We start from the raw sequence: 57671 nt of genomic DNA, 5'->3' as shown, positions 1-57671 counted from the left end.
CAAATTGAGAAACTACAGTAGCAATAGCTGCACCAGCTATACCTATATTTAAATGAGCTACTAATATGTAGTCAACTACAATATTTAGAAGTGCACCGATACTGTTAGCATAAAGTCCTATTTTAGAGTTTCCTAAGGCTGTCATTACTTGAGAGCATACTATAGTTAATCCTTGAAATATTGCTCCTATAAAAATTATAGATATATAATCATTAGTTAGCCCAAAAGTAACGTCACTTGCACCAAGTTTATATAATAATCCACCTCTAAATAAGAATAAAAGTAGAGGGATTATTGTTAAAGATCCTATTGTAATAGATATTGAATTAATTATTGTGGATTTAATCTTTTCAGGTTGTTTTTCACCGGAATATCTTGAAACGTAGGTTGAAGCTCCTACACCAATTAAGAAAGCGATTGCTATAAGAAAACGTTGAATTGGAAATGCAACTGTTAAGGCACCGATAGCATTAGGACCAATATATCTACCAACAAAAACTGTGTCTACCATGTTATAGAGTTCTGCTACTAGTAAAGAAAAAATTGCAGGTATGGCAAATTTTAATAATACTCTGTATGTTCTTCCATCCGAAAATATTTTAGGGTTAATTCCCATTAGTCTCACCTCATTTATTTGAAAATTCTGCATATTCTTCTTGAGTTTATTTTATAAAAAGTTCTCTTTATTTTTATAGAAAAATATGTTTTGTCTTCATGTTTAATTTATTATTAAAATATTTTATCTTATATTAATATTATAGTTGAAAACAATTAAATAAACATTCACTTAAGTGTCCATCAAAAAGTACTATTCTGCCCAAATAGTTATTGGTTTAAAATAGGAAAAAGCACAAAAGCACCTTAATTAGGATGCTTTTGTACTTAAAATCAATATATTTTATACATAACATAATATATTTTAACTGAAAGTATATATATATTCATATAAATTGAGGTAAAATTAATTAATCTTAATAGGCTTCTGAACTTCATTGATTATAACTAATGTAGCTCCATAGGTTTTTAGGGTAACTAAAATATTTATAACTGTACTCTTCTTAAAGTATTTAAATCTAATATTAGGATAAGAAGCTTTATGAAGAATACCATTTTCATCTTTGTTAAGTCTAGTTGGTCTCCCCATATCAATCCAATAGTTATAGGATGAACCAATCTTTTCATTTATTTCATAGGTAGTTACATTAATATCTGAGTGAATATTAGTTATATTAAGAGAAAGTTTTTTCGAAGTCGCATTTTTTATACCTCTAAGCTTTGAAAAACTTGCCATAGAAATTAAATCATTGATTTTATCATGATAAGTATAAAGTAAAATCTCATATTGATTGTTAGTTTTAGTAACTACATATCCATCACCTTTAGCTACTAATGTATTACCTAATTTATTTAAAAGTGAATAGGCATAAAAGGCAGGTTTTTTTATTCCCTTATCATTTATAAGACCAGGATAACCAAAGAATAGTTCATTGGTTATATTTACTTGCTTATCAAGGACGTCAAAGGCCCTTATAAAGCTTAAATCTCCCTTATGATTTACTACATTATCAATAATAAATGGAATCATATAGGCTGTATCATATATATTATTTACTTCATTATTTATCATAAAAGGTTCTTCTTCAAAATCTAATTTATTGTAAATTAATATTTCTTCAATTGAAATCCTCAAATTTTCAGGAAAGGTAGAGGAAAATTCAAATCTAAAATTTTTGTAATTAAGAGTTTCTATTGCACTGAAATATTCCATGAAGGATAGAAGAATATTTTTAAAATCTTCATGTATATCTATAGAATTTTTAAGGGATAATATATTTTTAGAGGCAACTTCATAGCTTTCATCGTTAATGTCATTTATATGTTCTTCATAGGTGCTATTCATATCTAAAACAATTATAGGCACTATATCTAAAAATTCTATAAACTCTAGTACATCCTTTGCTCTATTCCAGTTATGAAATTTAGAGCCAGGGAAAATAGCCATATCAGTACTAAATAAATTTAGGATCCGTCCATATTCAAAATCCATTTCCCTTTGAAGTTCTTCTAGTGTATCTTTATTATCTTCAATTAAAAGGTCAAAGGCATCACCGATGGTTATAATTCTATTAAAATTCTTATCAAATTCACCTATACAATTTTCCATATTAATATTTAACTGATGAATTTTATCCTCATAATTAAACCTGTCGTAGTCCTCCAGATAATATATTACTTCATCTAGACTTTCTTCTAAAGGATGAGTTATATATTTAGTCAACTTTTCTAGGACTTCAGGAGTAGATTTATATTTTTTTCTGAATTGTAAAGGCGTAAGCTTATAGTGAAGTTTAAAGTGCTTATTAAAGTATCTAGTATGAGAAAAGCCAATTTCCTCAGAAATTTCAGATAGTGTCATATCTGTATCCAAAATTAATTTTATAGATTCTTCAACTCTAATAAGATTTAGAAAATCAGTAAAGGAATATCCTGTAGCATATTTTATTTCTCTTGATAAATAATGGGTGCTTAGATATTCGTTACTAGATATATCTTTAAGGGTTATATTATTTTGATAATTATTATAAATATATTTAGATATACTATGATATCTTTGAAGTTGATCTTTATTTTCTTTAAGTTCTTGTTTTTCATGAATTAAATAGTTAAAGTTATTTATTAGATGATAAAGGAGTTTTACAAGGATATCTTCGATTTCTTCATCATAATTATCTTGTTTTTGTACTGTTTCACAAAGCACTTGACAAAGAAATACTCTTAAATCTTCATACTCTTCACCTAATTGTGAAGCCTTACTAGAAGAGTTTGTATAAAAAAACATATTCTCAATATCGTTATAGTACTTTTGAAAAAAGTATGGATCTATTTGAAATATGAGTACTTTATTGTCAGGATCATCACTTTCAATGCTATGAACTTCATCTATATTTATAATTTCAATTTGATTTTCACTTATTACATATTTTTCAGTATTTATATATAGATTGATTGTGCCTTTTATAACATAAAGAATTTCGATGCAATAATGCCAATGGATTGGATAATTTTTAATGGTATTAAAAGAAATAGATACAGGCATATTTGCAGAATAATTAATATATTGTCTATGCATTATAAACTCTCCTTGCCAGTTTCTTTAGTATTAATAGTATTATAGCATTAATTAGAAAAAACATGCTAGGGGAATAAAAGTGAGAAAGGGGAAAACCTCAAGAAACTATTTTTCTTGAGGTTTTTGGATTTATTATGAACTTGCATAGCTAATTTTTACCTAAGCAATATTTTAAGGCTCTATAACATTTCTATAAAAGCTGCCATTCTAGTGTTAAGTTGTCCAATGTCAGCAGTAGAATAATCTGTTTCTATACTGATGTAAGGTATTTTTTTAGTGTTATTAACAAATCTTTTAATTTGCAATGTTTCTACGCTATAAGTATGACAAGCTTGAAGTACTACATCCACCACTGCATCAACTTTATATTCATCTATCATTCTATTAAGTAGCTCTGTACGGTTAGGATTAGGTGTCATACAAGAACATCCAATATTTAAATATTTACGAGCAATAGCATCATAGATATCAGGATTATTTTCATCTACTAATTCATCGATAGCTTTAGCACCAGTACAGTTTTCAAAAGCCACGACATGAGCTCCATTATCTTCTATTGCTTTTATAACTTTTTCTGTAGCTCCACCAATAGGACATCCAGTTATAAGAATACGAGGTTTCTTTTCATATTTTTTTTCTACTTCATATTCACCCTTAATTTTCTCAATTAGGGCATATATTTCTTTTGGTACCTCTGCTTTATCAAATTTAAATGTAGTACCATAAAGAACTTTAAACATATCTTGTCCTAATATCGCTGGGGGATCAAGTTTTCCAAGACCGTAGAAGGCTTTAAGAGCTTTTCTTTCTTCATTTTTTAATTTAATAGCTTTTTTAATATTTTCATCACTTATATTAGTTTCAAATTGTTTTTCTAAAACTTCTTTAAATTTTATTACTTCTTTCTTCCAAAGCTTTAAACCTTCTTCACTTTGAGAGTTTGGTAGTTCCATAACATGAACAGGCTTAAACTCACTTAAATATTCATACATTTTTTTCTTTCCATCACAAGTAGTTTCACCTACAACTAAATCAGAAAAGTAAAAGAATGGACATTTATCTGTTTTTGCAAATCCATAACTTGATTTGATAAGTGGACATAGATTACGCGGTAATTCTTTTTCAGCTTCTGCAATTGTCTCATCAGACATAGAACAAAGAGATACAACACTTGCACCCATGGCAAGAGGTAATTCCTGTGGCATATAAGTACAAAATACTCCTACTAAAGGTATATTTTCATCTTTAAGTTTTTTTGCTGCAATAAAGGAGTTTCTCCTAGCCTCTGCAAAGTCTTCAAATATTTCAGGTAGTTCTTTTCTTATTTTCATTTTAATTCTCCTATCATTTTACGTGGTTATTTAAAAATAATCTATCTAATAAGATTATACATAGAAATTATGTAATATTATGAATTATAGTGTTATTTTATACATTTATATCTATCTATAGAATGTTATAATACTACATTGATAAAAATAGTGATAAAATTATATTGTATATAGTAGTTTAAGTAGTAAAAATTATTATTAATTTATTAGGATTTTATAGGAGGTAGGGAAAATGAAATACAGTTTTGATGAAAAAGTGGACAGGATAGGTAGTAACTGTTTAAAGTGGGACTTAATAAATAGAACATATAATGATAGTGAAATTATACCTCTATGGGTAGCAGATATGGATTTTAAAGTGCCAGAAGAAATAGGAGATGCTATAAGAAAAAGGTTAGAACATCCTATTTTTGGATATTCCCTTACACCACCATCATACTATAAAGCTGCTATAAATTGGTTTGATAAAAGATTTCAATGGAAAGTTGAAAAGGGATGGATGAAGTTTGCTCCGGGAGTTGTACCAGGTCTAAAAACTATAGTTGCTGCTTACACAAAACCAGGAGATGAAATTATAATTCAAACGCCGGTATATCATCCTTTTTATAGTATTATAAAAAATAATGGGTGTCAGGTTGTAGAAAATCCCTTAACTTGTAAAGATGGTAGATATGAAATGGACTTTGATAACTTAGAAAAGATAATTACTAAAAAAACTAAGATGATAATTCTTTGTAGTCCTCATAATCCAGTAGGAAGAGTATGGACTGTAGAAGAATTAAAAATGGTTGGAGAAATATGTATAAAGAATAATGTACTAGTGGTAGTAGATGAAATTCATGCAGATATAGTTTATAAACCTAATATACATACAGTATTTGCATCTATCAATGAAGAATTTGCTGATAATTCTATAATATGCACAGCACCAAATAAAACCTTTAATATTGCAGGGTTTAAAACTGCAAATATAATTATGAAAAATGAAAAATTAAGAAATCAATATATATTGCAAATGGAAAAAGACTGTATAGAAGGAGCAACTACTTTAGGTGCAGTAGCACAAGAAGCAGCGTATACTAGTGGAGAAGAATGGTATCAAGGTCTTATGGAATATTTAGCAGGAAATATAGGCTTTACTTTAGAATTCTTTGATAAAAGAATTCCTAAAATTAAGATTAGAAAACCAGAAGGAACCTATTTATTGTGGCTTGATTGCTCAGGATTAAATATGAAGCCAGAAGAATTAAGTAAATTCTTCCTTAAAAAGTGTAAAGTATGGTTAAATGATGGTAGCATGTTTGGACATGATGGAGCTATGTTCCAAAGAATGAATATAGGAACTAGTAGAGTTGTTCTTCAAGAAGCTTTAGAAAGAATAGAAAGAGAAGTAAATAAATTATAGGTTTATAATAAGAGGTTGCCTAAAAAATCAGGCAACCTCTTAAATAGTTACTTTAAATTGTAATTTTCAATAAGTTTTAGAGTTAGTTCTAAAGCATCTTCTCCATTTACCCATATATCAGGTTTGATACCTTCACCTTCCTTAAAGAACTTTTCATCATATAGCCTTAACCAGTTTCCATAGGAAAATTCAATATGGGAATTTGGAAGGTAACCCAGTTCTACATTAGAACTTTCAAGAGTACCATGAGTATTAGTACCAACTACTACAATATTTTCAAAATCCTTTAGATGCTCTACAAAGAATTCAGCAGCTGAGGAGGTTTTTTTATCTGTAAGAACAAAGATAGTATTTAAATTTTTATTAAGCTCTTTTTTAGATTTAGGTATATGTTCATAATAATAAGCATGAATTTTTTCAAGTTGTAAAGTTTTTAGGTCCTTATGAAAGGTGTTAAAATCGTAGTAGGAGGGGGCATCCTTAGATCTTCCATAAAGAAGTAGAAAAAGACCCTTCCCTTGAGATGAAACTCCAAAATATTCATTTATCCAGTTTAAAGCGGTCAATATATCACCACCATTATTACCACGTAAATCTAATATACTTACAGGAGAATCCTTTACTTTAGAAGCAGTATTAATGAAATCTATTCGTTCTAAACCTATATTGTAGGGAACTTCTCTGGAAGATATTATAGGAACATCATCTATAGTTGTGTAGTCTAAAGGTGAAATAGACTCATCTGAAAAAGTATTTGATAATTTCAGTTCAATATCTTTAGTATATTCTGATTCACCTCTATAAAAAACAACATTTAAGTTCCTTGAAGCTTGTCCAGAATATTTTGCTAAAACACCTAAATTGTATAATAGCTTACCTTCAGTATTTATTGAAAGATATAAATAATTTTCGATGTTTTCATCTTTATTTATAGATTTAATGTAGTAAAGAACACCTCCATATTCTACATAATAGCCTATTCTGTTTTTGAAAATTCCTAGAGTTGAATTTGTATAATATCTAGAGGTATTTTCTAAGTCAAAGCCATTGGTACCTATATAAAAATGTCTATCAGGAATAAAAGCAAGATTATCTTTTAAGGTTTTTGTTAGTTCAGCTACATTAATTACATCATTATCACCAATAAAACTTAAAACTGATTCCTTAGCCTGTAAAAATAATTTATCACTACCATAATAATTATATGGTGCGTAGCTAGATTTTAAAGCCTTAAAATATAGTTCTACATCATAAATAGCTTCTTTTCTGGTTATAGCAGTAGGAGATATTACGTGAGGTGTTGAAAATAGTAGAGCGTGCTCTTTAGCAGTTAGTATATCTTCATTTGGAATTTCGGATATAAACTCTCTAATATTTAATTTAGATATGGGAATATTTAAATTTTTATGATTTATCTTTTCTAAAGCTTTTTCAAAGGAAATATCTTTTTTATAATAAGGTAAATAAATTAAAATTAAACCTAAAATTATAATAAAAAGAATTTTAAAAGTTTTTTTCAAATTAAAATCCACCTCCCTATAATTCTATTAAATAAGGTTATTATACCATAAAATGTAAAAAAATAAAGACTTTATGAATAAAAATAAAACAAATTAATAATTGACTGCCTTTTAGTTACACTATGTTTTGGTTATAATGTTATTAATAAGAATTGGAAAAGTATTTCAACTAGTTTTAGTATAGATAAATGTTAACTTTACATTAATGTTAATATATAGTATAAAAAAATTGGGAGTGATAAAGTGGCAAAGATTATTATAATAGAGGATACAGAAACTATTAGGCAGGAGCTTGCAACATTTTTAAATAGATATGGATATGAGGTAATAGCCCCTACTAATTTTGAAAATATAATATCTATTATTGAAAAAGAAGAGCCCAATCTCATACTCTTAGATATAAACTTACCTGTATTTGATGGATTCTACATTTGTAGAGAAGTGAGGAAAACTTCTCAAGTACCTATAATTGTGGTTACAAGTAGAGATAGTGATATGGATGAGCTAATGAGTATGAATCTAGGAGCAGATGACTTTATAACTAAGCCTTATAATACACAAATACTTTTAGCAAGGATAAATTCAGTGCTAAAGAGGGTAAATCAAGGGAATGAAGGGAATCAAGAAATATTAGTATATAATGATTTAAAGTTAAATCTATCTAATGGGACCATAAACTGTGGAGATAATGCTTTAGAAATCACTAAAAATGAATTAAAAGTTCTTTATTACCTTATAAAGAATAAAGGAAACATTGTATCTAGGGAGGATCTAATGGATTATCTATGGAAGTCTAATTTGTTTGTAGATGATAACACTTTGTCAGTTAATGTGACAAGACTTAGAAAAAAATTAGAGGAAATTGGAATTAAAGATGTTATAGAAACAAGAAGGGGACTTGGATATATAATGCCATAAATATATAAATATTTATGTAGAGAACTATTTATACATAAAACTATTTAAATATGGAAAAATAAAACTATTTAAATAGTTGTTCTGTTTATGCGGGTTTGAAGGAGTTTTCTACTATAAATAGTAGAGAGGAATAGATAAAATGAAAGTTAGGGATTATCTTAAATCAAGAATTGGCTTTTTAATAATTAATGGAGTCCTATTTATGATTTTTGTATCTATTTTAATATTTTTAAATGTAGGGAGTGGACTAATATTTTTATCTTTCATATTATGGTTTACTCCATTAAGTACATATTTAACCCTTGAAGTTATTAAACATAAGAAATTTCTAGACAATATTACAGGAACTATAGATAGCTTGGATAAAAAGTATTTGCTTCCAGAGGTTATGGAAAAGCCAGATTTTTTAGAAGGTGAAATAGTTTATCAAGTTCTTAAGGAATGTAATAAAAATATGCATGAAAATGTAAAAAAGTATGAATGTACCCAAAAAGAATATAGAGAATACATAGAAATGTGGGTTCATGAAGTAAAGACGCCTATTGCTTCTGCTAGACTTATTATAGATAATAACGAAAGTACGGTAACAAATAAAATTGGACATGAATTGAAGAAGGTAGAAGATTTTATAGAACAAGTCCTTTATTACTCAAAGAGCAACGATGTAAGTAAGGACTATATTATAAGAGAATTTAATTTAGAAGAAGCTGTTATGGAGATTTTAAGAAAGAATTCTAGAGATTTCATAAATAAAAAAATATCCTTAGAGATAGGAGATATGGGAGGTAAAATTTTCAGTGATATAAAATGGGTGGAATTTATTTTAAATCAAGTTTTAGGAAACGCCATAAAGTACTCTAAGGAATCAAATGGGATAATAAAAATATATTCAACTTCTACAGAAAATAAAATAACTTTAACTATAGAAGATAATGGTGTTGGAATTTCAGAAAGAGACATTTTTAGGGTTTTTGAAAAAGGTTTTACTGGGGATAATGGAAGAAAGTTTGGTAAATCCACAGGAATGGGATTATATCTGTGTAAAAAACTTTGTAATAGACTTGGATTGGGGATAAGTATTGAGTCAAAGTTAGAATATGGAACTAAGGTGTATATAAATTTTCCCCTAGGAAGATTTACTAGTTTCTAATAATAGCTAAAATAAAAACTGATTGGATAAAAATTAATCTCAATCAGTTTTTTTGTGGTAAATATTTGATTATATTATACTTATACCTAGGACTTCAATAGTCTAAAAAACAGGGCTACTCCTAATTTTATAGATGAACTTCTAGACTTTCATTATTATCTTACGAAAATGAAAGATTAATGACATGAAATTAAATACAACATATTTTTAGAAAAATATATAATAAGCTCATAAAGTTAAGGAAAAACTTAAAATGTATTTTAGGAGGATGAATTATGGAAAATGTCTTAAAGGTTGTAAATATAGAAAAATATTATGGTGGAAAGGGAAATGTGACTAAGGCTATTGATAATATAAGTTTTGAGGTAGAGAAGGGGGAGTTCCTTGGAATAATGGGACCTTCTGGAAGTGGTAAAACTACACTTTTAAATTGTATATCTACCATTGACACAGTGACTACAGGAAATATAATTATAAATAATAAAGATATAACTAGTCTTAAGAATAATGATATTGAAAAGTTTAGAAGAGATGAGCTTGGATTTATATTTCAAGATTTTAATCTTTTAGATACATTAACTGCTTATGAAAATATTGCATTGGCACTTACTATACAAGATGTAAAACCTAAAAGTATAGATGGAAGAATTAAAGCAGTAGCAAACAAATTAGGTATAAGTGAAATTATAAATAAATATCCTTATGAAATGTCTGGTGGTCAAAAACAAAGAGTTGCTTCAGCTAGAGCTATCGTTACTAATCCATCACTAATTTTAGCTGATGAACCAACAGGAGCATTAGATTCTAAGTCTTCTAGATTATTACTAGACTCCTTTGAGAAATTAAATGAAGAACTAGAAGCTACTATACTCATGGTCACACATGATGCGTTTACAGCTAGTTATGCTCATAGGATTTTATTTATAAAAGATGGAAAAGTATTTAATGAACTAATTAGAGGAAATGATAGTAGAAAAGAATTCTTTAATAGAATTATTGAGGTAGTGACATTACTTGGAGGTGACAGTGGAGATGTATTCTAAAATTGCATTAAATAATGTAAAGAAAAGTTTTAAAGACTATACCATATATTTTTTAACTTTAACCTTTGCCGTTTGTATATTTTATAGCTTTAACTCTATAGAATCACAAAAGGCAATGTTTGAAATAAGTAAGAAGGAAGCTAGTTTTATAGATATGTTAACTACAGTTATTTCTTGGGTATCTGTATTTGTGTCAGTAATTTTGGGTGGACTCATTGTTTATGCAAATAACTTTATGATAAAACGAAGAAAAAAAGAACTTGGTGTATATATGACATTGGGTATGAGTAAAAGAAAAATCTCAAGTATTTTAGTGTCTGAATCTTTTTTCATAGGCCTTATGTCTTTAGTAGCAGGGTTAATCTTTGGTATAGTTTTATCACAAGGATTATCTCTTTTTACAGCGAAGTTATTTCAGGTAGGCATGAGTGAATACAAATTTGTATTTTCACAAAATGCTGCTGTAAAGACTATAGCTTATTTTGGAATAATGTTTTTACTTATAATGATATTTAATACCTTTGTAATTTCAAAATACAAACTTATAGATATGATAAATGCTAATAAGAAAAGTGAAAATATAAAGATTAAAAATCCTATAGTATCAATTATTATTTTTATTTTAGGAGTAGGAATACTTATAACTGCTTATAAGTTTATAATAGAAGTGGGATTAGACATAACTGATTCTAGATTTACTATTTCGATAATACTGGGGATTCTAGGAACTATATTATTTTATTATGGATTAGCTGGATTTATATTGTATGTAATCAAGAATAGTAAAAATATATACCTTAAAAAACTAAATATATTTGTTACTAGACAGATAAGTAGTAAAATTAACACAAATTTTGTATCTATAACAGTTATATGTTTAATGCTCTTTATAACTATTTCTATATTATCTACGGGATTGAGTTTTAAAAATTCTTTAGAAAGTAGTCTTAAGGATACAGTACCTTTTGATGTCTCAGCTAGAATTATAAATTTTGAAGGCTCGGAAAACAAAACTATAGAACAGGCCATTAAAGAATTGGGGTTCAATTTCACAGATAAAGAAAAGTATGTAGTATTACAAGAGTATAGACTAGAAGAAAGTTATGGTGATTTATTAAAGGGATATGGAGATGGCAAAGAAGATAAATTTCTAGATAAAGGTTATAATGACATGTCAGCTCTAAAGATAAGTGATTATAATAAACTAAGAGAGTTAAATGGACAAAGTCCTATAGACTTAAAAGAAGATGAAGTATTAATAACCTCTAACTTTAGTAAATTAGTGCCTTTAGTTAAAAGCTATATGAAGGAAAACACAGTAATTAAAATAAATAATATAAACTATAATATAAAAAATCAAGAGCTTATTACAGAAGCTTATGAAAGCACAGGCTTTGCTAATAATTTCTTTACAGTAATACTTCCAGATAAAGCTTTAGAAAACCTTAAGCCCTATGACTCTATATTAAATTGTAACTTTGTAGGTGAAGATAGAGAAAAACGAGAATCAGAAATAGGAGAAATATTCAAAAATAGCAGAGATGAAAATGCTTCGGGTAAAGACTTTATAATATTAGGTGATACTAAGACTGGCATATACAGTATGACAAAAGGAGCTACTACAACAATTTTATATATAGGTATATATATAGGGATTGTATTTTTAATATCTAGTGCAGCAGTCCTTGCTCTTCAACAATTATCAGAAGCTAGTGAGAGCATTGATAGATATAAAGCTCTAAGAAGGATTGGAGCTTCAAGAAAGATGATAAATAAAACTATATTTATTCAAACTTTAATATACTTTGCAATGCCATTAGTATTAGCTATAATTCACTCCATAGTTGGAATTAGTGTAGCTAATGAATTTATATCTCTTTACGGCAATGCAGAGATAGGGGCTTCAGCCACTATAACAGCACTACTGATAATAGCTATATATGGAGGCTATTTCTACGCCACCTATATAGGCTATAAGAATGTAACTAACACTCCAAATCTATGATTTGGCTAAGTGTTAGTTACTCCAGGGAATGAAATGAATATATTTTTTAGTAGTAAAGGTAGCCTTAATGGCTACCTTTATATTTACATATAAGGTTATATTACATAACTACTATCAATTTTTAGATGAGAGTTTATAAACCACATCACACATATTAGCAACTTCTGGAGAATGGGTAACTAAAATTATGCATTTACCATGATCATGTGCCAATTTTTGAAATATTTTTATAATACTATTTTCTGTTTCAACATCAAGATTTCCAGTTGGTTCATCTGCTAAGATTACTGCAGGATCATAGGATAATGCTCGTGCAATAGCAACACGTTGTTGTTCACCACCGGATAACTTTAATATTCTACGATTAGCTGTAGTTTCATCCAATCCTACACTATTTAATAGTTCTAAGGCTTTTTCTTTTTTATTTGATATTTTTTTACCTGATATGTCTATTGAAAGAATAACATTTTCAATGGCTGTTAAGTGAGTTAAGAGATTGAAACTTTGAAAAACAACTCCAATAAAATTACTTCTATATTTACAAGAATTGAGTTTGCTTATATCTTTTCCATCAAATAAAATGGAACCTTGTGTTGGCTTGGCAAGTCCAGATAATAAGGAGAGAAGGGTTGTTTTACCGGCGCCAGATTTTCCTACAATAGAATAAACTTTATTATCTTTAAATTCATAATTCATGTGACTTATAATTTCATGTTGCTTATTGTCATAAGAATAACATAAATCTTTTAGTATAAAAGAACTCATAATAACGGCCCCCTTTAAGTACGATTACTTAAGATTTTTAATGGTTCATATCTAAGAATAGATATTACTGCTGTTGCACTTGATATCAAGGCAAGTAAAATACCTAGTCCTAATAGTTGGAATAAAACAACAACATCTATACTTGCTGTAATATCTTTAACATAATTAATTTTTGTTTTACTATTAGACGGCCTTGACATGCTACCTTTACTACTGTCCATTCTACCTTGAAATTCACCACCGAAGTTTTCTTTAGTTGTTTGGTTAGATGTTTCTACAGAAGCAATTTGATTTTCTAACAACTTATCTGCGATTGGAACAGAAATAGTAGCACCAATACAAATGCTTATTACTATGGAGATAAATGTAATGATAAATGCTTCAGATATAAATTGAGTTGCAATTTTTACTTTATTCATACCAATAGCAGCTAATACCCCAATTTCATATTTTCTTTCTCTTGCAGCAAATAGGTTGAAAATAATTAGTATAGCTGCACCTATTATTAAAACAACTAAAAGAAAATACAGTGAATAATTGCTTAAGTTATTTAGTGGTATTAGGCTTTGTTCGTAGGAATCAACATCTTGTGATGAAATTGTATAGATTGTATCATCTAAACCAAGAGCAACAACGTCTGTTTCAAAAGCCTTATAGTTTTCAATATTAGAGAACACGTATGTACCACTTTCCTGACCACGTAAAGCTGTAGAGATTTCTATTCCTGATGTTTCATCAGTCTCAACTGTTGCATTTGATTTAGATTTATCAACAATTGAGTTTAAGGCATTGAAACTTACATAAATTTGATTTGCAGGATCAGATGAAGCATTAAAACCCATCATGTTTCCTTGTTGAGAGGTAGAAGATTCACTATTGTTATATATACCGCAAACTGTCATTGCTACATTTTCTTCCTCATTATTTGGATTTACTAATGTGATACTATCTCCAATCTTCAATTCATTAAGAATGGCTAATTCATCACTAACAATGCATTGTGGTTCCGTTGTCTCTGAATCAAACACAGTTCCATCTGTAATTTTTTTTGTACCATTCTTAAATGATGTCATTGCATCGTGGGAACTGTATCCAATAATAGTGAAATCTCCCTGACTCCCCATTTTACCAAATCCCTTATTACCATTTGGGTTATTCACTGGCATTCCATTTGAATTAATAGAATCTTCTTCATTTGTAGTAGAGGTATCTACGGGTGATAAAGTGATATCGCCGTTAAGAGAAGAGGTAATAGTATAGTAAAAATCATTTACAAATTTAGATTGTGCATAAATTTGCATTTCCTCTAATGATAAATTTTGTGAACCTTGTAATGTTTTTAATTTATCATTAGAGGATTCAGCATTTTTCATTAGTGATTGTCGGTCTACGGATATTTGTGCAGTAATTTCCAATGAATCAAGAGAGGCCTCCCTTGAAGTTTCTGCACTTTGTCTAATACTAAGGGCAATACAAGCGGAAACAGAAATAATTATTGTTATAATTGTAATTAAAATATTTCTAACTTTTGCTCTTGTAATACTTTTTAAGGCATTTTTAAAGATGTACATAATAATCTTCCTTTCTAACAGAGATTAAATTTTCTAAGTGGTTACCTGTGAGATTAATTATGAAATACTTACCTTAAAATAATCTTAAAAATGTAATATATAAATAAAGTTTCTACACTCTAATAGTTTAATTATATATTAGAATATAGAAACATTATTATAACGAAAATATTAAAAAATTTATTCCAATTTTAGCTCCACTCTATTCTTGAAAAATTATTAGCTAGTAAAAATTTTAACTAATATAAAATTTATTTATATTTAAATGATATTACATTAATTATATACTTATACAGATTAATCCTGTAAAATAATATTATGATAGACAAATGGAAAATAAAAAAATTTATTTAAAAAAATGTTAAGGCGGTTTTTGGAAAGTTTTTATAAAAGCTTTAAATTTATAGATGTAGAGGTGGAGAAAATGAAAAAAGTCTTAATTCTTGGAGGAAGCTATTTTATAGGAAAAGCCATTGTAGAAGCTTTATTAGGTTCTCAGAAAGATTATGAAATTTACACCTTAAATAGAGGAAGCAGAAAAACCGAAGATAAAAGAATTACTAATATAATTTGTGACAGAGAAGATTTAGATGAAATGAAAAAATGTCTTAGTGAGCATGAATTTAATTATATAATTGATGTGTCTGGACTTAATGTAAATCAGTTAGAAATTCTTCATGAAGCCTTAAATTATGAAAAGTTAGAGAAATATATTTTTATTAGTTCAAGTGCTGTCTATGATGTAGAAAATTATAAAATACCTTTTAAGGAATCATTTATGTTAGGTAAAAATAAATATTGGGGAGATTATGGAACAAACAAAATAGAGTGTGAAGAGTTTTTAGAGGATAAGTATAACTATAGTAATGTTCAGCTTATAATACTACGCCCTCCTTATGTTTATGGAGAAAATAATTATGCAGCAAGGGAAGGCTTTATTTTCCATCATATTATCAATGATAGGCCTATTCTAATTCCTAATGATGGAGAGACTAAAGTTCAATTTATCTACTCTAAGGACCTAGGCAATTTAGTAGAAGGATTTTTAGAGACAAATCAAGATAATCTATCTATTTATAATGTTGGGAATAGTGAGGCAGTGACCTTTAATACATGGATAGAATTATGTGAGAAGGCTGCTGGTAAAAAGGCAATAAAGTATCATTTTTATTATGAGGAGAAGGGGTATAATGAGAGAGACTTCTTTTCATTTTTTAATTATGACAATGTGTTGGATGTAAAAAAAGTCCATAGTATATTTAAAGAAGAAACTTCTATGGAGGAAGGCTTAAAGAAGTGCTATCAATGGTATCTTCATAATGAATCTACGGTTATGATGAAAAAGCATGTAGCAGAAAAGGAAGAAGAAATTTATAAGTTATTAGGAAAATAGTTCATAGTTTTATAATATGGATGTATAACTATGAATTTGGTAATATATGGAGATTAAAATGGATAAGTTAATATTTTGGGATTTTCAAGGTACATTAGCTCATAATGAGTGGATGCTTAGTAAAGCTTTATTCAAGGTTTTATGTAAGTATGAACCATATACGGAAATAGGTATTGAAGATTTTAAGAAAATCTCATTAGTGGGATTTCCTTGGCAACAACCTGAAAAGGAATATGTGAATCTCACTTCTAGTGATGCTTGGTGGAACCATGCTGAAGATATATTAATAAAGGGATATATAAAGTTAAATATCTCAGAAGAAAAAGCAGCTATCTACTCAAAAGAAATTAGACAAGTACTTGCATCAGGAGAAAGTTTTCAACTATATGAAGATACAATAGAAGTATTACAGTACTTTATGAAAAAGGGTTATTCAAACGTAATACTCTCAAATCATATTCCTGAATTACCTAAGATAGTAGAGAAATTAGCATTATCACCGTATATAATCGATTGTATATCATCTGCTAATGTTGGATATGAGAAGCCAAATCCTAAAATATATCATTATGCTTTGAAGAAGCATTGCAATTATAGGGATATATGGATGGTTGGAGATAGTATTTTAGCTGATGTAACAGGTCCAGAACATGTTGGAATTAAAGCAGTATTAGTAAGATCTAATACAGAAGAAAATGTTAGATATTACTCAAAGGATTTATTAGGAGTGAAAGAAATAATAGTATAGAAAATTAATATTGAAAATGGTTAGCAATAAGCTATTGAGTTCATACAGGATAAGATAATCATTAGATTTAGAAAAACTATTTATTATACTGTGATAATTAAAAATACATTGGAGGATAGCTATGATAAAACAGTACACAAATTTAAATAATTTAGATATGTCTAGAGAAATAAAAGAAAATATTGAAAGAATATTCATGGGGAATAATGGAGAAAAGACCTTAGAGCACAGTATTAATGTTGCTAAAACTAGTATTATAATTGCAGAAAAATATAACTTAGATAAAGATGTTTGTGAAATTGCTGGATATCTTCATGACATTAGTGCAATTATTAGCCCTGAAGACATGCTACAGTATGCTAAGGATAATAATTGGTATATAGATGAGGCAGAAAAAAAGTACCCATTTTTATTACATCAACGTTGTTCAGTTAAATTAGCAAAGGAAGGTTTTAACATAGAAGATAATAATATACTAGGTGCAATAGGTTGTCATACTACTTTAAAATTAAATCCTACACCATATGAGATGACTTTATTTATAGCTGACAAACTTTCATGGGATCAAGATGGAAGACCTCCTTTTTATGATTTGGTAAAAGAAGAATTAGACAAGTCATTATATCATGCATCTTTAGCATATATGAATTATATTGTAGATAATAAGTTAATATTATATCCACATAAATGGTTTATAGAAGGAAAACAATGGCTAGAAGAATTTATTAATAAAATAGGTAATTAATTAAATGTATATATAATGGATGAACTTTAGATAAAGGGTAGGGGGAGTTTTATATGGATTTTTTATATATTGTTATAGGGGTTATAGTTGCTGAGTTTATATGTTCAATATTGTTTAAAGGAGTTAATGATAGCATTATTGGACTTTTTAAACCGATGCAGAAATTTGTATCAAAATCTAAGAAGAAGAAAATATGGAGTGCTATAGGGTATGGTATTGCTGTTTTTATTGCTTTGACAATTAAGGATAGTTTTGAACTACATTACATTTGGTATGGTATATTAATTGGAGTTTTATTGTCTCTTAATGACATAATCTTTGAGAGAGGAGTATTTGAGAAGAGAATAGACAATTTATAATAATATTAAAGTATAAAATTTTATAGTATTAATAAGGTATAAAGCTAGTTTTATGATAGCTTTATACCTTTTATTTTAATTTATTTTAGACATAACTCTTTTAAATTCGGATATTGCACCACTAAGAGAAATTAAATCTTCATCTGGTAGCACAGATAACTTTTCCTTAAGAAAGCTTTTCATTAAATCCTTTTTGATTTTAAAGACTTCATGGGCTTTTTCTGTTATTTCAATTCTAATAACTCTTCTATCCTTTGGATCTTCATATCTATTAACATAACCACACTCAAGGAGTTTATCTATTATTGGGGTCATATTGGGTTTAGATATACAAAGGTCTCTAGCTATACTAGACACCGATGAAGGTCCATTTTGAGCTAGGTAAAAAACCACTTTTACATGAGATGGTGGCACAACTGTATTTTTCATAAAGTCTTCTAATTTTATAATCTTTTTATGAAGTACCATCATAAGAAGGAAAAAGTCCTCAGATAGTTTAGTTAAATTTTTTTCATCCATAATAATGCTCCTTTGGCTGTAGTATTGAATTTCTATATTAAAATCGTTAATTAAAAATTAAAAAATTCACAATAAAATAGTTATTGACTTATAATAGTTATAAAACTATAATTAATATATGTTTATAACTGTTATATACTTATAAATAATATAATATCATAATTTATATAAATTAATAAGTATTTTATAAGATTATTATAAATAAATTTTTTTTAAATTGCAAATAAACTGATAAATTGTAAATACTATTGTTATCTATGTTCATATAGCATAGGTAATAAAGTATTTTGTTTTTAGTTTATTTCTTAGTGATTCATTATTGTAAGAGGGAGTGGAGGAATATGTTCAAGTTAATTAAATATTTAAAGAACTCAGTGGTGCCAATTATCATCATAATTGGATTACTAATTGTTCAAGCAGTCTGTGACCTTTCTTTACCTGACTATACTTCTAATATAGTAAATGTTGGAATTCAGCAGGGGGGAGTAGAAAAAGTTACACCAGAAGTAATTAGAAAGAGTCAATTAGAAAAGTTAGAACTATTTATTAGTGAAGAGGATAGAATAGAAATTAAGAGTAATTATACTTTGTTAGATAAAGATTCTCTTAGTGATGAAGAATACAATAAATATGTGAAGAAGTATCCTTCTTTAGAAAATGAAGGTGTATATAAGCTTACAACTAAGAAAAAGGATAAAGAAACCATTGAAAAGTTAAATGGAATATTTGCAAGGCCAATGTTAGTAGTGCAAGGCTTTGAAAGTGACAGTGAAGAAAGTAAGGCCATGAAAGCAGCAATTATAGCGGAGTTTCCTCCTAATATGGGTATAGATGAAAATGCAGATATATTGGAAGTGATGTCACAGTTACCGCAGGAACAGCGAGATACTATGATGAAAGATATAGATAAAAATTTTGAGAACTTACCTAATACTATGATAGACCAAGCAGCTATTAGTTATGTAAAAAATGAGTATAATAATATTGGTTTGAATATAGACAAAATGCAAACTAACTATCTTCTTTATACAGGAGGATTAATGATACTTATAGCCCTACTAAGTATGGCTGCTACAGTAACTGTTGGATTTATTGGGGCTAGAGTGGCAGCAAACCTTGGTAAAAACCTTAGAAGTAAAGTATTTTCTAAAGTTATAGGTTTTTCTAATGCAGAATTAGATAAATTTTCTACTGCGTCACTTATAACTCGTAGTACCAACGATATTCAGCAAATTCAAATGCTTATGGTAATGCTTCTAAGAGTAGTATTCTATGCACCAATCTTAGGAATTGGTGGAGTAATAAAGGTTTTAAATACAGAAACTTCAATGGCTTGGATTATTGTTGTTGCAGTAGTTGCTATTTCAGCAGTAGTAATTGTTTTATTTACAGTAGTTATGCCAAGATTCAAGAGGGTTCAGAAACTAGTTGATAGGATTAACCTTGTAACTAGAGAAATTTTGACTGGTATGATGGTAATTCGTGCCTTTAGTACAGAAAGACATGAAGAAAAAAGATTCGATAAAGCAAATAATGATTTAACCAAGAATAATTTATTTGTCAATAGAACTATGGCTTTAATGATGCCAACTATGATGTTGATTATGAATGGAATTACTATTTTAATAGTATGGAATGGATCACATAGCATTGATGCAGGAACCATGCAAGTTGGAGATATGATGGCATTTATTCAATATACAATGCAAATTATAATGGCATTCTTAATGATATCTATGGTTTCAGTGATGTTACCTCGTGCTACAGTTTCAGCTGGGCGTATAGATGAAGTATTATCCACTGAATATGTAGTTAAGGATCCTGTAGCTCCAATAAAACTTGAAGAAGATAAAAAGGGATTTCTTAAATTTAATAATGTTTCCTTTAAGTATCCAAATGCTGAAGAAAATGTTCTAAGTAATATAACTTTTACTGCTATGCCTGGAGAGACTACCGCATTTATTGGTAGTACAGGAAGCGGTAAATCCACCCTTATTAATCTTGTACCGAGATTTTATGATGTGACTGAGGGAGAAATACTTTTAGATGGAATTGACATTAGAAAAGTAAGTCAACATGATTTAAGAGAAAAGATAGGTTATGTACCTCAAAAAGGAGTGCTATTCTCTGGTACCATTGAAAGTAACTTAAAATATTCAGGTAAAAGTATTACAGACGAAAATATGATAAAGGCTGCAGAGATTGCACAAGCCACTGACTTTATTAAAGGTACTAAGGAGAGTTATAATACTGAAATATCTCAAGGGGGTACTAATGTTTCAGGAGGCCAAAAACAAAGACTTTCTATTGCAAGAGCTATTGCTAAAAAACCAGAGGTATATATTTTTGATGATAGTTTCTCAGCTTTAGATTTTAAGACTGATGCGGCATTACGAAAAGCCCTTAAAAAAGAAACATTAAATAGTACAGTTCTAATTGTAGCTCAAAGAATAAGTACTATTCTACATGCAGAACAGATAATAGTTTTAGAGGAAGGTAGAATTGCAGGTATTGGAACTCACAATGAGTTAATGAAAACTTGTGATGTGTATAAACAAATAGCACTATCTCAACTTTCAAAGGAGGAGTTAGCTAATGAGTAAGGAGCAAAATATGAAAAAAGGACCTATGGGTGGTGGAGGACCTATGGGACGTGGACCAATGGGAGGTGCTGGAGAAAAAGCTAAAAACTTTAAGGGCACCATGAAAAAGCTTATTAGTTATCTTAAACCTTTTACTGCATCCATAATAATTGTTATAATATTTGCCGTTGGAAGTGCTGCTTTTTCTATTATTGGACCTAAGGTTTTAGGTAAAGCTACCACTAACATTTTTAAGGGACTTGTAGGTAAGATAACAGGTTCAGGAGTAGGCATAGACTTTGAATATATAGGAAGAATTTTATTAATACTTTTGATTTTATATATAATTAGTACATTATTCTCTTTTGTACAAGGTTTTATAATGTCAGGAGTTACTCAAAAGGTTTCATATAATCTTAGAAAAGAGATTTCTGAAAAAATTAATAGAATGCCTCTTAAATATTTTGATAATAAGACTCATGGTGAAGTTTTATCACGGGTAACAAATGATGTAGATACCGTAAGTCAAAACTTAAACCAAAGTATGACTCAAGTTATAACTTCAATTACTACATTAATTGGAGTACTAATAATGATGATTTCAATAAGCGGTATCATGACAGGGGCAACTCTCCTTATATTGCCAATATCTATGTTTTTAATATCGGTAGTAGTTAAGAAATCTCAAAAACACTTTAGAAATCAACAGAAATATTTAGGAAATGTTAATGGTCAAGTAGAAGAGGTTTATGGAGGTCATAATATAGTTAAGGCCTTTAATGGAGAAGAAGAGGCAATTAGAGAATTTAATAAGTTAAATGATAAATTATACGACTCGGCTTGGAAGTCTCAATTTTTATCTGGAATGATGATGCCTATTATGACCTTTGTGGGAAACTTAGGCTATGTAGTAGTGTCTATTTTAGGTGGCTGGCTGGCTATTAAGAAAACTATTGAAGTTGGAGATATTCAATCCTTCATTCAATATGTAAGATCTTTTAATCAACCAATAGCTCAGTCAGCTCAGATAGCAAATCTAATGCAATCTACAGCAGCGGCTGCAGAAAGAGTTTTTGAATTCTTAGCAGAAGAAGAGGAAGTGCAATTTGCAGAAAACCCTATTAAAATAAAAAATCTGTTATTGTCAGAAGATGAGGGAGAAGAAATTCAAGGTGAAGTAAACTTTGAAAATGTTCACTTTGGGTATAAAGAAGATAAGATTATTATCAATGATTTTTCAGCACATGTAAAACCAGGACAGAAGGTTGCTATAGTTGGACCTACTGGAGCAGGAAAAACTACCATGGTTAAATTGCTTATGAGATTTTACGATGTGAATAGTGGAGCTATCTTAATAGATGGTCATAATATTCAAGATTTCAACCGTCAAGATTTACGTAGTATATTTGGTATGGTACTTCAAGATACTTGGTTATTTAATGGCTCTATTAAGGAAAATATCAGATATGGTAGATTAAATGCCAATGATGATGAAGTTATTGCTGCAGCGAAGGCTGCCAATGTGGATCACTTTGTAAAAACTTTACCTGATGGATATGATATGATTTTAAATGAAGAAGCTAATAACGTGTCTGCAGGTCAAAAGCAATTACTTACTATAGCTCGTGCAATTCTTGCAGATCCTAAGATTCTAATTTTAGATGAAGCCACTAGTTCTGTAGATACTCGTACTGAGGTTTTAATACAAAAGGCAATGGATAATTTGATGAAGGGTAGAACTAGTTTTGTAATTGCTCATAGATTATCTACTATAAGGGATGCAGATTTAATCCTTGTAATGAAAGATGGAGATATAGTAGAACAAGGAAATCATAATGAGTTACTTGCAGCCAATGGCTTCTATGCAAACTTATATAATAGTCAATTTGAAGACATTAAAGAAGATGTAGTTTAATAACTAAATAAAAAGTAAATAGAGTTTTTTAACTAGGATAGAGTTTATTCCATCTGAAGTTTATTGACATAGTTTTTAAGAACTAGCTTAAATTAAGTAAATTAATTTGAGTTAGTTCTTTTTATTTTAGAGATAAGTATAACCTAGTATTTAGGAAATAATAATAAAGTAATTAATTAAATATATAATAAATATAAGTTCATTTAATATATAAATAATTAATAGACAAATATGAAAAAGATGATATAATTACCATTAATAAATGTGTAATATTAAATATGCTAAAAAATAATTATAGTAAACTGAATAAAATTCATGTTTATTAAATATATGGAATATTAGAAGGAGATTTATCATGAAGGCAAAACAGGTTTTAGATATAGCTCTTTCAGCAGGTGAACTACTTATTAGTAATGGATCAGAATCCTATAGAGTAGAGGAAACTATTGAAAGGATATGTAAAGCATATAATTATAAAAGTGAATGCATAACTACAGGAAAAGGAATTTTTATATCTATTTTAGATGAGGATCAAGAAAAGGTTACATCACTAAAAAAGGTTAGAAGCAAGAGTGTTGATTTATATAGCATAGAGCTAGTAAATAGTTTTTCTCGAAGCATCGAGTCAGAGAAGATTTCCTATGAGGAAGCAATGGAAAGACTAGAAGATATAAGAAAAACGCCTACTTTTAAATTACCTATTAGAGTGTTAGCTGGTGGAATGACTTGTTTTATTTATTCATTATTTTTCAACGGAACAATTTTTGCAGCCTTTATATCTGCGATTATTGGTATGATAATATATTATATGGTAGATAAGGTATCCAACGTAGGATTTTTCCAATTTTTTATCTTCTTTTTCTCAGGATTTCTTATAGCTAGTATAAGTATTTTATTTGAAAATATTATAACTATAGTGAACAAGGACAAGATTATACTAGGGTCTATTATGGTACTATTACCTGGTGTAGCCCTTACTAATGGAATAAAAGATATAATTTATGGTGATTTTACATCAGGAATTTCAAAGGTAGGTGAGGCAGTTTTAATAATTACAGCAATTGGTTCAGGAATTGGTACTGCATTAGCCTTTAGAAATTTTCTAGGAATCTTTTAGATATAATATATTTAAGTGAAAGTAGAGGCTATGTTATGATTAGACAAATTGTTTTAGCGTTTTTTGGAAGTGTATTTCCGGCCATATTATTTAATATAGATAGAAAAAAATTAGTTTGGGCTGGGATTTCAGGAACTCTTGCATGGATAAGCTATTTAATAGTGTTCAACTATGGAGGAAGTGTAATTATTGCTACTTTCATGGGGGCATTTGTAGTAGGAGTTTATAGTGAAGTAATGGCAAGAAGGTTAAAGGCTCCAAGTATGCAGTTTTCAATACCAGGAATATTCCCGTTAGTACCAGGAGTTATGGCCTATAACACAGTATTATATATAGTAGCTCAAAATTATGACCTTGCTTATAGCAGTGCAATGAAAACTATTATAGTAGGTGGAGCTATTGCCTTTGGAATGATGTTATCTTCAACTACTTATAAATTTTTTAGCAAAATTCAAAGAGATATAGAAACAAAGAAAACAGCATAAAATAAAATAAAATATTAGGCTATGTTTTAAACTGTTGTTAAAACATAGCCTATATTTAAATTAAGTTTAAATTTATACTTAATTATTGAGCCTTCTTTTCGTTTTCCTTGTTATTTTCAGGGTTACACTTATTATCACACTCTGGTTTTCTCATATGTTTTCCAGGAGTCTTTGTATTTTGTTTTTTCTCATCAGTTTCGTTTAGAGTTGGTTTCTTTTCATCTTCTTTAGGAGCTTTTTCATTCTCAGGCTTAGACTCACTTATAGTTTGCTTCTTTTCATCAGGTTTTTTTGTCTTTTCTTCTTCCTCAATCATAGTTGGTTTCTTTTCCTCAGTGGGTTTTTCATCCTTAGATTTTTCTGATGGAGTCTCTATAGTAGTCATTTTTTCACTATTAGAATCCATTGATATATTATCATATCCAAAGGCTACAGTAGAAGAAGTCATGATGGCACCAACTAATGTTAGCATAATTAAAGATTTTTTCATTGTAATACACCGTCCTTTTAAAGTATTTACTTAAATTCTTAAGTATGAGTATATTTGATGAGAACAACAAGAATAAGGATAAGCTATTGAAAAATAAAAGGTTTAAGAAAACTCGACTTTAGTTTATCCTTAGAAAGAAAAAATATGTTATTAAAAATTTTCCATTAAAAATGTGGATAATAATAAATTAAAAGTAAATTTGAAAATTATAGTTTTTATGTTATAATGAAGTTAATTTAATAATTATTTAGCTAGGGGTGCCTAATGCTGAGAGAAGCAATAATTGCTTTAACCCTTGAACCTGATGTGGATAATGCCATCGAAGGAAAGCTTTAAAAGATTTTAATAATAGCTTATTTATAAAAATGTTTATAAATATTTATTTTATGAATTCATCTAAAGGCTTACCTTGTGTAAGCCTTTATTTTTTTAGATAAGAATTAATAAAGGTTTGTAAAAAAATATGTAAGCAATTATTTTCTCCTAAAGAAAGGCGCTAAATTATTAAATTAAATAATTATTGTACTTAGGGAGGAAGAAAGTATGAATTTTACAACACAAATGGATGCCGCTAGGAAGGGCATTGTAACAAGAGAGATGGAGATTGTAGCTAAGTCAGAGAATATGGATATTCAAGAGTTAAGGGCTTTAGTAGCGGAAGGGAAGGTAGCTATACCTGCTAATAAAAATCATAAATCCCTTGTACCACAGGGAGTAGGACAAGGTCTCAAAACTAAAATAAATGTAAATTTAGGTATATCCAAAGATTGTGATGATATAGATAAAGAAATGGAAAAGGTAAAAGTTGCTTTAGATATGAAAGCAGAGGCTATTATGGACCTTTCTAATTATGGAAAAACTGCAAAGTTCAGAGAAAAGTTAGTAGAAATGTCTACAGCGATGATTGGAACAGTACCAATGTATGATGTAGTTGGCTTTTATGATAAGGAACTAAAGGATATCTCTGTAGATGAATTCTTTAAAGTAGTAGAAAAGCATGCACAGGATGGAGTAGATTTTGTAACTATCCATGCAGGACTAAACAGGGAAACTATAAATACTTTTAAAAGAAATAAGAGGATTACTAATATAGTTTCAAGGGGAGGATCTCTTTTGTTTGCTTGGATGGAATTAAATCAGAGAGAAAATCCATTCTATGAGTATTTTGATAGATTATTAGATATATGTGAAAAATATGATTTAACTTTAAGTTTAGGAGACGCATGTAGACCAGGTTCGATAGCTGATGCCACAGATGCTTCACAAATTAAGGAGCTTATGGTATTAGGTGAGCTTACAAAAAGAGCTTGGGAGAGAAATGTACAAGTTATAATTGAAGGTCCAGGGCACATGGCTATAAATGAAATAGAAGCTAATATGTTACTTCAAAAAAGACTTTGTCACGGAGCACCATTTTATGTTTTAGGACCTTTAGTTACGGATGTAGCTCCAGGTTATGATCATATAACTTCTGCCATTGGTGGAGCTATTGCAGCAAGTTATGGAGCAGACTTTTTATGTTATGTAACTCCAGCAGAACATTTAAGACTTCCAAACCTAGATGATATGAAGGAAGGTATAGTAGCAGTAAAAATTGCAGCTCATGCAGCGGATATTGCTAAAGGAATTAAAGGTGCATCGCAGTGGGATAATGAAATGAGTAAGGCAAGACAGGAACTTGATTGGGAGAAGATGTTTACCTTAGCTTTAGATGAAGAAAAGCCAAGAAAATATAGAAAAGAATCTACACCTCATCATGAAGATAGTTGCACTATGTGTGGTAAAATGTGTTCTATGAGAAATATGAACAAGATTCTTAGTGGAAAAGATATTAACCTTTTAAGAGAAGATGATTAATAATTAATAAAAGGACACTATTAAAAATTAAGCTTTTATTGGTAGTTTAAGCTTAGTAATTTTAAGAGTGTCCTTCTTTATTATACTTTTATGTTTAATAACTTGAATAATATAATTAATAATAAAGGAATAACTGTTTTAAAGTTTAAATTATTAATATATATCTGCAGTTGCTAAGTTCACTGAATTTATTGAATTTAGCATTAATTCATCTTCTAAGGTGTTTATTAACGTAACTTTATCTCTTCCAGATTCTTTAGAGATATATAATTGTTTGTCTGCAATTTCAATCATATAGTCAGTTGATCTAAGAGAGGAAAGGTTTCCATAGACCCCACCAATACTAACAGTAATTACAGAACTCTCATTATCATGAGTAGATTTTATTTTTAAGTCCTTAACTTTACAACTTATTAGATTACCTAGGTAAATAGCTTCATCATAGGTTAAATCCTCAGCGAGATATATAAATTCTTCTCCACCGTATCTACCACAAAAATCGTGACGGGAGGTAGAAATGTCTTTTAAACATTGAGCAATACTAGCAAGACATTTATCACCATGCATATGACCCCAATAATCATTATATAATTTAAAGTTATCCACATCTATCATAAATAAAACCATATTATTTTTATTGAGTTTAGAATATTTCCATAGTCTACTAAACATTTGGTCAATGGCATGTCTATTTGAAATTTTAGTAAGAGAATCTTTCAATGCTTTAAATCGTAAATTCTTATTCTCATTTTTCATATATTGTAGCCTTTTATTTTGGGATTCTATTTCCATTTCTAGTTTTTGATTTATTATTTTAATTTGTTCTAATTCTTCAGCTTCTATAGCATGATTACATTGAATTCTTATAATTTCTAGTTTAGATTTCATAGTAGATGAAGAAACTTCTTCTTCTGAAAGGTGGTACTGCCTGTAATATTCTAAGGCTGTTTTAAAATCTCCTAATGATTCGTAGTATTTAGAAAGCTGCAAATGTATTTTACTAAGCTTATGTTTGGAATTAAGTTCCTCAGCACAATGTATAGCTTTATTTAAATATTCTATAGCATCACCAGAAGAAGTGGAAAGCTTTAAAAAACCAATGTTAAAGTATAAATCTATGATATAAAATTTGTTACTAATGGTTTCTAAGTGTTCTAAGGATTTATTATAGTACTCCATGGCTTTATCAAACTCTTTATTTTTAAAGTGAATGAAACCAATATTATTTTCTATTTCACCTAGGAGTATAAAGTTATTAAATTCAATAGCTATATCATAGCTTTCAAAAAATATTTTTAAAGCTTTATGGTAATTATTCTTCTCTAGAAGAACTTGTCCTATATTAAATAAAATAGATGCAGATAGTGAAGTATAATTAAATTTTTTAGCTTTAGCTAAAGCTTTCTCATAATATTTCAAGGCTTTATTATATTGGGTAGTTATCCTGTGAATCTCTGCCATATTATTAAGGGAACAGGTGTGAATAAAGCTATGTTTATCATCAATACACAAATCTAGAACTCTAAGACAATTTATTAAAGAATCCTCATAAAGTCCAACGTGAAAATATGCGCAACTTAAAAGATTTAAAGCTACAACAATGCCTTCCTCTTCATTTAATTCCATAAATATATCTAGAGCATGATGACCATATTCTACCCAGTTGGCAAGATTTGATAGTGATCTGTAAATTAAAGCAAAATTAATAAAGCAATAGCCCATTGCAGATTTATTATTAAACGCTTCAGCTAATTTTAATGCTTCTTTTGTTATTTCATAAGCTTTTCTAGGATCGCTATGTACAATAGTGTTTCCATCATCAATAAGTTTAAAAAGTTCTTTTGAGTTATTATCCATACTAAACAACCTACTTTTCTTAGAATAGTTTAATTATAATTTGAATTTAAACTTATAACTGATTAACCAATGAATTTTTAACCTTGCGGTTACAATAATATAATAACATAAAATTAGATGAAAAATAATAAAAAATTATATGTTACATAAAAATTACTTAGAGAATTTAAGTAATATAAGTCTAAATAAGTAATTATATGTTACATTTAATTTACTTGTTATTAGTCACAATATTTTTTTAATCTTTCAAAATCTAGAATAACTATTTTTTTAGATGTGCTTGCTAATATTCCTTGGGATTTTAACTCATTAAGAACTCTAGTAACGGTAACTCTAGAGCAGCCGATTAAATTTCCTAATCCTTCATGGGTAAGCGGGAGACTTAGTTCAATTGGATCATTACATTTAGAATAATTATTTATAGTTTGAGCAACAATTCTACAAAGAGCAGAGCAAATTTGAGCTCGTGGTGATCTCTTTAAAAGGTCTCCCATCTGAAATAAAGAAATTTGATATTTTCTTAATATACTTTGAAGAAAATACTCATAATTTTTAGGTTTATCATTTAAATAATTATATAAAGTTTCATAATCAATAAATGAGATTGAAGTATCTTCTAATGTAACTGGAGTAATGCCTATATGAGAGTGATGAAATAAACTTTCCTCCCCATATATTTCTCCTGGTATTAAAAAAAATAAAATTTTTTCAAGACCATTTTTAGTATAGATACAAACCTTCACTTTTCCTTCAGTAACTATTGAGAGTTTACCCCCAGGAAAGTAATCTATATGCTCATTTTTTTTATAATGTTTTATAATTCCTAAAGGAGCAAGTTCTTCAAGAAAAAAGGTTCTCATTTTTTCTTGTGGAATATGTTTAAAGTATTCTTCATACATATATTAAATCATCCTTTTCAATTTAATAGAGTAATAAGTAATGTTTATGTTAAATCTTAAAAAACGTCTATAGTATAATATAATTCCTCATATTATAGGAATTATTTTTAAACTAAATTTTATTCATTAGTATTATTTTTGTTATTAATAGTAGATTCATTTTGTGGAGTAACAGTAGCAATAGTTGATAGGTTTGTACCTATAGCTTGAAAAAGATTTCCTAATAGATTAATTTCATCAGAAGTTCTATTTTTAGCTATATATATAGAGAGAATAGCAGCTGCTACAACTAATTCTTCGGGGTTTAGATTATAAGACATAAATTCACCTTAAGAAAATAATTATTATTTTATATATTATGCAATAGAAATAGAGATGTCAATAAATTTAAATATAATTTTAGTTTATTGCAATAAAAAATCTATCAAATAAATGATAGATTTTTCTACTTGTATTATTATAGGCTATTCATATACTTTTTCCAGTCTCCATGATGAATATAGATTGCATGGGAATTAAAGTTTTTATCATTGCCATCTACGTATTTATATACATAACAATTTTCAATAGCCTTTGTTTCAAGATTTTTGACATTTATAGTAGTTCTTATATATTCATTGATTGATATATCTTCAAAGGATCTGAATCCTTCCATTTGATCTAAGGAAACTATATCTTCATAAAAATCTTTTAGTGCCATAATTTCTCCAATAACAGTATCTTCTCCATCTAGTAAAGCAGGGTATCCCTTGTGAGGAAGATGGAAAAGCTTTCCCCTTACTTCGCCTAGAGAAGCTGGAGATACTTTACTTTTTAAGTATTTATCATAGTTAAAGAAACCTTCTCTTAAGCTTCCATATACAAATACTTTTTTTTCTTCTGTTGGGTATGTCATTAGCAGATTGTACCTCCTATAGTTTTAATGTCTTCATTTCCATTATTAACTAGGGCTTCTATACAAAGCTCAAGACATTTTGAAATATCTTGAAGATTCATATAAGGTGTATTTGGCTTTGTAACCACTTGATTTGGTATATATGGAACGTGAATAAATCCACCTTTCATATGAGAGTACTTTTTATCGATAAGATAAAGTAATCCATACATTATATGGTTACAAACAAATGTTCCAGCAGTATTAGAAATTGCAGAAGGATAGCCATTATCTACCATGTTTTTAACCATTGCTTTTATAGGTAAGTTAGAGAAATAAGCATTTTCTCCATCTTCTTTAATTTTTATATCTATTGGTTGATTTCCTTCGTTATCTTTAATTCTAGCATCATCTATATTAATAGCAACTCTCTCCGGCATAACTGCAAATCTACCACCTGCTTGTCCGATGCAAATAACTGCATCTGGGTTATGATTTTTGATAGAGCTTTCAAGGGCCTCTATTGATTTATTAAAGACAGTAGGAATTTCTACCTTTATAACTTCTACGCCAGCAATATTATTAGGAAGTAATTTTACTGCTTCAAGAGCTGGATTTATAGGTTCTCCTCCAAAGGGATCAAAACCACTTATTAAAACTTTCATATATATATTTAATGAAGCATTAGCTTCATTAAAATTCACCTCCTTTAGTTATATCTTATATAAACTTTTAAAATGCTAAGAAATACATTAAAACTATGTGTGCTATTAGTAATGTCATAGCCACAGGAAATTGGCGTTTAATAATTGCATTTTTGTCGTCAATTTCTAGAAGAGCTGCAGGCATAATATTAAAATTAGCTCCCATTGGTGACATTAGTGTTCCACAATATCCAGCAGTAAGAGCTAAGGCACCAGCAACTACTGGATTAGCCCCCTGTGCAAATACAAATGGAATTCCAATACCAGCAGTGATAACTGCAAATGCAGCAAAGGCATTTCCCATAATCATTGTAAAGATAGCCATACCAATGCAGTAAGCAGCTACTCCAATTAAAAGATTTCCTTCAGGTATGAAGCTTGATATACCATTAGCAATAACAGTACCAACTCCAGCAGCTGTAAATAGTGAGCCTAATGCAGTAAGAAGTTGAGGCAAGATACTTACAGGTCCAACAGAGTCAATCATTCTAGCTCCATCCTCTAAAATGAACTTTGGATTAGCTTTTGTGATAATTAAGGTTGCAATAGTTGCTATCACAGCAGCTATACCAATAGCAGCTGTTCCGCTAATAGAGGTAAATTGTGCTATTCCTAGAGCTACAATTGCGATTACTAGAGGTGGTAAGAAAACTTTATTTTTAAGTTTTCCAGATTGAGTTTTAGCAAACTCTCCATCGAGGGGTTTGGTAGGTAGCATTTTAACTTGCTTAGAAACGGTCAAGCAACCTAAGGCTATTATTAAAATCCCAACTATATTAGCTGGGATATAAGGTCCAGCTATGAATATAATACCTAGAATTGACCAAAATATTGAAGTACCAATTCTAGCTTTATGATCTTTATTTGTAAATGTATAAACTGATAGGGAAATCATTAGGAAGCCCACTAAGGCATAAAAGATTTCCAATAAAAAATTTGATAGTGCTGCCATATCCATAATCGATTCCTCCTTTAATTATCTTTTTTAGAATATTTCTTAATTAATGATTTATCTAATAAATGATTTTGTACTAATACCATTATAAATAGTATTACAGCTATTGGGATAGAAGCTTTAGCTACATCAAGAGCATCTACTACATAGCCTTGTTCCTGAAGTGTACTGGTTATTAGAAGTACTCCTGAGCTAGCCATAAATAAGTTTTGTCCAAAGAAGTTACCATAGTTGTCCATAGCTGCAGAAGAAGCCTTAATTCTATCCTCATCTTCCTTATCAATTTCTCCAAAGTTACTAACGGCAGCACCTTGTGCCATAGGGTTAACAAGAGGTCTAACAAATTGAGGATGTCCACTCATTCTAATAGAAAGGGCAGCTGCCACTTGTCTAACTAGGGCATAGACACTTAATAGCTTTCCAGCAGAAAGAGATTTAGCATTACTTATAAGAGTTGCAGCTCTTTCTTTAAGTCCATATCTTTCACACATACCAATTACAGGTAATGTTAATATGAATAATGTTATGGCTCTTTGAGATACAAAAGTTTGTCCTAGAGTAGTCAATATTTCGTTAATACTCAAACCAGCAACGAGCCCTGTTAAAACCCCCGCAGAAAGAACCACAGCAATAGTATCGAGTTTTAACGTAAAACCAATGATAACAATTATAATACCGATTAATTTGATCATTATTATCCTTCCTCCCATGAATTTATATAATTTTTTAAAATTATACACTATTATGAAAAGTAAATATGTATACAGGTATACAAAGAACGGATAAATATTAGGTATAGATGAAGTTGATTGGATAAAAATAAAATTTAATCATTATGCATCAATAACTATTTTTATCCATATTGTATTAGTAGTTGTAGTATGATAATATTAGTCTAGTAAAATGGAATAATTAATATTTATAGCATATTTTTAGGGAGATGATAAGAGTATGGGAAAAATTATACTTACCATAGTAATAACAGTATTGATGCTCCTATTTGCAATTTTCTATTTTGGAGGTATCATATTTGTTACTTTTGCAGAAGGAATAAAGTTATTGCCAATAATTTTGCTTTTAATTGCCATAGGTATAGCAGGAGCAATTATTTATAATATGATAGAAAGAATAAAAGAAATAAAAGGGGGAGACGAAAATGATATTAGTAAATACTAATTACATTGCAGGAAAAGAGTTAGAAATGTTAGGAATGGTTAAAGGGTCAGTGGTGTGGTCTAAAAATATAGGTAAGGACATTCTTAGTGGTCTTAAAACCGTTGTAGGTGGAGAGATAAAAGGCTATACAGAAATGATGAATGAAGCTAGAGCCATATCTACAAAGCGTATGGCTGACGAAGCAGAAACTATGGGTGCTGATGCTATAGTAAATATAAGGTATGCAACAAGCTCAATAATGAATGGTACATCTGAAGTTATTTGTTATGGAACTGCAGTAAAATTTAAATAAAATTATCTGAGATAGACTGAGTCAAATAAAAAATTTTGACTCAGTCTTTATTATTTATTGCAAAAATAATGTTTTAATACGACCTTTAAAGAAGGACTACTAATATTCCTATAGCTTGTATATTATAATAATGTAATTTTAAATAGACGCTAGAAATAAAAAGTTTAAATCTTTTTGTATAAATAAGCGTATATAAATAAAGGATATTTCTTAAGATATAGGTATTAAGATTTAAAGTATGAGTAGAGAGTTAATACGTTCTTATATAACGATCTTCACTAAAGTACAACGACTTCTAAGTATCAAAAATACTGATACTAAGAAGTCTGTTAGTAAGCTTCAGTGGGAGAAAACTCCATCTTAAGCAAAGAACTCTATTTATATGAAATATGGAGGTATATATATGAAAAAGAATAAATTTAAATTGTTATGTAGTACTTTAGTTTTAACTACGGTGGTACTTTTTTCAGGGTGTAATAATATAAATGCAGGTGAAAGTGAAAAAGAGGAGGAAACTGTTGAAGTAGGAAATACAGAAAATCAAGATAATGATGAAGTTTCAGCAAGCACAGAAGATAAAGGGGGGATTATTAAAAAACCTAGTGATTCTGCGAGGGAGCTTGAGTTTAAGGATAGTTATGAAAGATCTCCATATTATAATTCAAGTAAAAAATATCCTATTATCACTATTTGCAAATCAAAAGAATGTTTAAGGGAGCATGAAGGGAAAGTAAAAGGACTTACTGTAAGTATGCTGTCATGTGTAAATGAAAACCGTGACGTAGATGCAAGCAAATATGATGATGAGTTTTTTTCTAAAAAAGCTTTAATTATTGTAACACTAGATGAATCAAGTGGATCTGTGAGGCATAAAGTAAAAAAGGTAATTAAAGAGGGCAATGAAATTTCTATAGCGATTGAGAGAATGGTTCCTGGAATTGGAACTGCAGATATGGCAGAATGGAATATATATATTGAGTTAAATACTGAAGACGTAGATGAAAATGATATAGTGAATCTTGGTTTGATTAAAGGTCTAAACTAGTTTTTAAATTTATGGTGAGCATGTAATTATATTAAGATTCATGCTCACCATTTTTTATGTAATTATTTATAGTTCATATTTCTTTTATAGTTGGAAATTATAGAAAAGGTGAATTACTTTAAAATAAATGCGCTATAAAGATGTAAAAAGGTATATAATAAAAGGTAGAGTAAATTTATTGAAAAAGGAAGAAATTTTAATTAGGAGAATTGTGAGAATGAAGTTTGATTTAGAGTTGAGAGAGATAAAGGATATATGTGGAAATGTTATTTTTAATAGAGCCATGGATATGTACCTTAGAAATAAAGTTAGAAGTATAAGGATCAATGAAAACTCTATAAATATATTATCAGTTACAGCCATAGTACAGTCAGCCTATGATGTAAATAATTATAAAACTAGTGTACTTATAAATAATAAAAATTTTAAATTATATCCCAACTGTAGTTGTGAAGCTTTTAGTCAATATCATATGTGTAAGCATGTAGGAGCTGTACTTATAAAGTTAAATAAGGAAGGTGTAAGAGGCAGGGGTATAAATATTCCTAAGTCTGGAGAAGAAGAGCTTCTTGAAACCTATAAAAGTACCTTTGACAAGGCTATTAGAGGAGTTAAGAAAGAACCTCTAAATATGGATATTACCTTAGTGGTAGAGGATGAGCACTACGGAAGTAAGAAAAAAAGTTTTTATTTAGAGTTAAAGATAGGAACTAGTAGATTATATGTGGTAAAAAATATTCGTGAACTTATGGAGTGCATGTATACAAGTGGTGGAACTATTAATTTTGGAAAAGAGCTTCAGTATAATAACACTAAATATATGTTTAAAGATAAGGATCAAGAAATCATGAATATTATAAAGGAAATTTATGATTTAAATTTAGAAGTAATGAATAGGGTATATACTAATCGTTCTGTATTCTTTAGTGGGAAAAGGGTATTTCTTTCAGAAGGACAACTTAAAAATATTCTAACCATTAAAAATGGGAAGACTATCAATTTAGATTATAAGGGAGAGCATTATAAAGATATAACTGTTTCATTAGGAAACATGCCTACTAGTTTTTATATGTTTATGAAGGGAGAAAATCTAAATATAGATATGAATGGTGAAATCTCACAGGACATTTGTGAGAATACAGGACTTTATTATTTAAATAATACTTTATATCTATTGTCTGAAAAGGAAAAAAGTGATTTTACTCCACTTCATAGAGCATTTATGAAATCAAAAAATAATACTATATCCTTTAAAAAAAGTAGTATTAATGATGTGGCAAATTTTCTTCTACCTAAATTAAAGAGTATAAGCCCCATTGTTATTAAAGATGAAAGTGTAAAGGAACTTATAAAGGAGGAGCCTTTAGTAACAGAATTTTACTTAGATAAGGATAAAGATAGAGTAACTTGTGATGTGAAGTTTAATTATGGAGAAGAAAGCTTTTATTATAATTTAGAAAATGAAAGTAAAAATATCAAAGAAGAAAATCAACAATTATTAAATGAAAAAGAAGTGGGCGTATCTGAAGATATAATTATTAGAGATTTAGTGAAGGAAAGAAAGACTATAGAGAAGCTTAATGGACTTGGATTTAAAAATATAGATAAAAGTTTTTATATTGAAAATGAAGATGAATTAGTAGAGTTTTTAACCTATGGTGTGGAGGAATTAGCTGAGGTAGGAGAGGTTTACTACTCTGATAGCTTTAAGGAGATAAAAATATTAACGCCTAAATCCTTTAATTCTAGCATTAGATTAAATGATTCAGATCTTTTAGAGTTTAATTTTAATATTGAAGGAATTTCTAAAGAAGAATTGAAGGCAACTTTAACTTCAGTTAAACAGAAGAAAAAATACTATAAACTAAAGAATGGTTCTATAATTCCACTTCAGGGAAGTGAATTTAAAGATATTTATTCTGTTATTGATAACTTTGATATATCAATTTCAAAGTTAGCTAGTGGAAGTGTAGAAATACCTAAGTATGCATCCTTATATATAGATGAAAAGATCAATAAGGGGGCATTGAATTTTGTTACAAGAAATAAAGGCTTTAAAAATCTTATAGATAATATAAAAGATGTAAAAAGTAATGAATATAAGGTTCCAGAAGAACAAGGTGAAGTATTAAGAACTTATCAAGAAATTGGATTTAAGTGGTTTAAGACCTTATCTCAATGTGGATTTGGTGGAATTCTAGGAGATGAGATGGGACTTGGTAAAACCCTTCAAGCTATAACATTTATAAATTCAGAAAAACAAGAAGGAAATTTGAGAAATAAGGCACTAATTGTATGTCCCACTTCATTAGTTTATAACTGGGTTATGGAATTTGAAAAATTTTCTAAGGGTCTAAGGATTGTAGCTGTAAGTGGAAATAAAGCAGAGCGAGAAATATTAATAGAAAACATAGAGGAGTACGATGTAATAATTACGTCTTATGCATTAATAAGAAGGGATTTTGAATATTATGAGAAGATGAAATTTGATATTTGTATTATCGATGAAGCACAATATATTAAGAATCCAACTTCTTTAAATGCAGAATCTGTGAAGTCAATTCAAGCTAAGAGTAAATTTGCTATGACAGGAACACCAATAGAGAATTCACTTACAGAACTTTGGTCTATTTTTGATTTTATAATGCCTGGATATTTAAAAACCCATGGAAAGTTTAATAAAAACTTTGAATTGCCTATAGTAAAAGAAAAGGATGATAAAGCTTTAAAGGAATTATTGAAGCTTATAAAACCATTTATTTTAAGAAGATTTAAAAGGGATGTAGCTCTTGAACTACCACCAAAGATAGAACATAAAATAGTGGTGGACATGACTTCAGAACAGAAAAAACTATACTATTCTTATGTAGATGCCTATAAAGAAGAGATGGAGCAGGAAATAAAGGAAAAAGGCTTTAACAAAAGTAGGATGAAGATACTGTCACTTATTACTAGACTTAGACAAATTTGTTGTGATCCCGCTTCCTTTATAGAAAATTATAAAGGTGATAGTGGAAAGTATCATGCTCTTTATGATATTTTAGAAGAAGCTTTAGAGAATAATCATAAGGTACTATTATTTTCTCAGTTTACTACAATTCTAGGGAGTATAAGAGAAAAGTTAAATAAAAAGGGCATAAACACTATGTATTTAGATGGTTCTGTTCCATCTAAAGATAGGATGAATTTAGTTAAAGAGTTTAATGAGGGGGAATCATCAGTATTTTTAATTTCTTTAAAGGCTGGGGGAACAGGAATTAATCTTACATCAGCTGATATGGTAATACATTTTGATCCATGGTGGAATCCAGCAGTGGAAGAACAGGCTGAAGATAGAGCTCATAGAATTGGACAAAAGAATACTGTGGAGGTAATAAAACTTATAGCCAAGGGAACTATAGAGGAGAAAATTTACAATATACAAGAAAAGAAAAAAGAAATCATAGATAAAGTAATAGATGGAGAAGAACATACGGAATTGACCTTATCTTCTATGAATGAAAAGGAACTAGAAGAGTTATTTTCATAATGAAATTCTATATGAAAAGTGTTTACTACAGCGTATTTTAAGAAGATAATTACCAATTAATTATATTTAGATAATGAAATTTTTAGCTTGTCGAAATAAGTCATTGAAAATATAAGGGATATGAAGTATAATTATATTGTGAAGAATAGTGTTTAGATATAAGGTACTTAAAGTTTACAACATGAGAATTTAAAGGTTAAGAATTATCTTAGCCATAATTATATGTTATGTAATAAATATATTAAGATGTATTTTGCAAGGTTAAGATTTTTCTAACCTTGCATTAGTACTTAAATAGACAATTTAATTTAGAAGGGAGATACTACATGGGTAGACAAAATGCACTAGGTGAAGAAAAAATCACAAAATTATTACTTAAGTTTTCTATACCAGCCATCATTGGGATGTTGGTTAACGCACTATATAATATTATAGATAGAATGTTTATAGGACACATTCCAGAGGTAGGAAATTTAGCAATTACAGGTATTGGAGTAACTATGCCAATATCAACTATTATATTAGGCTTTGGTATGTTAGTTGGAATAGGTACTGCTACTACTATTTCCATTAGATTAGGACAAAATAAGAAAGAAGAAGCAGAGAAGATTCTAGGAAATGCTTTTACTTTAATTATAATCATTAGCTTAGCTATAACAGCTATAGGATTAATCTGGGGAAAGGATATACTAAGAATGTTTGGAGCTAGTTCAAACACCCTAGTATATGCTGAAGAATACATGCAGATTATATTTATAGGTACTATATTTAACATGTTAAGTTTTGGACTTAACCATACCATAAGAGCTAGTGGAAGTCCTAATATAGCCATGGCATCTATGCTTATAGGTGCAATTACAAATATAATTCTTGACCCAATATTTATATTTACATTAGGAATGGGAGTTAAAGGAGGAGCTATAGCCACAGTAATAGCTCAAATTGCTTCAGCTATATGGGGAGTAAGTTTCTTTTTAAGGGGAAATGCTAATCTTAGAGTTAAAGTTAAAAACTTTAAGCTAGAAAAAAAGTTGATACTAGCTATATTTGCTATAGGTATGTCGCCATTTAGTATGCAAATTGCTGCAAGTATAGTTCAAGTAATATCAAACAATGCTTTAAGGAGTTATGGTGGAGATTTAGCCATAGGAGCAATGACTATAATAAGTAGCATAACTATGATAATTCTTATGCCGATTTTTGGATTAAATCAAGGAGTACAGCCTATTATTGGATATAATTATGGAGCTAAAAAATATGATAGAGTTAAGGAGGCTATAAAGTATCCTCAAATAGCAGCTTTAATTATTGCTACCATAGGATTTTTAATGGTAGAACTTATTCCAGGAGTTTTAGTAAAGTCATTTAACTCAGATCCACATCTACTTTCAATAACAAAGTATGGAATGAGAATTTTCCTTTCTATGATTATTTTTGTAGGGCCGCAGATTATAAGAACTAATTACTTCTCTTGTATTGGAAAAGCTAAGAAATCCATGTTCTTAAGTTTATTAAGACAAGTAATACTTTTAATACCATGTATTATAATTCTTCCTTTGATACCACTTCCTAATGGAGAAACTCTTGGATTAACAGGAGTATGGTTGGCGGGGCCAACTAGTGATTTTATATCTGTTATAATCACTAACTTTATCTTTAAACATGAAATAAAGAAGTTAGATAATCCTAACTCAGAAGATGGAGAAGTTATGGGAGAGGCCATTTAAGTTTCTCAACTTAGATAAATGAAAAAACTGTTAGCATAATAGTATGTTAACAGTTTTTTTATATTAAAAAGTCTTTATATTTTAATTATACGTCGTGTAGCTTTTAAACTATAGAAATACCACCTTCAACAAGAATATGTTGAGAAGTTACGTAGCTAGAAGCATCTGATGATAGATAAATAATTGTTCCATTAAGTTCACCTTTTTTACCTGGTCTTCCAGCAGGAGAAATAGCATTGTAAGCTCTAAGAAAAGGTTCATGCTTAAAAAGGGTATTTTCTGTCATCTCAGATTCAAAAAGGCCAGGACCTATAGAATTAACTGTAATATTATCTTGCATATAGCTTGCAGCCATACCCATAGTTAAGCCTCTAACAGCTGCTTTAGAAGTATTGTAGGAGTGACGGAAAAGAGAAGGATCTTTGTCTGCAATAACAGCATTTATAGAAGCTATGTTAACAATTTTACCATATTTCCTGTCTCTCATATGAGGAACTACATATTTACTCATTAAGAAAATTCCCTTAACGTTAATGTCCATAACTTTATCCCAAGCTTCAACAGACATGTTTTCAACAGAACCTGCAGTTGCAACTCCTGCGTTATTAAGAAGGATATCAATTTGTCCAAAGTGCTTAATAACTTCGTCTATTGCTGCTATAACACTTTCTTCATTAGCAACATCACATTGAACAGCTAGAGCTTTTCCACCATTATTTTCAATTTCTTTAACTACATTATCAAGTTTATCTTTTCTTCTTGCAAGTAGTGCAACACTAGCTCCATATTCAGCATAAGCTCTAGCGGCATCAGCTCCTAGTCCACTAGAAGCACCTGTAACTATAGCAACTTTACCAGTAAGATTGAATAAATTGTTCATAACATCAAATCCTTTCTAAAATATAAATATCTTGTAAATATTATCAATAAACAAATATTATTAATAGATATTTACTTGCTATAATAATATAGTAGCATAACTTCAACATATTGTAAATTAATTAATTATTTAACAAGGTGCTTTAATACTAATTTATAATTAGTATTATGCTAATCTGAGAGATTAATTGTCATGCAGTTGTAGATTTATCATACAACATATTCTATAATTTTAATATACTCTCAAGTGTAAGACATTAGTCTTGAGGAATATGAATGATTAATATTTGTAGAGCTAAAGTAGAGGAAGAAAGTATTTTAAGTAATATTGCTATAAATTCGGAAGCATATTGGGGTTATGGTGAAGAATATATGAAAAGTTATAAAAACACTTATGGTGTAAGTGAAAACTATATAAAGGAGGAGTAGAATTGAAATTAAAAAATAAAACTTTTTTAGGAATCTGCTTAATACTATTATTATGCAGTTTTAGTGGTTGTACATTGGATACAGGGAAAGCAGATGTTTATGATAATAATGAAAAAATTGCAAAAGATGGAGATAGCTATAGCTATGTAGGTAGGAATGAATCGGGTTCTAAAAATGAAATTACCGTTAAATATGGGAAGTTTTCAGGAGCAGATACAATTTGGAATATAGAATCAGAGGGACAAAGTGAAATTACCATTAAATATGATTCAAAGGTTGAAAGTGGTGATTTTAAAGGGGTTTTAATTAGTCCAGAAAAACAGGTGGAGGATATACTAGTAGGCACTAAAACTGGAGAAAGAACAATAAAATTAATAGAGGGAAAATATAGATTTAAATTTGTAGGAAATAAAGCAAAGGGAAAGATTGAAATTTCAATTAAAACTGAAGAGGATGAACAGGTTAAGATAAGAAAAGTAGATAATGACTAATATTAAATCGTTTATAAGGGACATATGAAAATAATTAAGTTAGAAATCTTAGTTAATTTCCATATAGTCCTTATTTATATTATTACAGTTATACTAACATAGAAAATTCATTATATAATTCTATTCTGATATTAAAGAAATCTTTTGTTTTATCAATGGTATTATCTTATTTACATTTTCTTTACCAGTATATATCACACGGATAACACCTTTTCCTTTACAAGCATAGATTTCGTATCCATCACTTGTTTTATGAACAATTAAAAGATCTAGCTCATCATCATGTAAAATAGGAGGCGTAGTATCATCCGTTCTTGAGTCATCACCATCCTCCCATAATTCTAAGAGTAGTTTTTGGGACATGGATTTAAATCTTACTTGATATACTTCATTATTTAGTATAGCATCATGAGATTTTAAATAGGTTGTAGTAGGATTAGTCATTATAGCCCCCATTTCAAAACTAGTATACTTTAATGGAGCAAAAAAGGTTTTTTTCAAATTGTAGTGACGTTCATAATTAACTTCCTCAGAAGTGGAAATTGGAGTTTCTTCTAAGGTTTCTGAGTTTTCTATTTCCTTTAGTCTTATAATTGCCATGGAAGTCGTATCATCAGGAATAGTTTTTTCATCATCATAACCTGTAAACAATGATGTGAAGGTTAAAACTACTAAAGTTATTGAAAGTAGAATTAGACAAGAACTAATAAAAATAGATACTATATAATTAGACTTCCAAGGTGCATTATGATCCACAGAAGTTCCTTGTAAAAGGCACTTTCTAAGTTTGCCTATATATATAATTTCAAACAATCCATTAATAAAGGTTGAAATAATTATTAATTGGGAAAGAAGTTCTAGAAAACTCATATTTACTAAAACACTAACGTATCTTTTATCAATAAACATAGGGATAACTGCATAAAATGCAAATAGAATTGCAAAAGAAATAAGAAGTTGTGTTAAAGCTTTTTTATAAAAGGGTTTTAATAGCTGTGCATATTCTTCGGGGATAATATGAACCTCTGTGGTATTGAATTCATAGGGTGATGAGAAAATATGAAAATTGTTATAGTTTGTAACATATTCCCATCCACGAGCTTTATACATTCTAATTTGTTCTTCTCCCAATTCATCCTTTTCCTTAGACATTTCTATTCTATAGTACATATCCCTAGGTTCATCTTTATTAAATTTGGCGAAATATTTCCCCATTTTTTCTATGAAAAGTCCTCTTTTAGCCATGGAATTAAGCCAGCTTTCGGTAACACCAATTTTCCAAGGAGAGCCTGGTTTAAATTTATAAACAGATTTACTCAAAATTAAATCCTCCTAAAAACATGAATAATATATTACATATTAAATAAATTATACCATTAAATTTGATAGAAGTTAATCTAAAGTTAATGAAAGTCTATTATTGTTCTTAAAAAATTATGAGTTTATGAAATGTACATTTATTATTTCAAATTTCTTAATACTTTTTTAGACAAATAAGTAAATCTGTATAATTACATTTTAATTGTATTAAACTATAATAATAAATAAGCAATCTTCATTAATTAATTTAACTAGAAAGTTGAGGTAATTATTATGAGTAAAAAATCAAATAAAAGTAGCATAAATCCTTTAGTGGCTATAGGAGCTATAGCAGGGGCAGCAACAATAGCTACTTTAGGAGCTAAAAAACTTAAGAACAAATCACAAAGTCAAGAGACGGAAATTGAATATATAGATCATTCAGGAAAACAAGTTTACTTTGTTGGAGGAGGTTTAGCTTCTTTAGCAGGAGCAGCTTATCTTGTACGAGACTGTAATTTTAAAGGCGAAAACATTCATATTATAGAGGGAATGCAAATTCTTGGTGGTAGCAATGATGGTGCTGGAGATGTACAAAATGGTTTCCTATGTCGTGGTGGTAGAATGCTAAATGAAGAAACTTATGAAAATTTTTGGGAACTATTTTCAAGCATTCCATCTTTAGATATGGTAGGTAAAAGTGTTACAGAAGAAATACTTAACTTTGACCATTTACATCCAACTCATGCTCAAGCTCGTTTAGTAGATAAGTATGGTGTAATTCAAGATGTAAAAAGCATGGGATTCAACAATGAAGATCGTATGGCTCTTGGTAAATTAATGATTACTCCAGAAGAAAGTTTAGATGATATGACTATAGAGCAATGGTTTAGTCATACCCCTCATTTCTTTGAGACTAACTTCTGGTATATGTGGCAAACAACCTTTGCTTTCCAAAAATGGTCTAGTCTGTTTGAATTAAAGCGTTATATGAATCGTATGATTTTTGAATTCTCTCGTATAGAAACACTAGAAGGAGTTACTCGTACACCATATAACCAATATGAATCTGTGATTTTACCAATAAAGGCATATCTAGATGAACATGGAGTTGATTTTAGTATAAATGCAACGGTAACAGATTTAGATTTTAGACCAGGTAATGAAATTACAGTAACAGCTATTCATGTAGAAGATGGAAATGGAGAAAGAGTTATTGAACTAAATGAAGGTGATGTTTGTATCATGACTAATGGTTGTATGACTGATAGTGCAACTTTAGGTGATCTTCATACACCGGCAGCTTTTGACCCTAGTGCTCCAATCTCAGGTGAGCTTTGGAGAAAAGTTGCTAATAAAAAACCAGGACTTGGTAATCCGGATCCTTTCTTTAATCATCCGGATGAAACTAACTGGGAAAGCTTCACTGTAACTTGTAAAGGAAATAAACTATTAAAATTAATAGAGCAGATTTCTACTAATATTCCAGGTAGTGGTGCTTTGATGACTTTTAAAGATTCTAATTGGTTAATGAGTATTGTAGTTGCAGCTCAACCACACTTTAAAGCTCAAACAATGGATACAACTATTTTCTGGGGTTATGGGTTATATACAGATAAAGTTGGAGATTATGTAAAGAAACCAATGCGAGACTGTACTGGTGAAGAAATGTTAATAGAACTTTTACATCATTTACATTTAGAAGATCAGATAGATGAAATTATGGAAGATGTGGTGAATGTTATTCCATGCATGATGCCTTATATAGATTCTCAATTCCAACCTCGTAAGATGTCTGATCGACCAAAGGTTGTACCAGAAGGATCAACTAACTTTGCTATGATTAGTCAATTCGTTGAAATACCAGAGGACATGGTATTTACTGAAGAATATTCAGTACGTGCAGCAAGAATTGCAGTATATACTTTATTCAAAGTGAAGAATAAGAAAATCTGTCCGGTAACTCCATATAAAAAGAATCCTAGGATACTAAAAGAAGCTTTAAAAACTTCTTATAGATAAACAGATTATCCATAGTTCATTAATGGTTATTATGGATAAAAACTTCCACTAAGTCAAAAAAACTAGTAGCTTCATTTGTGCTGAAGCTACTAGTTTTTTATGTTAATATATTTATATTTGAATATGGTATTAATATCCTATACAATAAAATAAAGGAATGAGACTGGGACGAGAGAATTTATTTTATATGAAAGTAGTGATACGAGTGAATGATATTATCTTAATAGCAAAGCATTATTTTAAAGGGTTATCAAAAGAAAATGGTCTAACTACCAGTAAAGTTAGAGCGTTTTCATCAAAGCTATATAAAACTATAGAAGATAAAAGTATTGATAATATTTTCAATATATGTGAACAATTACTTGATGAACATAAATGGGAATTAGGGGTTATTGCATACGATTGGGCTTATAGAGTTAGGAATCAGTATAATAATGACACATTTTTTGTATTTGAAAGTTGGTTAAAGAAGTATGTTACAGGCTGGGGAGATTGTGATGATTTTTGCACACATGCCTTTGGAGAATTATTAAGTCAAAATAATGAACTATTTAAATATGTGATAATTTGGACAAATCATCCAAGCTTTTTTGTGAGACGTGCAGCTGCTGTTATCTTAATTTATCCTATTAAAAAAGATAAGTATCATGGAATCAATCCTTACATAATTTCAGATATGCTTATGAAAGATGAACATCATCTCGTATTGAAAGGGTATGGCTGGATGCTAAAAGTGCTGTCACAGGTTGAAAAGGATAAGGTATATGAGTATTTATTAAAGAATAAAAATATTATGCCACGAGTAGCTTTTAGGTATGCTTTAGAGAAGGTTGATGAAGAAACTAGAAGAAGATTGATGATGAGTTAATATATATTACTATTATTGATAAGGTTATTATACTTAAAATATAAATTTTTAAATCATATTTTTATTTGTTGACATTATCACTAATTAGTGATAAATTTAGATTATGAAAGATATAAAGAAATTAATTAAAGAAAATAACTTAGACCTATCAACTTTAGTCGTATTTACTAGAGCAGAGCATGAAATTCATAAAAGGGAGTTTCAAACTATAAAGGAAACTGGACTTACAGTTGCTCAGTTTGGAGTTTTAGAGGCCTTATACAATAAGGGAGACTTAAAAATATATGAGTTAATAGAAAAAATATTAACTACTTCTGGTAATATAACTGTGGTTATAAAAAATTTAGAGAAGGAAGGATTAGTAAAAAAGATTATAAATCCAGAAGATAAGAGAGTTGCTATAATCTCTATAACAGATAGGGGGAAAAAAATTATTGAAGACATTTTTCCAAAGCATATTAAAAATATTAGTAGGATCTTTAGTGTTTTAACGGATGAAGAAAAAATTATATTAAAAAGTATATTAAAGAAATTTAAAAACTTGTAATGAGTTTTTATAAAAATATATCACTAATTAGTGATAAAATGGAGGTTGTTATGTTAAAGAGAATAGATAGTAATAACATGGGGAAAAGTAACTACGGATGGTTAAAAGGAAATTTTCATTTTTCTTTTGCAGAGTATTTTAAACCAACAAATATTAATTTTGGTGTGCTTAGGGTACTAAATGATGAGGTTATGAAGGCTAATTCAGGATTTGATATTCATCCTCATAATGACATGGAGATTATAACTTACATTGTAAGAGGAGAATTAACTCATGGAGACAGTATGGGCAATATTGGAAGCTTAGAGAGAGGTCAAATGCAATATATGAGTGCTGGCACAGGAGTATACCACAGTGAATTTAATCATAGCAATGAGGATTTAAGGATTCTTCAAATATGGATTATGCCTGATAAGAAAGGATATAAACCTAATTACGGAGATTATAGATTTAATTGGAGAGATAGAACCAACAATTGGCTCCACATGGTATCTGGCACTTTAAAGGATGTACCTATAAATGTTCATCAAGATATAAATGTGTATGCAACTTATTTAGAAAGGGATAAAGAGATATACTTTAATGTAAATAAAGGAAGACAGGCATACTTAGTACAAATTGAAGGTAACTCAGAAATTAATAATGTGCATTTAAATGAACAAGATGCCTTAGAAATAGTTGAAGAAAACATTAAAATTAAAGCTAATGAAAACTCACATTTAATTGTAATAGAAATGAATAAAACAGAAGCACTATATATATGATAACTACAATATAAAATTTAAGAACAAAAATAAAATTATGTCTTGTGTGATGATATATACAAGATAAAAAAGGAGAGAAAGATATGAGTAAAGTATTATACATTAAAGCAAATATTAAGAAGGATGGAGAATCAAGAACTTTTAAGGTATCGGATAGTTTTATAGAGGAGTATAAAAGTAGTAATCCTAATGATGAAATAATTACTTTAGATCTATATAAAGAAAATATAGATTTTCTAAAACCAGAGGATTTAGGAGAAATATTTGGAGCTAAAAATGAAGAAAGTAGGAAGCACCCAATTCTAAAATATGCATATCAATTTGCAGAAGCAGATAAATATGTAATTGCAGCACCAATGTGGAATTTAAGTATTCCTGCAATTTTAAAAGCTTATATAGATTATGTAAGTGTTACAGGAATAACATTTAAGTACACAGCAGAAGGGCCAGTTGGACTTTTAAAGGATAAAAAAGCTGTACACATTGTATCTAGAGGAGGAGAATATGGGGATGCACCATATGAAATGGGGGATAGATATTTAAGAACAATCCTAGGATTCTTTGGAATTCAAGATATGAAGACTATTGCTGTAGAAAGTTTAGATGTTGTTGGGGCAGATGTTGAAGGGAAAGTTGAACAAGGAATAAAAGTAGCTAAGGATACTGCCAAGTTGTTTTAAAATTATATGTGTTAAAAAGCCATAATTAGTTTTATGGCTTTTTTATATGGATTAAATATTAATAAAAAAAGAAATGTATTTACTTTATTACTCTACCATGGTAAAGTAATAAAGTAGTAGATTATAATTAAGTGGGGGGATAAGCAAATGAGTAAAATATTAAGAAATGTAATAATCTATGGAATTATTGCAGTAATGGCATTATCAATAGCAGGATGTAACAATAAGTCACAGGATGCAATGGATAAGGAAACACTTATAATTGGTTTTGATGATACTTTTGTTCCTATGGGATTTAAAGATAATAATGGAGAAATAGTAGGTTTTGATATTGATCTTGCAAAGGAAGTATCAAAAAGAATAGGTAAACAAGTAACATTTCAGCCTATTGATTGGTCTATGAAAGAATCAGAACTTAACTCAGGAAAAATAGATCTTATATGGAATGGTTATAGTATAACCAAAGAAAGAAAAGAAAAGGTGAATTTTACAAATCCCTATCTGGAAAATAGACAAGTTATAATAACTTTAGTGAATTCAAAAATAAATAGTAAAGTTGATTTAAAAGGTATGAATGTTGGAGCACAAAATCAATCTAGTGCAGTAGATGCAATAAACAAGGAAGAGAAACTTTTAAAAACCTTTAAGGATGGTAAGGTTTATACCTTTGAAACAAATAATGAAGCATTAATGGATTTAGAAGCAAAAAGAATAGATGCTGTTGTAGCTGACGAGATTTTAGCAAGATATTATATAAACAAAAAAGGTGAAGGTAAATTTAAAATATTAAATGATGATTTTGGAGATGAATCTTATGGTGTTGGTATACGAAAAGGTGATGAAGAATTGCTTGAGAAGCTTAATGAAGCCTTTGAGGATATTAAAAAAGATGGTACAGCTAAGAAAGTTTCCGATAAGTGGTTTGGAAAAGATATAATTAAATAGGAGTGTATTTATATGAATAATTTAATTACCCTATTACCACAAGTATTCCAAGGATTAAAAGTAACCATTGAGGTATTTATATTAACCCTTGTAATTTCAATACCTCTTGGAATACTAGTTGCGCAGGGACGATTATCTAAAAATAAAATATTGAACAAAATAACAAGCGGGTACATTTTAATTATGAGAGGAACCCCTCTACTCCTACAAGTTGTATTTATATTTTTTGGTTTACCTATTATAGGGATAACCTTTAACAGATTTCCCGCTGCTATATTAGCATTTACTCTTAATTATGCAGCATATTTTGCAGAAATATTTAGGGCTGGAATAATTTCTATAGAGGAAGGACAATACGAAGGAGCTAAAGTTCTTGGCTTTTCTCAAAAATACATATTTTTTAAAATAATTCTTCCACAAGCTATTAAGAGAATACTTCCTGCTCTGGCAAATGAGACTATTACACTTGTAAAGGATACTGCCTTAGTGTATGTAGTTGGATTAGACGAACTACTAAAAGTTGGTAAAATAGCATCTAATACAGAAGCTTCTCTTATGCCCCTTTTAATAGTAGGAATGATATATTTACTTTTAATTGCATTGTTTGGTGAAATATTTAAAAAATTAGAAAAAAGGTATAGTTACTATCAATAGAGGAGGAATATTGTGCTTAGAGTAATTGGATTAGAAAAAAGTTTTGGTGATAGTAAAGTTTTAAAAGGTGTAAACCTTGAAATAAAAGAAGGTGAAATTACTGTTATAGTAGGACCCTCTGGAGGTGGAAAAACAACCCTTCTTAGGTGTATAAGTGGATTAACTAAACCTGATAAGGGTTCTATAATAATAAACAACAAGTATTTATACAAAGATGGAGAAGGGGCTCATAGAAAGGAAAAGTTGGAAATACCTATGGATGTGGGGCTAGTATTTCAAAATTTTAATTTATTCCCACATATGAATGTTGTGGAAAATATTACAGAAGCTCCAAGGGTAGTATTGGGAGTTGATATTGAAGAAGCTAAAAATAAAGCCAAAGAAATATTAGGTTTTTTAGGACTTGCAAATAAAGAAAATAGCTATCCATTTCAACTTTCAGGAGGACAAAAACAGCGAGTTGCCATAGGAAGGGCACTTGCAATGAATCCAAAACTTATATGTTTTGATGAACCAACCTCTGCCCTAGATCCAAGCATCACTGAAGAAGTAGCGAATCTTATAAAAAAATTAAGTATTGAAAAGGCCATGACAGTTTTAATTATTACTCATGATATGACTTTTGCAACTATAGTAGCAGATAGAATTTTATCCATGGATAACGGAGTATTAAAAAATGAACATATGTATATTTAAAGTGAGGATAATCTCTTTATGATGGGATTATCCTTCTTTTTGTTTATTATTAGAGGATAGTTTTATAAAAGAAATAGGAAAAGATATTAATGTCCATTAATGTTATATTATATTTTTTGCAAATAATTACTTTATTTAAATCAATGCTTAACAAAATTGTAAAGAAGAACATATTATGTATATATAGATAAAATATTTTTAACTATATAATAGAACCTATCTAATAATTGGAGGAATATTATGGAAAGTTTTTGTAGGATTTGTGATGAATTTGCTGAGATACTTGGAGCAGAAATTCTAAGTACAGAAAATAATGTTTGTACAGTAACATTTATGAGAAATATAAATGCAGAAATATTAGGAAGAAGAACAAAATCACCACTAGCTTTAGCAGCATTATTTTCTTTTGAATCTCCTGATAATAATGGTAGAACTCTTAATTTAGGTGAAACAGTTATACTTCAGAATGAAATAAATGATTTTATATCTGCGCTAAGAGCAAGAGGAATACTAGTAACTGCACTGCATAACCATTGGTTATTTGAGGATCCAAGACTTATGTATATTCATTTTGAGTCAATTGATAGGCCATTAGACTTTGCTAGAAAAGTGGCAGAAGCTCTAAGGGTATTAAGAAAACAGCATAAATAATTTTAATGGGGGCATCACAAAATAAGTAATTAAGTTATGGAGTGATGCTCCTTTTGCTATTTCAAATAAAAATAACCGAAGGTTTTGTTGGGGTTTAGCACCCAAAACATAGCATAATAAATTCAGTTTTAACGTTATTTTTTTCACGTGTAAAAAAACGAGTGAAATTATAGTCACTTTTCAACACTCCAAAAGTACCTTCAACTTGAATTGATCTATTCATTTAAAAGTGTTAAGTTAGGTGACAATAATGAAAGACTAATGTAATAGATGTAAATATGAAGTTAGTTATAAAAAACATATAATTTACTTAAAAGAAACTATAGGAGGATATAAAATGAAAAAATTAATAGGAATTATTGTAAGTATAATAATAGTAGGTGGAGTTTTATTGTTAGTAAGTTCTAACGGTATAATTAATCTAGGTTCAACAAAGTATTACGTTAAAACTGTCAGTGAATATAAGGATATAACAAGTGAGAATAGTGGAGGATACAATACGTATGAGTATAAAATAAATGGGTATGATAAAGATGGAAATGAGAAATTAATTACATTTACAACGTCAAAGATACTAAAGGTTGATAGATATTTAAAGGTATATGTTAAGGGTGAAAAAACAAAGAGTTATGAAGAAGTTGAAATAAAAGAACTACCCGATAAGGTAAAAGAAATCTATAAATTAAATTAGTTTATTATTCAATGTTTTTATTTGAGAAGGAAATTATGTTAATATAGGACTAGAGAAAACATAATTTTTAGGGGATGAAAATACAATGAACGCAATTAATCACTTTAAGACTATAACAAAACATAAGTTATTAGTTATGAAATACTGCTTTAAGGTGGGGTTATATAAACAAGGAATATTACATGATCTTTCTAAGTACTCTTGGGTAGAATTTTCAGCAGGAATAAAGTATTACAGAGGAGATGTTAGTCCTAATGGAATACAAAAGAAGGTGGAAGGATATTCTAAGTCTTGGCTTCATCATAAGGGAAGAAATAAGCATCACTTAGAATATTGGATTGATTATGGTATGAAAATACAAGATGGAATAGTTGGTATGAAAATGCCCAATAATTATGTAGTTGAAATGTTTATTGACAGAATTTGCGCTTGTATGAATTATGAAAAAGAGAAGTATAAAGATAATTCGGCTTTAATATATTATGAAAGGGGTAAGGATTATCAAATTATTCATGAGGACAGTAGGGAATTATTAGAGCTTTTACTTAATAAGTTAGCAAGTGAAGGTGAACAGATAACTCTAGATTATATAAAAAAACAGATTTTAAAATAACATAATAAAGCCATCTGAAAAGAGAAATTACTCCTTTTAGATGGCTTTAATTTTTTAGTTTTTAAATTTTGTACCCTTAGGATAGATTATTTCTATACTACCATCACTGCTACCAGTCATGTGACCTGGATTACCTTTAAAGAGGGTTTTCCCTTTAAAGCAATCAAATTGAGACATTGTACCATAGGAGCTAAGAAGAATAACCTTTTGGTTTTCGTCATAAGTATAGTTAATATATAGTTTGTTATCCTCAAGTTTTGCTGTAACTATAGGGTTTTTGAAATAATTAAGATTTATATAGTCCACTTCATTGTAGGGAAGATGGTATTTTACAATAATATTTTCATAAATTTCTTCTATTGAGGAGTCGCTATAGCGAGTAGTAAAAATATTTTCTTCATCTTCATTAAATTGAGTTACTATTTCAATAGGGATATCAGTGTTAAGATTAGTTAGAGCCACTTCTATTTCTTTTTCTTCAAAATTTTTAAAGGGGTTGTCGTTAACAAAGTTTATGGAATCAGATCCCATTTCACTATTGCTATTGTATGGATAATTATGGGTAAATACACTTAAAGATATCACAATGATAAAACAGAAAAGGGCAATTCCACATAAAATAAATCTAGATTTAGTTGTATTTTTAGTCTCAGCTTTATAATATACTATAGTACTATTTATAACTACAGACAAAATAAGTAAAATTCCTAGGGTTATAGTACACTTTACAACAAATATGCCAAGAGAAGGTTCTTTAGTCCAAAAGCTAAAAAGATTTCCAATAGTAATGAACAGAGCTCCATTGTTAAAGAATGCAGCCACTACAAACATTATGAAAGTAATATAGAAATACATATGAAATTTTTTACTCAAAACATTGATTAACAAAGTCAGGGCAATTAACATGGAGCCATAGAGTAAATTAACTATAAAACCAGAGATTAAGAAAGGTAAATTTATAGGATAAGCAAAAGATATATTAGAATTTAAACTTCCAATTAATGCCCAAATGTTATATTGAATTAGGTATAAAAGTAAAGAAGTTACTGACACTTTTAATAGAGTAATGTAGTTAAACAGAGCATAAGACATAAATCTTGTTTTATTATCCTGGGGAAAAGCTTGATGTTGATTATTGAAGGAGTTATACCACAATAAAGTTCCGATGCTTATACTAATTGCTAGGAAAAGACCATTAGTGGTATAGGTCTGTAGACTGTAGGTAGTTACATCTTTAGAATAAGTGAAAATATCCATAAGAGTTGCAATTAAATCAATTGCAAAAAAGGATGCAAGTAGTATATAAATTATCCAAAGTGCCTTTTTATGCTCTTTTGAGCGTATTTTATATAGATTATTAATATTTTTTAATTGTCTTTTATCCATAACTCCTCCATGCCTCCATTATAATTATTTTCAGTCAGATAAATATATAGCTCTTCTGGACTAATTCTTGAAATATTCAAATTGTTAGTTGATATCTCTATCTCTAAAGATTCTGTAATTAAGCCTTCTATTATTGAAAAGGAGGTTATGTTACTAAAATCTTTATATAGTACTTTTTTATCTTTAATGAAATTTACTAAATTATCAGGATTTCCATCTACTCTATAGGCAGACTCCTTTATAGTATCCATAGCTTCATATAAAACTAAAGACCCATTATTAATTATTATTAGTTCTGAAAGAATATTTTCCAAATCTGATAAAATATGGCTAGAAATAATTATAGTTCGTGGATGTTCTATATAATCTCGTAGTATGATATCATAAACAGATTTACGAGTTTTAATATCCATGCCTAAAATTGGTTCATCAAACATGGTAACCTTGGCACGACAGGAAATACCACATATAAAGTTAAATAAACTTCTCATACCTTGAGATAAATTTTTATACTTAATTTTCATTTTAAGATTAAAATGTTTCAAAAGGTTTTCTGCAAACTTAAGGTCAAAGTTAGGGTACATCATATTATAACACTCAACAATTCTACCTAGACATAAGTTAGATTCATAGGACATATTATGATAGCTATATACAATTTCCTCTAATACCGATAAATTATCCATGGGTTCTTCACCTAAAACCATTAATTCTCCTTCGGTTTTCTCAATTAGACCTGCACATAGTTTCATAAAAGTAGTTTTACCTGAGCCATTACTACCGATTAAACCTATGAGTTGATTTTCATTAATTTCTACAGATAGATTATCTATAGCCACCTTAGATTTATATCTTTTAAAAAGATTTCTAGCTATAATGCAAGAAGTCATATTATTTATCCTCCTTATAGTGTTTTTCTATAGTTTCAAGTACATAATCTTCAGATAAGTCTAATTTTTTTGCTGTATTGACTAGATCTCTTACCAGTTTTTCAAAGGTTTCATTTTTCCTTCTATTCATAATTTTTTTCTTTGCATTGGGAGTTATAATCATAGCTAATCCTCTTTGTTTTTCAAGAATACCTCTTCCTACTAATAAATTAATTCCCTTAGCTGCAGTAGCAGGGTTAACTGTAAGCTCTTTGGCAATTACTAATTGAGAATAGCAAGTACCACTTTCTTCTAAAGTTCCACTAAGAATATCATCTTCAATAGCATTTGCAATTTGAACATATATAGGAACTAGGCTATTTACATCTATTTTCAAGGGTAAACCTCCTTTGTTTCAGGAACTACATTACATGAGTAATGTAGTATTGTACTTTTAGTATATTATCATTAGGAATTAATGTCAATTCTTTTAAAAAAAATAATTAAAATATAAAACGATAATATTTTTATAATATAAATTCAAAACTTATAAAAATGAACATAGAATGAACAAAAATGTGAATATACAGGTGTAATACTGAGAATTAATAAGAAATAAGGGGGAAAAAGGGGAAAAAGAGCGAATATGATACTTTATTTTTTTGTGATTTTATAGTAATATAATTATAGAATATCGATAAATATTGACTCTCAAAGTCAAAATTTGTTGGATTTATATCTAAAATCTTAAAGTACATAGGACAAGTTATTATTTATACGTGTAAAGAAAGTTATGAGTATAATATACAATATAAAATTATTATGAAATAAATAAAGAAATTGATAAGATGGGGAAATGCTGGAAATTATAGAATTTATGCCGTGAAATGGCTAAAAATTTTTTCGTAGGTCTGAAAACGTTTAAAGAACGATGAGGACTAGAATCTTAAATTAAAGCATAAAAATTCTTAATTCATAGGATAATTATACAAAAATACATGAATGTTTCTCATTATTTCATAAAAGTGTGTATATTTAAGAGCATGTTACTAATATAAAATCTTTATTGGCTTATGAATAAAATATTAACTATGTGCTTAAAGTAGATATAAATAATTTAAGCTACTATATGTGGCAAGCACTAATACTAAATTATTGGAGGGATTTACATGGCAAAGAATAAAAGGAAATTATCATTTCCAACTGCTTTTACAGTATTAATTATAGTATTGCTTTTAGCAGCAGCGCTAACTTATGTGATACCAGCTGGTTCATATTCAAAGTTATCTTATAATGCAGATAGCACTGTGTTTGAGATTACTGCTCCCAATGGAGATATAAAAGAAATGCCTGGTACTCAAGAAACTTTAGATGAACTTAAGGTTACTGGTGACATTTCTAAATTTGAAGATGGTAGTATTAATAAACCAGTAGCTATACCAGGTACTTATGAAAAAGTTGAACAAAGTCCACAAGGTATAATTGATATAATTCTATCACCTATTAACGGAGTATATGATACTATAGATATAATTTTATTTGTATTTATTATAGGTGGAGTTATTGGAGTATTAAATAACATTGGTGCATTTAATGCAGGGATTGCAAGTCTTTCAAGATTAACTAAAGGAAAAGAATACATATTGATAGTATTTATTACTTTCTTGATTTCTCTTGGAGGTACTACTTTTGGACTGGCAGAGGAAACAATAGCTCTGTATCCAATAATGGTTCCCGTATTCTTAGCTGCAAACTATGATGTTATGGTATGTATTGCAGCAATATACATGGGTTCTTCTATAGGAAGTATGTTCTCAACAGTAAACCCATTCTCAGTAGTTATAGGTTCTAATGCTGCTGGAATAAGCTTTACAAATGGACTTAACTTCAGAATTATTGCTTTTGTTCTTGGTACTTTAATAACTATAATATATATTTTAAGATATGCTAAGAAAGTTAAAGCAGATCCAAGTAAATCATTAACATTTGCAGACAAAGAAAAAATTGAAGCTAAATTTGCTAGTCAAGGAGAAGCACCAGAATTAACTTTAAGATTCAAAATTATATTGTTAATATTCCTTTTAACCTTTGTAGTTATGATTTATGGAGTTTCTTCTTTGGATTGGTGGTTCGCAGAAATGACAGCTCTATTCTTAGTAACTGGTATAATTATTGGATTCCTATCAAAATTAGGGGAGAAAGAGTTTGTAAACCAATTCGTAACTGGAGCTGCTGATTTAATGAGTGTTGCATTAGTTATAGGGGTTGCTAGAAGTATTAACCTTGTATTAGAAAATGGTATGATTTCTGATACAATACTTAACTTCTTCTCTAATGCTATAGCAGGTATGAACGGAAATATATTTATAGTACTAATGCTTTTAATATTTATAGTACTTGGATTCTTTATTCCTTCTTCATCAGGACTGGCTGTTCTATCCATTCCCATTATGGCTCCTCTTGCAGATTCAGTTGGACTTTCAAGAGATGTTATAATTTCAGCTTATGTATACGGATTAGGATTAATTTCATTTATTACTCCAACAGGATTAATTCTTGCAACATTAGAGATGGTTGATGTAACTTATGACAAGTGGTTAAAATTTATAATGCCTCTAATGGGATATATAGCAGCATTTAGTGCAATAATGCTATTAATACAAGTTAATTTTTAATATGAAATAGTAAAACTTTATAGAATTTAAAAAAATCCCCCTAGGATAGGCTAATTATAGTCTATCCTAGGGGGTATTTATATATATGATAGTTATTTCTTTTGATTTAGCAATATAAGAAATAAAAGTTGTTATAGTTAAATATTTAACATAAATAATAATTTATAAAAAATATTAACTATAAATAGTATATTAGTTATAAGTTTCATAAAAAATAATATAATGTAATATAACATATTGTAAAAGAAAACAAGGGATGCTACAATATGTAATAAGATGAATATATAGGGAGGGAATTTGATGAAAAAAGAAGACAGTTTTAAACCGTTCATTTCTGCTGAAAAAGTCGTACCCGAATTTACATTAACATCTATTATTTTAGGAATTTTACTGGCAGTACTTTTTG

General features: G+C 29.0%; 53 protein-coding genes, 1 pseudogene and 1 riboswitch (1 of these 55 running past the window's edge). Of the genes and pseudogenes, 33 read left to right on the top strand and 21 right to left on the bottom strand.

The annotated features are described in order from the left end of the window. From B2P65_RS03365 to B2P65_RS03355, 3 genes are all read right to left on the bottom strand, one after another. Positions 1–616 carry the 5' portion of an MATE family efflux transporter gene (locus tag B2P65_RS03365; protein ID WP_346879594.1) on the bottom strand. The gene continues 761 nt to the left of window position 1, outside the view, so the window shows 616 of its 1377 coding nt (coding positions 1–616); it begins with the start codon at positions 614–616; the stop codon falls past the left edge of the window. Between the two features lie 345 nt (positions 617–961). Then, positions 962–3130, bottom strand: coding sequence for a helix-turn-helix domain-containing protein (locus B2P65_RS03360; RefSeq protein WP_346849128.1), 2169 nt, complete (start codon positions 3128–3130; stop codon positions 962–964). A 179-nt stretch (positions 3131–3309) separates the two neighbouring features. Beyond that, positions 3310–4461: a double-cubane-cluster-containing anaerobic reductase gene (locus tag B2P65_RS03355; RefSeq protein WP_346849127.1), complete on the bottom strand. Its 1152-nt coding sequence runs from the start codon at positions 4459–4461 to the stop codon at positions 3310–3312. Positions 4462–4693: 232 nt separating this feature from the next. Between B2P65_RS03355 and B2P65_RS03350 the strand changes: the two genes are divergently transcribed. Then, positions 4694–5866 carry a MalY/PatB family protein gene (locus B2P65_RS03350; protein WP_346849126.1) on the top strand — a complete coding sequence of 391 codons (1173 nt, stop codon included), beginning with the start codon at positions 4694–4696 and terminating at the stop codon, positions 5864–5866. Positions 5867–5913: 47 nt separating this feature from the next. Here B2P65_RS03350 and B2P65_RS03345 read toward each other — a convergent pair whose 3' ends face one another. Continuing rightward, the gene (locus tag B2P65_RS03345) at positions 5914–7386 is read right to left on the bottom strand and encodes a S41 family peptidase (RefSeq protein WP_346879593.1); all 1473 of its coding nucleotides are present in this window, start codon (positions 7384–7386) and stop codon (positions 5914–5916) included. 243 nt (positions 7387–7629) lie between these two features. On the opposite strand from B2P65_RS03345, the gene B2P65_RS03340 reads away from it, so the two are divergent. The 4 genes from B2P65_RS03340 (at position 7630) to B2P65_RS03325 (ending at position 12502) form a co-directional block, all read left to right on the top strand. Beyond that, positions 7630–8304 carry a response regulator transcription factor gene (locus B2P65_RS03340; RefSeq protein WP_035135324.1) on the top strand — a complete coding sequence of 225 codons (675 nt, stop codon included), beginning with the start codon at positions 7630–7632 and terminating at the stop codon, positions 8302–8304. A 139-nt stretch (positions 8305–8443) separates the two neighbouring features. Beyond that, positions 8444–9454, top strand: coding sequence for a sensor histidine kinase (locus tag B2P65_RS03335; protein WP_346849124.1), 1011 nt, complete (start codon positions 8444–8446; stop codon positions 9452–9454). Between the two features lie 275 nt (positions 9455–9729). Beyond that, complete coding sequence (locus B2P65_RS03330; RefSeq protein WP_346849123.1) at positions 9730–10497, top strand: ABC transporter ATP-binding protein; 768 nt, start codon at positions 9730–9732, stop codon at positions 10495–10497. Continuing rightward, on the top strand, positions 10487–12502 hold the full coding sequence (locus B2P65_RS03325; protein WP_346849156.1) for an ABC transporter permease: 2016 nt from the start codon (positions 10487–10489) through the stop codon (positions 12500–12502). Before B2P65_RS03330 ends, B2P65_RS03325 begins: the two co-directional genes overlap by 11 nt. Positions 12503–12616: 114 nt before the next feature. Here B2P65_RS03325 and B2P65_RS03320 read toward each other — a convergent pair whose 3' ends face one another. Then, positions 12617–13267: an ABC transporter ATP-binding protein gene (locus B2P65_RS03320; protein WP_346879592.1), complete on the bottom strand. Its 651-nt coding sequence runs from the start codon at positions 13265–13267 to the stop codon at positions 12617–12619. Positions 13268–13281: 14 nt separating this feature from the next. Further along, positions 13282–14838, bottom strand: coding sequence for an ABC transporter permease (locus B2P65_RS03315; protein WP_346849121.1), 1557 nt, complete (start codon positions 14836–14838; stop codon positions 13282–13284). A 424-nt stretch (positions 14839–15262) separates the two neighbouring features. Here B2P65_RS03315 and B2P65_RS03310 point away from each other — a divergent pair, with 424 nt between their 5' ends. From B2P65_RS03310 to B2P65_RS03295, 4 genes are all read left to right on the top strand, one after another. Further along, positions 15263–16231, top strand: a complete 969-nt coding sequence (locus tag B2P65_RS03310) for an NAD-dependent epimerase/dehydratase family protein (protein ID WP_346879591.1) — start codon at positions 15263–15265, stop codon at positions 16229–16231. 58 nt (positions 16232–16289) lie between these two features. Next, positions 16290–16979 carry an HAD family hydrolase gene (locus B2P65_RS03305; protein WP_346849119.1) on the top strand — a complete coding sequence of 230 codons (690 nt, stop codon included), beginning with the start codon at positions 16290–16292 and terminating at the stop codon, positions 16977–16979. 121 nt (positions 16980–17100) lie between these two features. Further along, entirely contained in the window at positions 17101–17724 is a 624-nt protein-coding gene (locus B2P65_RS03300) for an HD domain-containing protein (protein WP_346849118.1), read from the top strand. A 53-nt stretch (positions 17725–17777) separates the two neighbouring features. Next, positions 17778–18083, top strand: coding sequence for a hypothetical protein (locus B2P65_RS03295; protein WP_346849117.1), 306 nt, complete (start codon positions 17778–17780; stop codon positions 18081–18083). 75 nt (positions 18084–18158) lie between these two features. Here the strand turns inward: B2P65_RS03295 and B2P65_RS03290 are convergent, their stop codons facing one another. Next, complete coding sequence (locus tag B2P65_RS03290; RefSeq protein ID WP_346849116.1) at positions 18159–18602, bottom strand: MarR family transcriptional regulator; 444 nt, start codon at positions 18600–18602, stop codon at positions 18159–18161. A 341-nt stretch (positions 18603–18943) separates the two neighbouring features. On the opposite strand from B2P65_RS03290, the gene B2P65_RS03285 reads away from it, so the two are divergent. The 4 genes from B2P65_RS03285 (at position 18944) to B2P65_RS03270 (ending at position 24701) form a co-directional block, all read left to right on the top strand. Further along, the gene (locus B2P65_RS03285) at positions 18944–21205 is read left to right on the top strand and encodes an ABC transporter ATP-binding protein (RefSeq protein ID WP_346849115.1); all 2262 of its coding nucleotides are present in this window, start codon (positions 18944–18946) and stop codon (positions 21203–21205) included. Further along, positions 21198–23099 carry an ABC transporter ATP-binding protein gene (locus B2P65_RS03280; protein ID WP_346879590.1) on the top strand — a complete coding sequence of 634 codons (1902 nt, stop codon included), beginning with the start codon at positions 21198–21200 and terminating at the stop codon, positions 23097–23099. The genes B2P65_RS03285 and B2P65_RS03280 overlap by 8 nt, the downstream gene beginning before the upstream one ends. A 355-nt stretch (positions 23100–23454) precedes the next feature. Next, complete coding sequence (locus B2P65_RS03275; protein ID WP_035135828.1) at positions 23455–24216, top strand: threonine/serine ThrE exporter family protein; 762 nt, start codon at positions 23455–23457, stop codon at positions 24214–24216. Between the two features lie 5 nt (positions 24217–24221). After that, positions 24222–24701, top strand: coding sequence for a threonine/serine exporter family protein (locus B2P65_RS03270; protein ID WP_346849155.1), 480 nt, complete (start codon positions 24222–24224; stop codon positions 24699–24701). A gap of 82 nt (positions 24702–24783) precedes the next feature. Here B2P65_RS03270 and B2P65_RS03265 read toward each other — a convergent pair whose 3' ends face one another. Continuing rightward, complete coding sequence (locus B2P65_RS03265; protein WP_346849113.1) at positions 24784–25191, bottom strand: hypothetical protein; 408 nt, start codon at positions 25189–25191, stop codon at positions 24784–24786. A gap of 243 nt (positions 25192–25434) precedes the next feature. After that, a riboswitch (TPP riboswitch) is annotated at positions 25435–25536 on the top strand. A 198-nt stretch (positions 25537–25734) separates the two neighbouring features. On the opposite strand from B2P65_RS03265, the gene thiC reads away from it, so the two are divergent. Beyond that, on the top strand, positions 25735–27048 hold the full coding sequence (thiC, locus tag B2P65_RS03260) for a phosphomethylpyrimidine synthase ThiC (RefSeq protein ID WP_346849112.1): 1314 nt from the start codon (positions 25735–25737) through the stop codon (positions 27046–27048). Between the two features lie 153 nt (positions 27049–27201). On the opposite strand, the gene B2P65_RS03255 is transcribed toward thiC, so the two are convergent. The 7 genes from B2P65_RS03255 to B2P65_RS03225 all read right to left on the bottom strand — a co-directional run bounded on the left by B2P65_RS03255 (position 27202) and on the right by B2P65_RS03225 (position 33026). After that, on the bottom strand, positions 27202–28905 hold the full coding sequence (locus B2P65_RS03255; RefSeq protein WP_346849111.1) for a tetratricopeptide repeat-containing diguanylate cyclase: 1704 nt from the start codon (positions 28903–28905) through the stop codon (positions 27202–27204). 221 nt (positions 28906–29126) lie between these two features. Further along, positions 29127–29804: a Crp/Fnr family transcriptional regulator gene (locus tag B2P65_RS03250; protein WP_346849110.1), complete on the bottom strand. Its 678-nt coding sequence runs from the start codon at positions 29802–29804 to the stop codon at positions 29127–29129. Positions 29805–29923: 119 nt separating this feature from the next. Beyond that, the gene (locus B2P65_RS03245; protein ID WP_346849109.1) at positions 29924–30124 is read right to left on the bottom strand and encodes a hypothetical protein; all 201 of its coding nucleotides are present in this window, start codon (positions 30122–30124) and stop codon (positions 29924–29926) included. A gap of 137 nt (positions 30125–30261) precedes the next feature. Next, positions 30262–30699 carry a gamma-glutamylcyclotransferase family protein gene (locus B2P65_RS03240; protein ID WP_346849108.1) on the bottom strand — a complete coding sequence of 146 codons (438 nt, stop codon included), beginning with the start codon at positions 30697–30699 and terminating at the stop codon, positions 30262–30264. Then, a complete protein-coding gene (pcp, locus tag B2P65_RS03235) occupies positions 30699–31343 on the bottom strand; it encodes a pyroglutamyl-peptidase I (RefSeq protein ID WP_346849107.1) in 645 nt (214 codons plus the stop codon). Before pcp ends, B2P65_RS03240 begins: the two co-directional genes overlap by 1 nt. Positions 31344–31410: 67 nt before the next feature. Next, the gene (locus tag B2P65_RS03230; RefSeq protein ID WP_035131631.1) at positions 31411–32340 is read right to left on the bottom strand and encodes a DUF979 domain-containing protein; all 930 of its coding nucleotides are present in this window, start codon (positions 32338–32340) and stop codon (positions 31411–31413) included. A 14-nt stretch (positions 32341–32354) separates the two neighbouring features. Further along, entirely contained in the window at positions 32355–33026 is a 672-nt protein-coding gene (locus tag B2P65_RS03225; protein ID WP_150844005.1) for a 5-oxoproline transporter, DUF969 family subunit, read from the bottom strand. 262 nt (positions 33027–33288) lie between these two features. Between B2P65_RS03225 and B2P65_RS03220 the strand changes: the two genes are divergently transcribed. The 5 genes from B2P65_RS03220 (at position 33289) to B2P65_RS03200 (ending at position 40106) form a co-directional block, all read left to right on the top strand. Next, on the top strand, positions 33289–33513 hold the full coding sequence (locus B2P65_RS03220; protein WP_035131633.1) for a hypothetical protein: 225 nt from the start codon (positions 33289–33291) through the stop codon (positions 33511–33513). Further along, a complete protein-coding gene (locus B2P65_RS03215) occupies positions 33494–33805 on the top strand; it encodes a YbjQ family protein (protein ID WP_035131635.1) in 312 nt (103 codons plus the stop codon). Before B2P65_RS03220 ends, B2P65_RS03215 begins: the two co-directional genes overlap by 20 nt. 403 nt (positions 33806–34208) lie before the next feature. Next, complete coding sequence (locus B2P65_RS03210) at positions 34209–34850, top strand: hypothetical protein (RefSeq protein ID WP_346849105.1); 642 nt, start codon at positions 34209–34211, stop codon at positions 34848–34850. A gap of 217 nt (positions 34851–35067) precedes the next feature. After that, entirely contained in the window at positions 35068–38379 is a 3312-nt protein-coding gene (locus B2P65_RS03205) for a DEAD/DEAH box helicase (protein WP_346879589.1), read from the top strand. Between the two features lie 326 nt (positions 38380–38705). After that, positions 38706–40106 carry an MATE family efflux transporter gene (locus tag B2P65_RS03200; RefSeq protein ID WP_346849103.1) on the top strand — a complete coding sequence of 467 codons (1401 nt, stop codon included), beginning with the start codon at positions 38706–38708 and terminating at the stop codon, positions 40104–40106. Between the two features lie 103 nt (positions 40107–40209). On the opposite strand, the gene B2P65_RS03195 is transcribed toward B2P65_RS03200, so the two are convergent. Further along, the gene (locus B2P65_RS03195) at positions 40210–40986 is read right to left on the bottom strand and encodes an SDR family NAD(P)-dependent oxidoreductase (RefSeq protein ID WP_346849102.1); all 777 of its coding nucleotides are present in this window, start codon (positions 40984–40986) and stop codon (positions 40210–40212) included. Between the two features lie 275 nt (positions 40987–41261). Here B2P65_RS03195 and B2P65_RS03190 point away from each other — a divergent pair, with 275 nt between their 5' ends. Together B2P65_RS03190 and B2P65_RS03185 are read left to right on the top strand one after the other, a co-directional pair. Further along, complete coding sequence (locus tag B2P65_RS03190) at positions 41262–41414, top strand: hypothetical protein (RefSeq protein WP_346877975.1); 153 nt, start codon at positions 41262–41264, stop codon at positions 41412–41414. A 2-nt stretch (positions 41415–41416) separates the two neighbouring features. Beyond that, positions 41417–41905 (top strand): hypothetical protein, encoded by a 489-nt coding sequence (locus B2P65_RS03185; protein ID WP_346877974.1) that lies wholly within the window; start codon positions 41417–41419, stop codon positions 41903–41905. A gap of 120 nt (positions 41906–42025) precedes the next feature. Here B2P65_RS03185 and B2P65_RS03180 read toward each other — a convergent pair whose 3' ends face one another. Then, positions 42026–43225 (bottom strand): DUF2812 domain-containing protein, encoded by a 1200-nt coding sequence (locus tag B2P65_RS03180; protein ID WP_346879588.1) that lies wholly within the window; start codon positions 43223–43225, stop codon positions 42026–42028. Positions 43226–43498: 273 nt separating this feature from the next. On the opposite strand from B2P65_RS03180, the gene B2P65_RS03175 reads away from it, so the two are divergent. The 9 genes from B2P65_RS03175 (at position 43499) to B2P65_RS03135 (ending at position 51031) form a co-directional block, all read left to right on the top strand. Further along, on the top strand, positions 43499–45226 hold the full coding sequence (locus tag B2P65_RS03175; protein WP_346849098.1) for an oleate hydratase: 1728 nt from the start codon (positions 43499–43501) through the stop codon (positions 45224–45226). Positions 45227–45413: 187 nt separating this feature from the next. Next, entirely contained in the window at positions 45414–46094 is a 681-nt protein-coding gene (locus B2P65_RS03170; protein ID WP_346849097.1) for a DNA alkylation repair protein, read from the top strand. A 103-nt stretch (positions 46095–46197) separates the two neighbouring features. Beyond that, positions 46198–46641 carry a MarR family transcriptional regulator gene (locus tag B2P65_RS03165; RefSeq protein WP_346879587.1) on the top strand — a complete coding sequence of 148 codons (444 nt, stop codon included), beginning with the start codon at positions 46198–46200 and terminating at the stop codon, positions 46639–46641. 50 nt (positions 46642–46691) lie between these two features. Beyond that, positions 46692–47405, top strand: a complete 714-nt coding sequence (locus B2P65_RS03160; protein WP_346849095.1) for a pirin family protein — start codon at positions 46692–46694, stop codon at positions 47403–47405. Between the two features lie 83 nt (positions 47406–47488). After that, on the top strand, positions 47489–48085 hold the full coding sequence (locus tag B2P65_RS03155; RefSeq protein WP_035131655.1) for an NAD(P)H-dependent oxidoreductase: 597 nt from the start codon (positions 47489–47491) through the stop codon (positions 48083–48085). 147 nt (positions 48086–48232) lie between these two features. Continuing rightward, on the top strand, positions 48233–49030 hold the full coding sequence (locus tag B2P65_RS03150) for an amino acid ABC transporter substrate-binding protein (protein ID WP_346879586.1): 798 nt from the start codon (positions 48233–48235) through the stop codon (positions 49028–49030). A 12-nt stretch (positions 49031–49042) separates the two neighbouring features. Beyond that, positions 49043–49684, top strand: a complete 642-nt coding sequence (locus B2P65_RS03145) for an amino acid ABC transporter permease (protein WP_346849093.1) — start codon at positions 49043–49045, stop codon at positions 49682–49684. A 12-nt stretch (positions 49685–49696) separates the two neighbouring features. Continuing rightward, a complete protein-coding gene (locus B2P65_RS03140) occupies positions 49697–50380 on the top strand; it encodes an amino acid ABC transporter ATP-binding protein (RefSeq protein WP_346879585.1) in 684 nt (227 codons plus the stop codon). Between the two features lie 240 nt (positions 50381–50620). After that, positions 50621–51031, top strand: coding sequence for a DUF1259 domain-containing protein (locus B2P65_RS03135; protein ID WP_346849091.1), 411 nt, complete (start codon positions 50621–50623; stop codon positions 51029–51031). A gap of 100 nt (positions 51032–51131) precedes the next feature. Here B2P65_RS03135 and B2P65_RS03130 read toward each other — a convergent pair. After that, positions 51132–51254 (bottom strand): annotated as a pseudogene (locus B2P65_RS03130) (transposase); the annotation flags it as partial. 114 nt (positions 51255–51368) lie between these two features. On the opposite strand from B2P65_RS03130, the gene B2P65_RS03125 reads away from it, so the two are divergent. Further along, complete coding sequence (locus B2P65_RS03125; RefSeq protein WP_346879584.1) at positions 51369–51722, top strand: YxeA family protein; 354 nt, start codon at positions 51369–51371, stop codon at positions 51720–51722. Between the two features lie 85 nt (positions 51723–51807). Then, positions 51808–52335, top strand: a complete 528-nt coding sequence (locus B2P65_RS03120) for a DUF5662 family protein (protein WP_346849089.1) — start codon at positions 51808–51810, stop codon at positions 52333–52335. A gap of 54 nt (positions 52336–52389) precedes the next feature. Here B2P65_RS03120 and B2P65_RS03115 read toward each other — a convergent pair whose 3' ends face one another. From B2P65_RS03115 to B2P65_RS03105, 3 genes are read right to left on the bottom strand one after another with little or no spacing between them, the layout of a single operon-like run. Continuing rightward, a complete protein-coding gene (locus tag B2P65_RS03115; protein ID WP_346879583.1) occupies positions 52390–53721 on the bottom strand; it encodes a hypothetical protein in 1332 nt (443 codons plus the stop codon). Next, on the bottom strand, positions 53703–54611 hold the full coding sequence (locus tag B2P65_RS03110; RefSeq protein ID WP_346879582.1) for an ABC transporter ATP-binding protein: 909 nt from the start codon (positions 54609–54611) through the stop codon (positions 53703–53705). Before B2P65_RS03110 ends, B2P65_RS03115 begins: the two co-directional genes overlap by 19 nt. Position 54612: 1 nt before the next feature. Further along, on the bottom strand, positions 54613–54987 hold the full coding sequence (locus B2P65_RS03105) for a GntR family transcriptional regulator (protein ID WP_346849086.1): 375 nt from the start codon (positions 54985–54987) through the stop codon (positions 54613–54615). 772 nt (positions 54988–55759) lie between these two features. Between B2P65_RS03105 and B2P65_RS03100 the strand changes: the two genes are divergently transcribed. After that, positions 55760–57265: a YfcC family protein gene (locus B2P65_RS03100; protein ID WP_035131673.1), complete on the top strand. Its 1506-nt coding sequence runs from the start codon at positions 55760–55762 to the stop codon at positions 57263–57265. The last annotated feature ends 406 nt before the right edge of the window (positions 57266–57671 follow it).

The sequence above is a fragment of the Clostridium sp. UBA3061 genome, assembly GCF_002367465.1.
Taxonomy (GTDB): Bacteria; Bacillota; Clostridia; order Clostridiales; family Clostridiaceae; genus Clostridium_J; species Clostridium_J sulfidigenes.
The sequence above is the reverse complement of the archived record's forward strand: the minus strand, read 5'-3'. Positions and strand labels throughout refer to the sequence as shown.

Coding starts and splice junctions, on each gene's coding strand:
- B2P65_RS03360 (WP_346849128.1), bottom strand. CDS start 3,130: ATGCATAGACAATATATTAATTATTCTGCAAATATGCCTGTATCTATT.
- B2P65_RS03355 (WP_346849127.1), bottom strand. CDS start 4,461: ATGAAAATAAGAAAAGAACTACCTGAAATATTTGAAGACTTTGCAGAG.
- B2P65_RS03350 (WP_346849126.1), top strand. CDS start 4,694: ATGAAATACAGTTTTGATGAAAAAGTGGACAGGATAGGTAGTAACTGT.
- B2P65_RS03335 (WP_346849124.1), top strand. CDS start 8,444: ATGAAAGTTAGGGATTATCTTAAATCAAGAATTGGCTTTTTAATAATT.
- B2P65_RS03330 (WP_346849123.1), top strand. CDS start 9,730: ATGGAAAATGTCTTAAAGGTTGTAAATATAGAAAAATATTATGGTGGA.
- B2P65_RS03325 (WP_346849156.1), top strand. CDS start 10,487: ATGTATTCTAAAATTGCATTAAATAATGTAAAGAAAAGTTTTAAAGAC.
- B2P65_RS03320 (WP_346879592.1), bottom strand. CDS start 13,267: ATGAGTTCTTTTATACTAAAAGATTTATGTTATTCTTATGACAATAAG.
- B2P65_RS03315 (WP_346849121.1), bottom strand. CDS start 14,838: ATGTACATCTTTAAAAATGCCTTAAAAAGTATTACAAGAGCAAAAGTT.
- B2P65_RS03310 (WP_346879591.1), top strand. CDS start 15,263: ATGAAAAAAGTCTTAATTCTTGGAGGAAGCTATTTTATAGGAAAAGCC.
- B2P65_RS03305 (WP_346849119.1), top strand. CDS start 16,290: ATGGATAAGTTAATATTTTGGGATTTTCAAGGTACATTAGCTCATAAT.
- B2P65_RS03300 (WP_346849118.1), top strand. CDS start 17,101: ATGATAAAACAGTACACAAATTTAAATAATTTAGATATGTCTAGAGAA.
- B2P65_RS03295 (WP_346849117.1), top strand. CDS start 17,778: ATGGATTTTTTATATATTGTTATAGGGGTTATAGTTGCTGAGTTTATA.
- B2P65_RS03290 (WP_346849116.1), bottom strand. CDS start 18,602: ATGGATGAAAAAAATTTAACTAAACTATCTGAGGACTTTTTCCTTCTT.
- B2P65_RS03285 (WP_346849115.1), top strand. CDS start 18,944: ATGTTCAAGTTAATTAAATATTTAAAGAACTCAGTGGTGCCAATTATC.
- B2P65_RS03280 (WP_346879590.1), top strand. CDS start 21,198: ATGAGTAAGGAGCAAAATATGAAAAAAGGACCTATGGGTGGTGGAGGA.
- B2P65_RS03275 (WP_035135828.1), top strand. CDS start 23,455: ATGAAGGCAAAACAGGTTTTAGATATAGCTCTTTCAGCAGGTGAACTA.
- B2P65_RS03265 (WP_346849113.1), bottom strand. CDS start 25,191: ATGAAAAAATCTTTAATTATGCTAACATTAGTTGGTGCCATCATGACT.
- thiC (WP_346849112.1), top strand. CDS start 25,735: ATGAATTTTACAACACAAATGGATGCCGCTAGGAAGGGCATTGTAACA.
- B2P65_RS03255 (WP_346849111.1), bottom strand. CDS start 28,905: ATGGATAATAACTCAAAAGAACTTTTTAAACTTATTGATGATGGAAAC.
- B2P65_RS03250 (WP_346849110.1), bottom strand. CDS start 29,804: ATGTATGAAGAATACTTTAAACATATTCCACAAGAAAAAATGAGAACC.
- B2P65_RS03245 (WP_346849109.1), bottom strand. CDS start 30,124: ATGTCTTATAATCTAAACCCCGAAGAATTAGTTGTAGCAGCTGCTATT.
- B2P65_RS03240 (WP_346849108.1), bottom strand. CDS start 30,699: ATGACATACCCAACAGAAGAAAAAAAAGTATTTGTATATGGAAGCTTA.
- pcp (WP_346849107.1), bottom strand. CDS start 31,343: ATGAAAGTTTTAATAAGTGGTTTTGATCCCTTTGGAGGAGAACCTATA.
- B2P65_RS03230 (WP_035131631.1), bottom strand. CDS start 32,340: ATGGATATGGCAGCACTATCAAATTTTTTATTGGAAATCTTTTATGCC.
- B2P65_RS03220 (WP_035131633.1), top strand. CDS start 33,289: ATGGGAAAAATTATACTTACCATAGTAATAACAGTATTGATGCTCCTA.
- B2P65_RS03215 (WP_035131635.1), top strand. CDS start 33,494: ATGATATTAGTAAATACTAATTACATTGCAGGAAAAGAGTTAGAAATG.
- B2P65_RS03210 (WP_346849105.1), top strand. CDS start 34,209: ATGAAAAAGAATAAATTTAAATTGTTATGTAGTACTTTAGTTTTAACT.
- B2P65_RS03205 (WP_346879589.1), top strand. CDS start 35,068: ATGAAGTTTGATTTAGAGTTGAGAGAGATAAAGGATATATGTGGAAAT.
- B2P65_RS03200 (WP_346849103.1), top strand. CDS start 38,706: ATGGGTAGACAAAATGCACTAGGTGAAGAAAAAATCACAAAATTATTA.
- B2P65_RS03195 (WP_346849102.1), bottom strand. CDS start 40,986: ATGAACAATTTATTCAATCTTACTGGTAAAGTTGCTATAGTTACAGGT.
- B2P65_RS03190 (WP_346877975.1), top strand. CDS start 41,262: ATGATTAATATTTGTAGAGCTAAAGTAGAGGAAGAAAGTATTTTAAGT.
- B2P65_RS03175 (WP_346849098.1), top strand. CDS start 43,499: ATGAGTAAAAAATCAAATAAAAGTAGCATAAATCCTTTAGTGGCTATA.
- B2P65_RS03170 (WP_346849097.1), top strand. CDS start 45,414: ATGAAAGTAGTGATACGAGTGAATGATATTATCTTAATAGCAAAGCAT.
- B2P65_RS03165 (WP_346879587.1), top strand. CDS start 46,198: ATGAAAGATATAAAGAAATTAATTAAAGAAAATAACTTAGACCTATCA.
- B2P65_RS03160 (WP_346849095.1), top strand. CDS start 46,692: ATGTTAAAGAGAATAGATAGTAATAACATGGGGAAAAGTAACTACGGA.
- B2P65_RS03155 (WP_035131655.1), top strand. CDS start 47,489: ATGAGTAAAGTATTATACATTAAAGCAAATATTAAGAAGGATGGAGAA.
- B2P65_RS03150 (WP_346879586.1), top strand. CDS start 48,233: ATGAGTAAAATATTAAGAAATGTAATAATCTATGGAATTATTGCAGTA.
- B2P65_RS03145 (WP_346849093.1), top strand. CDS start 49,043: ATGAATAATTTAATTACCCTATTACCACAAGTATTCCAAGGATTAAAA.
- B2P65_RS03135 (WP_346849091.1), top strand. CDS start 50,621: ATGGAAAGTTTTTGTAGGATTTGTGATGAATTTGCTGAGATACTTGGA.
- B2P65_RS03125 (WP_346879584.1), top strand. CDS start 51,369: ATGAAAAAATTAATAGGAATTATTGTAAGTATAATAATAGTAGGTGGA.
- B2P65_RS03120 (WP_346849089.1), top strand. CDS start 51,808: ATGAACGCAATTAATCACTTTAAGACTATAACAAAACATAAGTTATTA.
- B2P65_RS03115 (WP_346879583.1), bottom strand. CDS start 53,721: ATGGATAAAAGACAATTAAAAAATATTAATAATCTATATAAAATACGC.
- B2P65_RS03110 (WP_346879582.1), bottom strand. CDS start 54,611: ATGACTTCTTGCATTATAGCTAGAAATCTTTTTAAAAGATATAAATCT.
- B2P65_RS03100 (WP_035131673.1), top strand. CDS start 55,760: ATGGCAAAGAATAAAAGGAAATTATCATTTCCAACTGCTTTTACAGTA.